55 protein-coding genes, 1 tRNA gene and 1 pseudogene (1 of these 57 cut by a window edge) are annotated in these 55,645 nt (G+C 64.8%); 32 read left to right on the forward strand and 25 right to left on the reverse strand.

The features are described 5' to 3' along the window. Positions 1–227: 227 nt before the first annotated feature. The 3 genes from XI05_RS25365 (at position 228) to XI05_RS25375 (ending at position 2,511) form a co-directional block, all read left to right on the forward strand. Positions 228–446 (forward strand): hypothetical protein, encoded by a 219-nt coding sequence (locus tag XI05_RS25365; protein WP_271506920.1) that lies wholly within the window; start codon positions 228–230, stop codon positions 444–446. A 161-nt stretch (positions 447–607) separates the two neighbouring features. Continuing rightward, on the forward strand, positions 608–1,714 hold the full coding sequence (locus tag XI05_RS25370; protein ID WP_271506921.1) for a cyclic nucleotide-gated ion channel: 1,107 nt from the start codon (positions 608–610) through the stop codon (positions 1,712–1,714). A gap of 11 nt (positions 1,715–1,725) precedes the next feature. After that, complete coding sequence (locus XI05_RS25375) at positions 1,726–2,511, forward strand: enoyl-CoA hydratase/isomerase family protein (protein ID WP_271506923.1); 786 nt, start codon at positions 1,726–1,728, stop codon at positions 2,509–2,511. Between the two features lie 9 nt (positions 2,512–2,520). Here the strand turns inward: XI05_RS25375 and XI05_RS25380 are convergent, their stop codons facing one another. Then, entirely contained in the window at positions 2,521–3,165 is a 645-nt protein-coding gene (locus XI05_RS25380; protein WP_271506925.1) for a glutathione S-transferase family protein, read from the reverse strand. 87 nt (positions 3,166–3,252) lie between these two features. On the opposite strand from XI05_RS25380, the gene XI05_RS25385 reads away from it, so the two are divergent. Both XI05_RS25385 and XI05_RS25390 read left to right on the forward strand, forming a co-directional pair. After that, positions 3,253–4,233 carry a helix-turn-helix transcriptional regulator gene (locus tag XI05_RS25385; protein ID WP_271506927.1) on the forward strand — a complete coding sequence of 327 codons (981 nt, stop codon included), beginning with the start codon at positions 3,253–3,255 and terminating at the stop codon, positions 4,231–4,233. Positions 4,234–4,370: 137 nt separating this feature from the next. Beyond that, the gene (locus XI05_RS25390) at positions 4,371–4,619 is read left to right on the forward strand and encodes a hypothetical protein (RefSeq protein WP_027574962.1); all 249 of its coding nucleotides are present in this window, start codon (positions 4,371–4,373) and stop codon (positions 4,617–4,619) included. A 56-nt stretch (positions 4,620–4,675) separates the two neighbouring features. Here XI05_RS25390 and XI05_RS25395 read toward each other — a convergent pair whose 3' ends face one another. The 3 genes from XI05_RS25395 to XI05_RS25405 all read right to left on the reverse strand — a co-directional run bounded on the left by XI05_RS25395 (position 4,676) and on the right by XI05_RS25405 (position 7,603). After that, entirely contained in the window at positions 4,676–5,623 is a 948-nt protein-coding gene (locus XI05_RS25395; protein ID WP_271506929.1) for a fatty acid desaturase, read from the reverse strand. A gap of 14 nt (positions 5,624–5,637) precedes the next feature. After that, positions 5,638–6,654: an alpha/beta fold hydrolase gene (locus XI05_RS25400; RefSeq protein WP_271506931.1), complete on the reverse strand. Its 1,017-nt coding sequence runs from the start codon at positions 6,652–6,654 to the stop codon at positions 5,638–5,640. 145 nt (positions 6,655–6,799) lie between these two features. Beyond that, positions 6,800–7,603: an MBL fold metallo-hydrolase gene (locus tag XI05_RS25405; RefSeq protein WP_271506933.1), complete on the reverse strand. Its 804-nt coding sequence runs from the start codon at positions 7,601–7,603 to the stop codon at positions 6,800–6,802. A 176-nt stretch (positions 7,604–7,779) separates the two neighbouring features. Between XI05_RS25405 and XI05_RS25410 the strand changes: the two genes are divergently transcribed. Next, positions 7,780–8,979, forward strand: a complete 1,200-nt coding sequence (locus XI05_RS25410; protein WP_271506935.1) for an MFS transporter — start codon at positions 7,780–7,782, stop codon at positions 8,977–8,979. Between the two features lie 207 nt (positions 8,980–9,186). Beyond that, positions 9,187–10,137 carry an AraC family transcriptional regulator gene (locus tag XI05_RS25415; protein ID WP_271506937.1) on the forward strand — a complete coding sequence of 317 codons (951 nt, stop codon included), beginning with the start codon at positions 9,187–9,189 and terminating at the stop codon, positions 10,135–10,137. Positions 10,138–10,173: 36 nt separating this feature from the next. On the opposite strand, the gene XI05_RS25420 is transcribed toward XI05_RS25415, so the two are convergent. From XI05_RS25420 to XI05_RS25430, 3 genes are all read right to left on the reverse strand, one after another. After that, positions 10,174–11,787: an acyl-CoA synthetase gene (locus XI05_RS25420; RefSeq protein WP_271506939.1), complete on the reverse strand. Its 1,614-nt coding sequence runs from the start codon at positions 11,785–11,787 to the stop codon at positions 10,174–10,176. 141 nt (positions 11,788–11,928) lie between these two features. Further along, on the reverse strand, positions 11,929–12,417 hold the full coding sequence (locus XI05_RS25425; protein WP_271506941.1) for a DUF2059 domain-containing protein: 489 nt from the start codon (positions 12,415–12,417) through the stop codon (positions 11,929–11,931). Positions 12,418–12,458: 41 nt separating this feature from the next. After that, positions 12,459–13,670 carry an OpgC domain-containing protein gene (locus XI05_RS25430; protein ID WP_271506943.1) on the reverse strand — a complete coding sequence of 404 codons (1,212 nt, stop codon included), beginning with the start codon at positions 13,668–13,670 and terminating at the stop codon, positions 12,459–12,461. 719 nt (positions 13,671–14,389) lie between these two features. Between XI05_RS25430 and XI05_RS25435 the strand changes: the two genes are divergently transcribed. Further along, complete coding sequence (locus tag XI05_RS25435; RefSeq protein WP_271506945.1) at positions 14,390–14,809, forward strand: RidA family protein; 420 nt, start codon at positions 14,390–14,392, stop codon at positions 14,807–14,809. A 102-nt stretch (positions 14,810–14,911) separates the two neighbouring features. Here XI05_RS25435 and XI05_RS25440 read toward each other — a convergent pair whose 3' ends face one another. Beyond that, entirely contained in the window at positions 14,912–15,808 is an 897-nt protein-coding gene (locus XI05_RS25440) for an alpha/beta fold hydrolase (RefSeq protein WP_271506947.1), read from the reverse strand. A gap of 215 nt (positions 15,809–16,023) precedes the next feature. Here XI05_RS25440 and XI05_RS25445 point away from each other — a divergent pair, with 215 nt between their 5' ends. The 3 genes from XI05_RS25445 (at position 16,024) to XI05_RS25455 (ending at position 17,974) form a co-directional block, all read left to right on the forward strand. Next, positions 16,024–16,719, forward strand: coding sequence for a DUF899 family protein (locus XI05_RS25445; protein ID WP_271506949.1), 696 nt, complete (start codon positions 16,024–16,026; stop codon positions 16,717–16,719). A 344-nt stretch (positions 16,720–17,063) separates the two neighbouring features. After that, entirely contained in the window at positions 17,064–17,501 is a 438-nt protein-coding gene (locus tag XI05_RS25450; protein WP_271506951.1) for an NAD(P)H-binding protein, read from the forward strand. Beyond that, positions 17,498–17,974 carry a hypothetical protein gene (locus tag XI05_RS25455; RefSeq protein ID WP_271506953.1) on the forward strand — a complete coding sequence of 159 codons (477 nt, stop codon included), beginning with the start codon at positions 17,498–17,500 and terminating at the stop codon, positions 17,972–17,974. Before XI05_RS25450 ends, XI05_RS25455 begins: the two co-directional genes overlap by 4 nt. 355 nt (positions 17,975–18,329) lie before the next feature. Here the strand turns inward: XI05_RS25455 and XI05_RS25460 are convergent, their stop codons facing one another. Both XI05_RS25460 and XI05_RS25465 read right to left on the reverse strand, forming a co-directional pair. Continuing rightward, positions 18,330–19,106, reverse strand: a complete 777-nt coding sequence (locus XI05_RS25460; RefSeq protein WP_260381079.1) for a cyclase family protein — start codon at positions 19,104–19,106, stop codon at positions 18,330–18,332. A gap of 88 nt (positions 19,107–19,194) precedes the next feature. Next, complete coding sequence (locus tag XI05_RS25465) at positions 19,195–20,184, reverse strand: fumarylacetoacetate hydrolase family protein (RefSeq protein WP_271506955.1); 990 nt, start codon at positions 20,182–20,184, stop codon at positions 19,195–19,197. Between the two features lie 88 nt (positions 20,185–20,272). Here XI05_RS25465 and XI05_RS25470 point away from each other — a divergent pair, with 88 nt between their 5' ends. The 5 genes from XI05_RS25470 to XI05_RS25490 are packed head-to-tail and all read left to right on the forward strand — an operon-like array spanning position 20,273 to position 24,268. After that, complete coding sequence (locus tag XI05_RS25470) at positions 20,273–21,223, forward strand: ABC transporter substrate-binding protein (protein ID WP_271506957.1); 951 nt, start codon at positions 20,273–20,275, stop codon at positions 21,221–21,223. 12 nt (positions 21,224–21,235) lie between these two features. Further along, the gene (locus XI05_RS25475) at positions 21,236–21,940 is read left to right on the forward strand and encodes a GntR family transcriptional regulator (RefSeq protein ID WP_271506959.1); all 705 of its coding nucleotides are present in this window, start codon (positions 21,236–21,238) and stop codon (positions 21,938–21,940) included. Further along, positions 21,937–22,743, forward strand: coding sequence for an ABC transporter ATP-binding protein (locus tag XI05_RS25480; RefSeq protein WP_271506961.1), 807 nt, complete (start codon positions 21,937–21,939; stop codon positions 22,741–22,743). The genes XI05_RS25475 and XI05_RS25480 overlap by 4 nt, the downstream gene beginning before the upstream one ends. Then, complete coding sequence (locus XI05_RS25485) at positions 22,740–23,504, forward strand: ABC transporter permease (RefSeq protein WP_271506962.1); 765 nt, start codon at positions 22,740–22,742, stop codon at positions 23,502–23,504. The genes XI05_RS25480 and XI05_RS25485 overlap by 4 nt, the downstream gene beginning before the upstream one ends. After that, entirely contained in the window at positions 23,501–24,268 is a 768-nt protein-coding gene (locus XI05_RS25490; protein WP_271506964.1) for an ABC transporter permease, read from the forward strand. Before XI05_RS25485 ends, XI05_RS25490 begins: the two co-directional genes overlap by 4 nt. A gap of 79 nt (positions 24,269–24,347) precedes the next feature. On the opposite strand, the gene XI05_RS25495 is transcribed toward XI05_RS25490, so the two are convergent. Beyond that, positions 24,348–24,424, reverse strand: a tRNA-Met gene (locus tag XI05_RS25495). Between the two features lie 421 nt (positions 24,425–24,845). Here XI05_RS25495 and XI05_RS25500 point away from each other — a divergent pair. Then, a pseudogene (locus XI05_RS25500) lies at positions 24,846–26,437 on the forward strand (GMC family oxidoreductase). A 115-nt stretch (positions 26,438–26,552) separates the two neighbouring features. On the opposite strand, the gene XI05_RS25505 reads toward XI05_RS25500, so the two are convergent. Beyond that, positions 26,553–27,314 (reverse strand): SDR family oxidoreductase, encoded by a 762-nt coding sequence (locus XI05_RS25505; RefSeq protein ID WP_271506966.1) that lies wholly within the window; start codon positions 27,312–27,314, stop codon positions 26,553–26,555. A 121-nt stretch (positions 27,315–27,435) separates the two neighbouring features. On the opposite strand from XI05_RS25505, the gene XI05_RS25510 reads away from it, so the two are divergent. Both XI05_RS25510 and XI05_RS25515 read left to right on the forward strand, forming a co-directional pair. Continuing rightward, positions 27,436–27,948 (forward strand): CvpA family protein, encoded by a 513-nt coding sequence (locus tag XI05_RS25510; RefSeq protein ID WP_271506968.1) that lies wholly within the window; start codon positions 27,436–27,438, stop codon positions 27,946–27,948. Between the two features lie 139 nt (positions 27,949–28,087). Next, positions 28,088–28,870 (forward strand): SDR family oxidoreductase, encoded by a 783-nt coding sequence (locus XI05_RS25515; RefSeq protein WP_212260058.1) that lies wholly within the window; start codon positions 28,088–28,090, stop codon positions 28,868–28,870. A gap of 45 nt (positions 28,871–28,915) precedes the next feature. Here the strand turns inward: XI05_RS25515 and XI05_RS25520 are convergent, their stop codons facing one another. After that, positions 28,916–29,392 carry a DUF3775 domain-containing protein gene (locus tag XI05_RS25520; protein WP_271506970.1) on the reverse strand — a complete coding sequence of 159 codons (477 nt, stop codon included), beginning with the start codon at positions 29,390–29,392 and terminating at the stop codon, positions 28,916–28,918. Between the two features lie 127 nt (positions 29,393–29,519). Here XI05_RS25520 and XI05_RS25525 point away from each other — a divergent pair, with 127 nt between their 5' ends. The 8 genes from XI05_RS25525 to XI05_RS25560 all read left to right on the forward strand — a co-directional run bounded on the left by XI05_RS25525 (position 29,520) and on the right by XI05_RS25560 (position 37,713). Then, positions 29,520–30,368 carry an MBL fold metallo-hydrolase gene (locus XI05_RS25525; protein ID WP_271506972.1) on the forward strand — a complete coding sequence of 283 codons (849 nt, stop codon included), beginning with the start codon at positions 29,520–29,522 and terminating at the stop codon, positions 30,366–30,368. A 207-nt stretch (positions 30,369–30,575) separates the two neighbouring features. Then, the gene (locus tag XI05_RS25530) at positions 30,576–31,418 is read left to right on the forward strand and encodes a fumarylacetoacetate hydrolase family protein (protein WP_271506973.1); all 843 of its coding nucleotides are present in this window, start codon (positions 30,576–30,578) and stop codon (positions 31,416–31,418) included. A gap of 166 nt (positions 31,419–31,584) precedes the next feature. Next, entirely contained in the window at positions 31,585–32,196 is a 612-nt protein-coding gene (locus XI05_RS25535; protein WP_271506975.1) for a glutathione S-transferase family protein, read from the forward strand. A gap of 15 nt (positions 32,197–32,211) precedes the next feature. Then, complete coding sequence (locus XI05_RS25540; RefSeq protein WP_271506976.1) at positions 32,212–33,081, forward strand: MBL fold metallo-hydrolase; 870 nt, start codon at positions 32,212–32,214, stop codon at positions 33,079–33,081. Between the two features lie 212 nt (positions 33,082–33,293). Then, on the forward strand, positions 33,294–34,442 hold the full coding sequence (locus tag XI05_RS25545; RefSeq protein WP_271506977.1) for an alpha/beta hydrolase: 1,149 nt from the start codon (positions 33,294–33,296) through the stop codon (positions 34,440–34,442). Positions 34,443–34,509: 67 nt separating this feature from the next. Beyond that, entirely contained in the window at positions 34,510–35,481 is a 972-nt protein-coding gene (mbfA, locus tag XI05_RS25550; protein ID WP_271506978.1) for an iron exporter MbfA, read from the forward strand. 243 nt (positions 35,482–35,724) lie between these two features. After that, a complete protein-coding gene (locus XI05_RS25555) occupies positions 35,725–37,197 on the forward strand; it encodes an amidase (protein ID WP_271506980.1) in 1,473 nt (490 codons plus the stop codon). A 162-nt stretch (positions 37,198–37,359) separates the two neighbouring features. After that, positions 37,360–37,713 carry a nuclear transport factor 2 family protein gene (locus tag XI05_RS25560; protein WP_271506981.1) on the forward strand — a complete coding sequence of 118 codons (354 nt, stop codon included), beginning with the start codon at positions 37,360–37,362 and terminating at the stop codon, positions 37,711–37,713. 148 nt (positions 37,714–37,861) lie between these two features. Here the strand turns inward: XI05_RS25560 and XI05_RS25565 are convergent, their stop codons facing one another. Then, positions 37,862–38,950, reverse strand: coding sequence for a Zn-dependent alcohol dehydrogenase (locus tag XI05_RS25565; protein WP_035997137.1), 1,089 nt, complete (start codon positions 38,948–38,950; stop codon positions 37,862–37,864). Positions 38,951–38,994: 44 nt separating this feature from the next. After that, positions 38,995–40,779 carry an acyl-CoA dehydrogenase family protein gene (locus tag XI05_RS25570; protein ID WP_271506983.1) on the reverse strand — a complete coding sequence of 595 codons (1,785 nt, stop codon included), beginning with the start codon at positions 40,777–40,779 and terminating at the stop codon, positions 38,995–38,997. Positions 40,780–41,001: 222 nt separating this feature from the next. Here XI05_RS25570 and XI05_RS25575 point away from each other — a divergent pair, with 222 nt between their 5' ends. Next, a complete protein-coding gene (locus XI05_RS25575; RefSeq protein WP_271506985.1) occupies positions 41,002–41,703 on the forward strand; it encodes an SDR family oxidoreductase in 702 nt (233 codons plus the stop codon). Positions 41,704–41,817: 114 nt separating this feature from the next. Continuing rightward, positions 41,818–42,648 (forward strand): enoyl-CoA hydratase, encoded by an 831-nt coding sequence (locus XI05_RS25580; protein WP_271506987.1) that lies wholly within the window; start codon positions 41,818–41,820, stop codon positions 42,646–42,648. A 190-nt stretch (positions 42,649–42,838) separates the two neighbouring features. Here XI05_RS25580 and XI05_RS25585 read toward each other — a convergent pair whose 3' ends face one another. Then, positions 42,839–43,462, reverse strand: coding sequence for a GNAT family N-acetyltransferase (locus XI05_RS25585; RefSeq protein ID WP_271506989.1), 624 nt, complete (start codon positions 43,460–43,462; stop codon positions 42,839–42,841). A 67-nt stretch (positions 43,463–43,529) separates the two neighbouring features. After that, the gene (locus tag XI05_RS25590) at positions 43,530–43,733 is read right to left on the reverse strand and encodes a DUF1127 domain-containing protein (protein ID WP_271506991.1); all 204 of its coding nucleotides are present in this window, start codon (positions 43,731–43,733) and stop codon (positions 43,530–43,532) included. A gap of 110 nt (positions 43,734–43,843) precedes the next feature. Between XI05_RS25590 and XI05_RS25595 the strand changes: the two genes are divergently transcribed. Together XI05_RS25595 and XI05_RS25600 are read left to right on the forward strand one after the other, a co-directional pair. Continuing rightward, positions 43,844–44,743 (forward strand): transcriptional regulator GcvA, encoded by a 900-nt coding sequence (locus tag XI05_RS25595; RefSeq protein WP_271506993.1) that lies wholly within the window; start codon positions 43,844–43,846, stop codon positions 44,741–44,743. Between the two features lie 142 nt (positions 44,744–44,885). Beyond that, complete coding sequence (locus XI05_RS25600; RefSeq protein WP_172787030.1) at positions 44,886–46,217, forward strand: MFS transporter; 1,332 nt, start codon at positions 44,886–44,888, stop codon at positions 46,215–46,217. A gap of 118 nt (positions 46,218–46,335) precedes the next feature. On the opposite strand, the gene XI05_RS25605 is transcribed toward XI05_RS25600, so the two are convergent. The 3 genes from XI05_RS25605 to XI05_RS25615 are packed head-to-tail and all read right to left on the reverse strand — an operon-like array spanning position 46,336 to position 48,942. Continuing rightward, on the reverse strand, positions 46,336–46,749 hold the full coding sequence (locus XI05_RS25605; protein WP_271506995.1) for a Rieske (2Fe-2S) protein: 414 nt from the start codon (positions 46,747–46,749) through the stop codon (positions 46,336–46,338). Next, on the reverse strand, positions 46,749–47,858 hold the full coding sequence (locus XI05_RS25610; protein ID WP_271506997.1) for an amidohydrolase family protein: 1,110 nt from the start codon (positions 47,856–47,858) through the stop codon (positions 46,749–46,751). Before XI05_RS25610 ends, XI05_RS25605 begins: the two co-directional genes overlap by 1 nt. Positions 47,859–47,883: 25 nt before the next feature. Beyond that, positions 47,884–48,942, reverse strand: coding sequence for an amidohydrolase family protein (locus XI05_RS25615; protein WP_271506999.1), 1,059 nt, complete (start codon positions 48,940–48,942; stop codon positions 47,884–47,886). A gap of 144 nt (positions 48,943–49,086) precedes the next feature. Here XI05_RS25615 and XI05_RS25620 point away from each other — a divergent pair, with 144 nt between their 5' ends. Continuing rightward, positions 49,087–49,569 carry a CinA family protein gene (locus tag XI05_RS25620; RefSeq protein WP_271507001.1) on the forward strand — a complete coding sequence of 161 codons (483 nt, stop codon included), beginning with the start codon at positions 49,087–49,089 and terminating at the stop codon, positions 49,567–49,569. A gap of 172 nt (positions 49,570–49,741) precedes the next feature. Here the strand turns inward: XI05_RS25620 and XI05_RS25625 are convergent, their stop codons facing one another. The 5 genes from XI05_RS25625 to XI05_RS25645 form a co-directional block, all read right to left on the reverse strand. Then, positions 49,742–50,017, reverse strand: coding sequence for a DUF1488 family protein (locus XI05_RS25625; RefSeq protein WP_271507003.1), 276 nt, complete (start codon positions 50,015–50,017; stop codon positions 49,742–49,744). Between the two features lie 134 nt (positions 50,018–50,151). Further along, positions 50,152–50,769: a tetratricopeptide repeat protein gene (locus XI05_RS25630; protein ID WP_271507005.1), complete on the reverse strand. Its 618-nt coding sequence runs from the start codon at positions 50,767–50,769 to the stop codon at positions 50,152–50,154. A 120-nt stretch (positions 50,770–50,889) separates the two neighbouring features. After that, positions 50,890–52,359 carry an AMP nucleosidase gene (locus XI05_RS25635; protein ID WP_271507007.1) on the reverse strand — a complete coding sequence of 490 codons (1,470 nt, stop codon included), beginning with the start codon at positions 52,357–52,359 and terminating at the stop codon, positions 50,890–50,892. Between the two features lie 300 nt (positions 52,360–52,659). Then, complete coding sequence (locus tag XI05_RS25640; RefSeq protein WP_172787024.1) at positions 52,660–53,994, reverse strand: HlyD family type I secretion periplasmic adaptor subunit; 1,335 nt, start codon at positions 53,992–53,994, stop codon at positions 52,660–52,662. A gap of 10 nt (positions 53,995–54,004) precedes the next feature. Continuing rightward, positions 54,005–55,645: the 3' portion of a type I secretion system permease/ATPase gene (locus XI05_RS25645; protein ID WP_271507009.1), read on the reverse strand. The gene runs 108 nt beyond the window's last position; only the last 1,641 of its 1,749 coding nucleotides appear in the window; its start codon lies off the right edge, out of view; its stop codon occupies positions 54,005–54,007.

Consider the following 55,645-nt stretch of genomic DNA (forward strand, 5'->3'; position numbering starts at 1 on the left):
TGGGTGTGTGACAACCTCATTCTGGCACAACTGATGCCGTAGGGGGCCGTCCACCCCATCAGGAACCGACCACGGTATGCGTTGCCACATGGGCCCCGGCTCTGCGGCGCATCACTTCGTGCTGCGCCGCGTCCGGGGCACGACACGGAGGCTTCCCGTCCGATCAGCCGTCTGGAACCCTGCCCATTCGCAACCGTTGGCTTTCGGTTGCAACCGGAGAACGCGGCATGCGTGCACTCCTCGTCATCGTCCTTCTGGCAATGCTGGCGGCGGCCGGATACTTCGCCTATTCCGCAATGGCGGTCGAAGGTGAGCCGATCCCGACGGAAGGCTATGTGGCACTGGCGCTGGGCGCGGGGTTTTCCGTCATCGTCGGCGTCGGGCTGATGGTGCTGCTGTTCTTCAGCAGTCGCCGCGGCTACGACGAGCCGCCACATTTCAGGTAGCACCTCGCCGGCGATGGCGGCACCGACGGCGGGCCCGGCGCAGCGACGCCGGCAAAACGACCTGCACAGTCGTTGACGGCCTCCGCCCGGGCAGGCACTTTGGCGCCGACGTCCCATCCGGGGCCTCGAGACCTGCCCCGAGACCGAATAGCCTTCTTCGCATGTCCAAGCCGCTGATCTCCGCTCTGGCCCAGTTCGCGGCCGCCACGGCCGGCCGCAACATGACCAAGGCGGCCTATGTCGCGGTGACCGTCGGCGTGCTCGGCATGGTGCTGCTGACGGACAACCGGGCCAAAGAGGCGTGGGGCTGGGTCGGCGCCCTGCTCTGGACCTGCCTCGCCTATTTCGTGTTCGAATGGCTGGTGCGGCTGCGCCATATGGCGCGGCAAGGGCGGCTTTCGCTCTACGTCTCCTCCTCCGCCGGCATCGTCGATGCGATCGGGGCGCTGGCCGTACCGGCCGCGCTTCTCCTCGGCGTCGAGCCGAAGACGGCCTGGTTGCTCAGCGTGCTCTGGGTGCTGAAGGTGGTGCCGGGCATTCCCGGTCTGCGGCAGCTGCGCCGCGTTCTGGTGCTGGAATCGGGGCCGTTGGTCAGCGTGCTCGTGATCTTCCTGATGGTGGTCTTCCTCGCCTCCGTCGCTGAATATTTCCTGGAGCGGGACGTGCAGCCGCAGACATTCGGCAGCGTCCCGAGCGCATTGTGGTGGGCGGTGGTGACCCTGACCACGACCGGCTATGGCGACGTCGTGCCGGTCACCCCGCTGGGCCGCTTGGTGGCAGCGCTGGTGATGATCTCGGGCCTCGGCGTGTTCGGCCTCTGGACCGGTATCCTGGCGACCGGCTTTGCCGCGGAGACACGGCGCGACAATTTCCTCAAGACCTGGGAATCCGTCAGCAAGGTGCCGTTCTTCGCAACCCTGGGACCGGCGGCGATCGCCGACGTCACCCACATGCTGCGCACCATCGAGCTGCCGGCGCGCACCACGATCATCCGCAAGGGTGCGCAGGGGGACTGCATGTATTTCATCGCCGCCGGCGAGGTCGAGGTCGATCTGCCCGGCAAGAAGGTGCAGCTCGGCGAAGGCGCCTTCTTCGGCGAGATGGCGCTGCTCGGCAACAACAAGCGCGGGGCCAACGTCTCGACCACGAAGGTGTCGCAGCTGCTGGTGCTCGACCTCGTCGATTTCCGCGTGCTGATGGCACGGCATCCGGATCTCGCCGAAACCATCGATGCGGAAGCAAAGCGGCGCGCGCTCGAAAACAAGTAATGGAGACAAGAATGTCGGACACAGCCGACGCAGCCACCGGCCCGCTGCTCGAACTCGCCGGCGCCCGCGCCACCATCCGCCTCAACCGGCCGAAGCATCTCAACCGGCTGCAGGCGGAGGATCTCGACGAACTCGTCAGACTGTTCGACCGGATCGAGGCCGATCCCGATATTCGCGTGCTGGTGCTGACCGGAACCGGGCGCGCCTTCTCCGCCGGCTACGATCTCAATTCGGTGGCGGAACGCGCGGTCAGCGCGAGCGAGCAGCAAAGCGCGGGCTCCGCCTTCGAGGCGGTGGTCAACCGGCTCGAGGATCTCGGCGTACCAACGATCTGCCGGCTCAATGGCGGCGTCTATGGCGGCTCGACCGACCTCGCACTCGCTTGCGATTTCCGCATCGGCGTCGATACCGCGGAAATGTTCATGCCGGCGGCGCGGCTCGGGCTGCACTATTACCCGAGCGGGATCAAACGCTATGTGACCCGCCTCGGCGTCGACAATGCGAAGAAGCTGTTCCTGACCGCGCAGAAGATCAGCGCCCCGGAGATGCTGCGCATCGGCTATCTCACCGCGATGGTGCCGGTGGAATTCCTGGACGAGGAGGTCGACAAGCTCGCTGCGATCCTCGCCGGCAACGCGCCGCAGGCGATGCGCGGCATGAAGCGCGCGATCAACGAGTTCGCCCGCGGCGAGCTCGACGAAGCCGCCGCCGACCGGCGCCACCGCGACAGCATGCGCGGTGACGAGATCAAGGAGGGTATCAAGGCATTCGCCGAGAAGCGGGCACCGCGGTTTTGAAGCGCCCTCTCATCCGCCCGCCACAGCGGCATGCTGCGCCGCCATCTCCTCATCCGCCGCGGTGATGCGCTGGAACGCCGGCCGCGCCGTCATGCGCTCGGCATAGCGGACGAAGACGTCCTTCTTCGGCACGATGCCGAACATCATGGTCCAGCTGAAGGCGACGCCCCACAATACGTCCGCCGCCGTCATGCGCTCGCCGAGCAGATAGGGTCCTTTCGCCAGCTGGGCCTCGAGCGCACCCAGCATCGTATCGTAATCGGCATAGGGCGATTGCGTGATCGGCGCTGGCTCACGCTGCATGAACTTGTCGATCAAGGCCGGCTCGAACGACGAGCCGTAATAGGCGATCCAGCGCAGATAAGGCCCGCGCAGCGGATCGTTCAGGGCGGGCGTCAACCCCGCCTGCGGAAACAAATCGGCGAGATAGATCGTGATCGCGACCTGCTCGGTCACCAGCGCCCCGCCGTGGCGAACCGCAGGCACCTTGCCGAGCGGGTTGATGGCGAGATAGGCGGGCTTGCGCTGCTCGCCGGCCTTCATGTTGAGGACATGGAGACCGTAGGGCGCACCCAGCTCCTCCAGCAGCACCCGCGTCCCGGTGGCGCGCGTCTGCGGCGAGTAATACAGCGTGATGCGGTTCGAATCGGTCATGGCGCGTCTCCTCGGTGCCGTCGGGCGATGGCGCAGCTTGTAGCGAACCATACCTGACATCCTGTGTCAGGTATGGTTTAAGGGATCATGCGCGCGAGCCGGATGCTGTCGATCCTCACCACCCTCCAGGCCAGGGGACAGGTCACCGCGCCCGAACTCGCAGAGGCCTGCGAAGTGTCGGTGCGCACGATCTATCGCGACATCGACGCGCTCGCGGCGTCCGGCGTTCCGGTCTACGCCGACCGTGGCGCGGAAGGCGGCTATCGCCTGCTCGACGGCTATCGCGTGCGGCTGAACGGGCTGTCGCAGAGCGAGGCCGGCGCGCTGTTCCTGGCGGGGTTGCCAGGCCCGGCCGCGGCGCTCGGGCTCGATGCCGCGATGATCGCCGCCCAAAACAAGCTGATGGCGGCCCTGCCTGCGAATTTGCGGGAGGATGCCGGGCGGATGCAGGAGCGTTTCCACCTGGACGCGCCCGGCTGGTTCGGCGAAACGGAAGACCCGAAGCACCTGCGCACCATCGCCGGCGCGGTGCTGCGCGGGACGCTGATCAGGATTCGTTACCAGAGCTGGCGTGCGGAGAAGCAGCGCCGCGTCGCACCGCTCGGCCTCGTGGTGAAGGGCGGCAGCTGGTATCTCGCAGGACAAGTCGACGGCAGCGTGCGCACCTATCGCGTCGCACGCGTGCTCGACTGCGCGGCGCTCGATGACCGCTTCGACCGCCCCGCCGATTTCGATCTCGCTGCTTACTGGCGCGCTGCGACACTTCGTCTCGAAGCCGAGATGCATCCCAATGTCGCGATCGTCCGGCTGTCGCCGTTCGGCGTCAAGCTGCTCGACGCGCTGAGCCAGCCCTACGTCAAGGCGCGCACGCAGCTCGAGGAGACGACCGACGCAGACGGCTGGCGCATTGCGCGCGTGCCGGTCGGCAAGACGTCGTGGCACGCAGCGGCCGAACTGCTGCGGCTTGGCCCGGAGGCCGAAGTGCTGGAACCCGCCGATCTCCGCGGCAAGATGGCCGAGATGACGCAAGCGATGGCCGCGCGCTATCCCGCGGCGCGCAAAGCCTGATCGCGGCACATTTTGCTGCAGCCGACGAAACATTCCTGAAACACGATTCTTCCCGCCCGCCATGAACGCGATCGCGTCTCGTCTCGACCGAAAGCCAGGGACGCAACAATGGCCCTAGCGCCGAATGGAGAATGAAGATGTTTCGTAAGCTTGCACTTGGTCTGATCGCTGCCGGTTCGCTCGGCGTTGCCGCTCTCGCGCCCACCGCCGCTTCGGCCGGTGGCTTCCATCATCATCACTGGGGTCATCACTGGGGTCCCGGCTGGGGCTTCGGCGGCGTCTATGTCAACACCGGCGTCAGCAATTGCTACCAGGAGCGCCTGGTCCAGACCCGGCACGGCCTGCGCGTGCGCGTCGTGAATGTCTGCGCCTACGGGATCTACTGATATCTCGCCTTCACGACAAAGCTCCGGTCGCATCGCGGCCGGAGCTTTGCGTTGAGCTAGCCCGCCTGCCGCTGCCGGCGAAACCAGGCCCAGGTCTCGCGCGTCGTTCTGATGTAGCCGCGGCCGCGATGGACGATCTCGCCATCGACGATCGCGTTCAGCTTCGGCAGCGCGTGAAAGGGGATCGAGGGATAAGCGTGGTGCTCGACATGATAGGGCATGTTCCACGCCAACCATTTGACGATGGCACCGGTATAGGTGGTGCGGGTGTTCCGAAAGGCGCTGCGGGTGCGGTCGCAGCCGGTATGCTCGGCATAGAGATAGGGCCGCAGGAAGAACTGCCCGATGATCAGCGGCACGATCCAGACCCAGAGCAGCAGCGCTGAAGAGAACCACAGCGAGAGCGCGAGCAGCAGGGCGTAGAGCGCGACATAGACGCGCGCCTCGGCCACGATGGTGCTGCGCTTGCTCTCGGGTATCCATGGCACGACGACCTTGCCGGTGATCGCATGACCCAGCATCAGCCGCAGACGGCCGGCGACCTGGAGCAAGCCGCTATAGGCGAGCGCAAGCTGCGCGTCGGATGCCGGCTTCACCCCGACGATCAGCTCGGGATCCCTTTCCGGGTCCTGCGTGTAGCGATGATGGTCCCAGTGAAACAGGCAGTAATATTCGTAAGGCAGCCCGATGACGAACGCCGAGAGATAGCCGACGCCGAGATTGAGGCCGCGGCTCCTGAACGCGGTCTTGTGCGCGGTCTCATGCACCGCCATGAACAGGAAGCCGACGACATAGCCCTGCACCACCATCAGCGGCAGCGCCCAAAGCACGCCCCAGCTCGACGAAACGAGCCAGATCAGTGCGCCCACCAGCACAATCACGCCGTAATGGCCGAGGCTTTGCACCGCACCTCTGACGTTGGAGCGAACCGACAATTCGCGCAGCGTGGCCGGCGTTAGCGGCTTCAGGCGATGACCGGCGTCCGAAATAACTGCGTCGCTCATGATCGGTTGCCTACCTACTTGCGGAGAAGCTCGGCGATCTCGGTCTTGATGAAGGCCTGGTCGCGTGGATTGTTGACGGGGTTGCCGGCGCGATGGCCATGCAGCGATGGGATCGGATGCAGAACGGCTGACCTTGCATTGACGAGCTTGCCGAGTTCGTCCTCATTGTCGCGGAGGTCGAAATAGCGGTCGGTCGCGCCCGGCATCAGCAGCATGTGCGCCTTGATCGCCGCCAGCGCCCGATCGAGATCGCCAGCGAATGCCGCACAGCGACTGATGTCGCCACGCTGCCAGATGCCCATTTGCGCCAGAAGATCGTTGGCATCGCGCCGCGCGAAGGTCGCATCCCAGGCGCGGGTGAGATAATCCTCGAGCGAGGTGAAGCCGGCTTCGCGCCAGAGCTCGTCGCGATAGAAGCCGTGCGACATCGCCCAGCCGGCATAGACGCGTCCCATGACGCGATAGCCGGCGGCGGGTTTTTCGAGGAAACGGCCGTCGCGGAACGCCGGATCGGCCGTGAGCGCGGCCTTCACGCTTTCGAGGAAGACGTGGTTGTAGGGTGCGCAGCGGGCGCTGCCGCAGACGACCGCGGCGCGCGCGACCATGTCGGGATGCAGCGCCGCCCAGTGATAGGCCTGCATGCCGCCCATCGACCAGCCGTAGACCAGCGCAAGCTTCGAGATGCCGAGATGTTCGGTGAGCAGCCGGTGCTGGACCGCGATGGCATCGTGATAGCTCACCTCGGGGAAGGACCCGGGCGTGTTCGAGGGCGAGGACGACAGGCCGTTGCCGAACAGGTTCGGAATGATGATGAAGTAACGCGTGGGATCGAGCACGCCGTCGGGACCGATCAGCCATTCAATGTCGGTGTGCTGCGCGCTGAACGAGGTCGGATAGAGGATGACGTTGTCCCTGGCGGCGCTCAGCGTGCCGTAGGTCTTGTAGGCGAGCTTCAGCGCGGGAAACTCGGTCCCGGACTGGAGCGTGACGTCGCCGGCCTCGAAAATCTCGTAATCGCGTTGCGCCGTCATGCACTTAAGCTCCCGCTCACGGCGGCCTTTTCGGCGTCGCGATGCATCGATCATGCCGGCTTTCACGGATGCGCCGCTCGCCTTATAATGTACCTTTAGTACAGTTATTCGAGAGCGGCAAGATAAATCCGATCCGCAGCCCGGCTCAGGCGATGGCTGCGAGATAGCGCGCGACCGACGCAGCAAACGCCACCTTGGCACCGCTGGCGATGTTGCGGCCCCACCAGGCGCCGTAGATCCGGTCGAAGGCGAGCGGCTCCACGGCTGACGCAATGCGCCGCACCGCGGCGGCGTTGAGCGGCATGTAGTTCGGATAGGAATACATGAAGCTGACGAAGCGCCGGTCCATCGTCACCTGCGCGATATCCCCCGTGAGCAACGCGCCCTTGCCGTCCGCACCACGCGCATAATGCAGCACCGTGGCGCCGGCAAAGTGGCCGCCGGTGCGCAGCAGCCGCACGCCGTCGGAGAGGCGATGGCTTTCGCCGGTCCAGTGCACGATCGCCGGATGAGGCCGCGTGACGAAGGCGCGATCGTCGGCGTGCAGATAGATGGGCACGCCGCCGAATGTGTCGCTCCAGTCGGCAGCCGCGCCATAGTAATGCGGATGCGAGATCGCGATAGCCTTGAGGCCGCCGAGTGCTGCGACGTGCTGGTTGACCTCGTCGGTCGCGAGCGGAAGGCAATCCCACATCACGCAGCCGTCGCCGTCGGGCACCAGCAGCGCACGCTGGCCGATGGCAAAGCTGGGCTCCATCCCGATCCCGGTCAGGCCGAGATCGTCGCGCACCACCAGTCGGTGCTTGCGCGCGAGCTCCTCGCGCGTAAGGAAGGCTTGACCGCTCCAGCCGACGAACTGGCGCTCGTCCTCGCAGATCGGACAGGTCGCAGGGGGATTTCCACTATCCGGGAATTGAGCGCCGCAGGTTGCGCAGGTCCATAAGGCCATTGCGGTGATCCATCTTGAGTCCATTCTTGCAAGACATGACGTCGCAGTCGCCGGATCGCAAGAGCAACCGGAACCAATGCGATGAGAGCAGGTTAAGTTCTGGTCCGCCCGGGCGTCCGCCGTGCCCGCCTCATGCGAGATCCGATTCGATCGGCAGCATCAAGTTCAGCGTCTCGATGACATCGCGCCCTTCAACGTCTCGCATCTGGCCCCTGTTCGCGCTCAACTTCTTCATGGCCGACATGCAGTCGGGCATCGGGCCGTTCGTCGGGGTGTTCCTCCAGGAGCGTGGCTGGGCCAGCGGGCTGATCGGCACCGCCATGACCATCGGCAATGTCGCGGGCATGCTGATCACCACGCCGATCGGCGGCTTCATCGATTCCAGCCGCAGCAAGCGGCTCTGGGTCGTCATTCCCGGCATCTGCGTGGTCGCGGCATCCGCAATCATCCTGATCTCGCAAAACTTCTGGGCGGTGACCTTCTCGCAAGTCGCGCAATCGCTGGCGAGCGCCGCAATCGTGCCGGCGGTCACGGGCATCACGCTCGGCATCGCCAAGCAGAAGGGCTTCAATGCGCTCAACGGCCGCAACCAGGCCTTCAACCATGCCGGCAACATGGTTGGCGCCGCATTGTCGGGCTATCTCGGCTACAAGTTCGGCTATGTCGCCGTGTTCGCTCTGGCGGCCGTGTTCGGTGCCATCGCCATCGCCTGCGTCATGATGATTCCAGCCGAGGCGATCGACGACCGTGCCGCGCGCGGCAGCAAGGAAGACGATTCCAAGGCGCCGCCGGATGCGATGGCGATGCTGCTGAAGCACAAGGCGCTGCTCGTGCTGGCTCTCGCCCTCGCGCTGTTCCATCTCGGCAATGCCGCGATCGTGCCGCTGTACGGACTTGCCGCGGTCGCCGAGGGACAAGCCAACGGGCCGAGCTTCGTCGCAACCACCGTGGTGATCGCACAAGGCGTGATGACCGTGACGTCGCTGATCGCGATGAAGGCCGCGAGCAAGCGCAATTACTGGCCCGTGATCCTGGTGTCTTTCATGTTCTTGCCGGTCCGCGGCGTGCTCGCCTTCTTCGTCACGGGATGGTGGGGCGTGGTGCCGATGCAGGTGCTCGACGGCATCGGCACCGGACTGCAGACCGTCGCCGTCCCCGGCATGGTCGCGCGCTCGCTCAACGGCACCGGCCGCATCAATCTCGGCCAGGGCGCCGTGATCACCGTGCAGGGCGTCGGCGCGAGCCTCAGTCCCGCCCTCGGCGGCTGGATCGCGCAATGGATCGGCTACGGGCCGACCTTCCTGCTGCTCGGCGGCTTCGGCATCGCGTCGATCGCGCTATGGCTGGCCTTCGGCGGAGCGGTGAAGAAGTATTGAGCCACAGCGCCGTATGGCGGTCGCGACGCAACGTACCCGCCTTCGATCTGCCCAATAAGCAGGCTGCGGCACCTGGTCGCTGGCTCGGCGCGTAGTTGCGAGTGGTTTTTCGCGCAATCCGGCGCTTTTCTCGTTGCCGCAGTGCGGCGCACCAACCAGGATATCTATCACTGCAACCGATCGCCCACCGACGTTTACCGCCGACCCATGACCCAGCCTCAGCTCTCATTCAGCGGCGATCCCACTGGACCGGCCTATGAGGGCTGGCGGGAGCAGTTCTGCCGGCAGGTGATGGGGACCGATTTCGTTCCGATCGGAGACGGCCCTGTGCACCGGACCATCAGGCCCGCCGTCCTCCCGCGCGTGAGGCTGTCCGCCTCCCACGGTACGCCGATGAGCTTCGTGTCCATGGGCACCAACGACGAATTGGTGGTCGTCATGTCGCCGAATTCGGCCCTGAGCGGGACCATGGCCAAGCGCGCGCTGAACATCGCCGCCGGCGACCTCACGATCGGAGATCCGTCGATCAGGGGTGCGCGAGTCACACAGATGGCCTATGGCAACTTCCAGACCGCGCTGCTACCGCGCAAGGCGCTGCTGCGCGCGTGCCCGAACGCCGAGGACCTGATTGCACGCGCGATCCCTGGCGCCAGCCCGATCACGTCGATGTTCCTGCGGTATTACGACCTCGCACACGCGCATGCCGACAAGCTCGCCCCCGCCGAGCTCGATGCGGTCTCGCAGCACCTGTTCGACCTCGCCGTGCTGATGATCGGAGCGCGCGGCGATGTCGCCGAGGAGGCGCGACTGCGCGGCCTTGCGGCAGCGCGTTTCGAAGCCATCAAGGCCGACATTCTGGCGCAGCTGGACAGCGCCGCGCTGTCGCTGTCCGACCTTGCGGCCACGCACCGCATCAGCGCGCGCACGATCCAGCTGCTGTTCGAGAAGGCCGGCATCACCTATAGCGGCTTCGTGCTCGAGCAACGTCTGCTGCGCGCCGAGCGGCTGCTTCGGAACCCGGGCCTGCGCTCGCGCAAGATCATCGAGATCGCGCACCTCGCTGGATTTCACGACGTCTCCTACTTCCATCGCGCGTTTCGCCGCCGTTTCGGAGCGACGCCCGACGATGTCAGGAAGCTGGCCAGCGAGGCCGAATAGGCCGCTTCCGCCGCGACGGCGCCGGAACGATGCCTGCTAGGTCCCGAAGCTCTTCTGCACCGCCTTGTCGAGCGTCTCGCCGCCGACGAAGCGCTGGCGCAGCTCGCGCTTGAGCAGCTTGCCGCTCGGATTCTTCGGCAAGGCGTCCACGAAGATCACGCGCTTGGGCACCTTGAAATGGGCCATATGGCCGGCGCAATGCCTGATGACAGTTTCTTCGTCGAGCTTTGCTCCGGTCTTGACCACGACGATGGCGGTCACCGCCTCGATCCAGCGCGGATCGGGCAGGCCGACCACCGCGACCTCCGAGACCTCTGGGATGCGATAGACCATCTCCTCGACCTCGCGGCTCGCGACATTCTCGCCGCCGGTCTTGATCATGTCCTTGACGCGGTCGACCACCGTGATGTGGCCTTCCTCGTCGACGGTGGCGAGATCGCCGGAGTGAAACCAGCCGCCGGCGAATGCCGCCGCGGTCTTGACTGGATCGTTGTAATAGCCGGAGAGCAGATGCGGCGAGCGATGCACGATCTCGCCGACTTCGCCGACCTCGACGTCCTCCATCGCCGTGTTGACGACGCGCGTCTCGACATTGATCACGGGCTTGCCGGCGGAGCCGGCCTTGCGGAGCTGGTCCTCCGGCCGCAGCACGGTCGCGAGCGGCGCGATCTCGGTCTGGCCGTAGAAGTTCCAGAATTTCACGGCGGGCAGGCGGCGCTGAAGCTCGAGCAGGACTTCCACCGGCATGATCGAGGCGCCGTAATAGCCCTTCTGCAAGGTCGACAGATCGGTCTTGTCGAAGTTCGGCGAGCGCAGCATCGCGATCCAGATCGTCGGCGGCGCGAAGAACGAGGTGATCCTGTGCGCCTGGATCAGCGCCAGGATGTTGTCGGCGGTCGGCTTGCCCGTGATGACACCGGAGGCGCCGAGATAAACCTGCGGACCCAGGAACACATCCAACTGGGCGCAGTGATAGAGCGGCAGGGCGTGCAGGAACTTGTCGTCCGCACTCATGCCGCCGTCGATGACGCAGCTGACATACTGCCACATCACGGCTTCATGGGTCAGCATCGCGCCCTTGGGCAGCGATTCCGTGCCTGAGGTGTAGACGATCTGCGCGAGATCGCGGCTGTCGACCGACGCGTCCAGGAACGAGCCGTCGGCATGCAAGAGATCGTCGAAGGTGGTGAGGCCGGCCGGCGCGGTGGCGGGATCCTCGCCCGGCAGCCAGATCATCTTCTCGACCGCGCAATCCTTCGCGCTCGCCGCGCGTGCCGGCTCGACGAAATCGGGTCCGGTCGCGAGCAGCTTTGCGCCGGAGCTCTTCAGGATGAAGTTGATCTCGTCCGGATTGAGCATGAAGTTGATCGGCACCAGCACGGCGCCGATCCGCGCCACGGCGAAGCGCAGCGCCGCGAAGGCGTGCGAGTTGCGCGAGAGTACGGCGAGGCGGTCGCCCTTCTTCACGCCGAGCCCGAGCAGGCCGCGGCCGAGCCGGTTGCAGATCGCGTCCATCTCTGCAAAGCTCCAGCTCACATCGCCGCAGCTCACCGCGAGCTTGTTCGGCTCGCGGCCTGCGGAGCGGCGCAGGAGATCGCCGATGGAATGCTCGCGCGCTTTCGAGATGGTGGCTGCGGTGTCGACGGTCATTTCTTCCCCGTGGAATTTTCGCTCGGCACAAATGCCGCGAGCTTTCGTGTTCGATGGAAGCGTAGTCGGCGCTGTCAGCGCCGTCAAACTGAGGCCGCAGCTGAATGGATTTGCGCGACGGATGCCGTACATCAATACGGTTCAGGGCTTGCGCCCTTTCTGCCGGAGCGTCTCGATCAGACGCAGCTTCAGATCGTCGGCGACCTTCTGGCTGACGTCCTGGCCGACCTGCGCGCTCGCCTGCGCCAGCGCATCCGACTTGGCCAGGAACTTCTGCCCCGCGGGCTGGGCATAGAACGCCTCGATCTGGCGCAACTCGTCGACGCTGAAACTCGCAGCATAGAGCGCGGCGATCTGGTCGGTGATCGCCGCAAGGGCCGGAGCGTAGATCTCGGAGCCGGCCGCCGTCATCGCGTCATAGTCGCGCTCCATCTCCGGCCGGTCCTGCGCGACCACCGGGCGGAGCTTGAGCAGCAGCTGCGGCAATAGCGCGCGATAGGGCTCCGCGAGCTTCAAGGTGACCACGAGCTTGCGCGCCGCGTCCATCGCCTCCGGCGAGGGCGTCTGTGCCGATGCAGCGCAGGTGAGGAGCAGCAGGACGCCGGCGATGGTCAACACACGTCTCGACATGAATCTCTCCTTCGCCACGTGGAAGCCGGATGCGCGATGTTTCAACGAGCCGCAGGCACTGCCGCGGCCGTCGCCGCCGGCGTGCTTTGCAATGCCGTCTCCTCGACCTCCGTCACCTTCACGAACAGGTTCGGCACCCGCTTGGCCCGGTCGAGCAGCCATGCCGCGCCAATCATGACGACGATGCCGGCGATGGAGACGGCAAGCTGTTCCCAGATGCCCTTGTTGTACTGAGTGAGGATCCAGTGCGCCGAGAACGACAAGAACACGCCCAAGCAGAAGATCGGCAGCGAATGCTGGCCGCAGAGGATCACCGGGCGCAGCCAGCCGCGGTACAGCGGCCGCCATTTGCGCGTCAGGAAGTAGGTCACCCAGATCGCCAGCGCCAGGAAATGGGTGAAGCGCAGCATGTCGAGGTCGGTCTTGTCGATCGGGTAAATCGCCTTGATCATCCATTTCGGGATCAGGGCTTCCAGCGCGTGGACGTGCCAGGTCATCACGATCAGCAGGGCAAAGACGAGCCAGGCCGCAGCCAGCGCCATCGCCGGCTTCGACCACACCCATCGGGCGATCTTGTCGATCTGGCCGATGCCGCACCAGGCCGCGAACACGAACATCAGCTGCCAACAGAACGGATTGAAGTACCAGTGGCTGCCGGGCGGATAGGACGCCACGTTCCAGTCGAACCAGCGCGACAGAATGTAGAGCACGACCGAGCCGGCGAGCGTCAGGTTCGGCCGCCGCACCAGGCCCCACACGATGAAGGGCGCGGCCAACACCAGCGTGATGTAGAGCGGCAGCACGTCGAGATTGACCGGCTTGTATTTCAACAGGATCGCCTGCCCGATCAACTCGTCCGGGTGCGCCAGGAAATTGAACACGTTGAACTCGTGCTCGTACATCGGATTGTCGAAGCGGCGCGCGGTGCGGGCGATCTGCGCGGTGAACAACAGGAATAGCATGATATGGGCGACGTACATCTCCGCCGCGCGGCGCCACAGCCGCTTGAGCGCGGCGAGGAACCAGCCGCCGGCGACGATCGGCCCGTAGATCCAGCCGACGAGATAGCCGGAGATGAAGACGAAGAATTCGGCGGCGTCGCTGAAGCCGAAATTGCGCAGCGTCAGCCAGGCCACGACATCGTGCGGGATGTGGTCGAGGAAGATCATCCACAGGCCGATGCCGCGGAAGAGATCGAGTCGCAAATCGCGCTCGACCGGCGCCAACAATGCCGACTGGTCCCGTGTGATCATGGCCCCGCCTCGTTCGCTGGGCGTCGCGCCAAAAGCGGCGCCGAACAATCGGATGCTAAAAAACGTGAATCAAAAGGTCGACTGCCGCATTGGCTAGCCTGGCAACGGTAGCCGACCCCGGGAGCCACGCAAGGGACTTGTGGGGCAGCGAACCCGCGCCTTCGCGCTGCAACAGGCGGGCCCGATCTCAAAACTCGCGAAAACAACCCCATGCACAGTAGACGATGGTTGCAAGATCAATGGGTTAGGTGGGGAGCGGGATTGGGTGCGGGTCGGGCAGGATGTCAGGAGCCAAAAAGCCAAGGGATGTGGTTTGACTCGCCCGTCCGGCTCGCTCAAGCAAGCCGAGGAGAATTGGCCGCGATCGTTGCCGCCCATTCCGAATGACGTCTTCCGCGATTTGCTTCGTCGGGCAAAACAGGAGCATAGTGGCATCATCGCAGGAGGTCGGACAGGCCGGGGTCTGGCTGCGCCTTTCGGCGCGAGCGAGTTGTGCGGTCGAGGCACGTTAGGACTTTTGTTTTCTCCGACGTTGGCCGATGGACAGTCGGAGTTTGGTGCAGTCCAGTGCTGGTACCATCATTCGCCTCTTGATCGAGTGAATTGATTGTCTTCGACAAGAGAGCCTACCTGGCCCGCGTGTGCGTTTCCCCGCTTGCTGGCTTTCTGCTCTACTCGTGGTGGCGCCGCCGCTGGCGCTCTGGCCAAGGGAAGCGTTCATGAGCCGATCGGTGCATGTTCCTGTCGGAATTTTCGATAGCCTGCGCTACGGGTTTGCGCAGGTTGCCACTGTCCCCACGCCGTTTGGCGACGTTGTGTATGTGTCCGGCCAGGTTGCCTGGGATGCAGAACAGAACGTCGTTGGCGCTGGCGACATCGGCCGTCAACTCAGCAAGAGCTTAGAAAACCTTAGCGTTGCGCTGGCATCTGTCGGTGCGAAACTCGATCAGGTGGGTGCGTTGCGGCTCTACATCAAGCAGAGTCACATCCAAGAAGGCAAAGCCATCAGCTACGCCCTCAAGGCGGCGTTTGGCGATCATCCGCCGTGCACGACCTGGATTGGCGTGCCAAGCCTTGCCAGAGATGAGTTCCTGATCGAGGTGGAGCCTTCTGCGGTTTTCCTGGCGCGAAACGGCTGATTGCAGTCTGGGTGAGGCTCGACCGTAAGCACCGAACCGACCGTGGCAGGAGCATTGCGTTTGGGCGTAAGGAATTACGGAGGCGGCATGTCGGCCACGCTGCTAGCGCCTGCCGCAGAACCGGTTCAACTCGTCCGCGGTCTGCTGCGGAAGCTCCTCCGGGAAGAAATGTCCTCCATCGAGCGGCTTTCCTTGGACGTCGCCGGCCCAGTTTCGCCATAACCCCAAGGGGCCACCCGCGCCCGCATACCATGAATTCAACGGTCCGCGGCCGCTCCAGAGGACGAGAACAGGGCAATCGATCCGACGGCCGGAATTGCGATCGGCCAGATCGTGCTCGTGATCAATTGTCGCCGCCGCGCGATATTCCTCGCAGATCGCATGAACATGCGCCTCATCGCGCAACGCCTCGACGTAGGCCGCCCGTACGGCTGAACTGAAACTGTCTGCGCTCGACCCCCAACCATGGAGCGCATTGTCGACGACGGCATCGGGTGCTGCGGACAAGAGCCGCTCGGGGAGCGGCTCAGGCTGCGCGAGCAATGACCAAGGCCAATAGCCGACTGCCAGTTTCTTGTCGGCGCGTTCCCAGGCATCGGCGATCGGAACGACGTCGAGGACGGCGAGCCGTTCCACGCGCTCGCCATGGTCGAGCGCAAGCCGATAAGCGACGCGGCCGCCGCGATCATGGCCCGCTACCGAGAAACGGATGAAGCCAAGCTTTGTCATGACGGACACCATGTCTTTTGCCATCGCCCGTTTCGAATATGGCGCGTGGTCCGGGCTGGAGGGCGGACAAGCGCTGCGACCATATCCACGAAGATCGGCACAAACGACGGTGAAGTCTTGCGCGAGCAACGGCGCAACGTCTCGCCACATCAGATGCGTCTGGGGAAATCCGTGCAGCAGGAGAATGGCCGGTCCGGAACCGCCCCGGCGTATGAAAATCCGCGCGTCCTCGGCCTGAACATCGGCGGCTTCAAAAACCTCAAACTTCATGGGACGAGCCCTTTCCGAACGACGGCGAACCAAGAAGCAATCCTATTCCGCCAACTGACATCGACGCCCCGGATGCAGGTTGGGTTCCGCCGCGATATCGTGTCGTTCGAACGATGTTGCGATCGCGAAAACATTCCGAATAGGTGAGTGGAGGTGTCGGAACGAGGCGCCGCCGAACGTCTTCAGAGATATCGGCCCTAACCAGAGGTTAAGCCATGGATAGTTCCATCCTGAGGCCTGCTTCCGAACTCGCTCGCACGAACAAGGCCCATTTTCCCAACGAAAGCGCCGACTACCGCCGCGCCCGGCAAAGCCTTCTGGCCGAGGAGATCGAGCTGCGTCGCCAAATCGAGCGTGTGGCTAAACTGCGCCGGGCGCTGCCGCCCGGCGGCGAGGTGACGAAAAACTACGTGTTCGAGGGCGAGGACGGCAAAGCGAAGTTCTCCGACTTGTTCGACGGCAAGCAGACGCTCGCGATCTACAGCTACATGTTCGGGCCGCAGCGGCAGACGCCATGCCCGATGTGCACCTCATTCATGAGCACGTGGGAGCACAAATTGCCCGACGTCGAGCAGCGTATTGCCTTCGTCTTCATCGCGCGGTCGCCGATCGCGCGTTTGATCGAGGCAAAGAAGGCGCGTGGCTGGTCACGACACAAGATCTTCTCCGACATCTCCGGCGATTACACCCGCGATTACGTCAGCGCCGAAGACGCCGACGTGCCCGGTTACAGCGTGTTCACGCAGCGCGACGGCACAATCCGGCATTTCTGGTCCGGCGAGATGGGGGCCACGATGGCCGACCCACAACAGGACCCACGCGGCGCGCCCGACATCGATCCGCTCTGGACCATCCTCGACACCACGCCAGAGGGGCGCGGCACCGACTGGTATCCAAAGCTCGCGTACTGAGCGCTTTCTGCTGTCATTGGCCGCGCGTGCCGCGCAATCCGATCTACAAAGGTCGTTTGGCGGACGATGATCTCTATAAGGTCACAAACCCGAAACAAAAATGGCCCCGGCTCATGCGAGCCATTCGTCTCGCGTCCGGATAAATCCAAACTTGGTTGCGGGGATGCGCAACCACCGAGGGGCCGCACCACTGCCGCGAACGGTCGCCGAATCATTGAGAGGAGGTGTCGGAACGAGGTGCCTCCGGCAATTGTGATTTACGCCTTTCCTATGATCCGCTTGCTCGATTACGGAACCATGGGCGACTGGAATACTTACTCGGTTCAGCCTGATGGAGAGCAGAAATGTTCATCGTGATCGGAGCAAACGGCCGTGTCGGCTCGGCAGTGGCGTCGACGTTGCTGAATGCAGGTCGGCCAGTCACGGCCGTGCTTCATAGCAGCAACAACGAAGCCGATTGGCGCAAACGCGGCGCCCAGACCGTGGTCGTCGATGTGCGCAACACCGACGCCCTGCGTGCGGTGTTCAGAACGGGCACCCGCGCTTTCCTGCTAAACCCGAACGCCGATGTCTCGGCCGACACCGATCGTGAGGAACATGCTACTGTTCGGAGCATCGTCGCGGCCGTCGACGGATCCGGTCTCGAGAAAGTCGTCGCGGCATCCACTATGGCGCCCAGCCGGGCGAGCGCTGCGGCGATCTCAATATCCTCTACGATTTCGAGCAGGCGCTTGCCGCGCGATCGATACCGGCGACCATACAGCGAGGCGCCTACTACATGAGCAACTGGGACGAAATGCTCAGTGCCGCGACGGGAGGCGTGTTGCCGACAATGATTCCGGGAGACATGAAGATCCCGATGGTCGCGCCCGCCGATCTCGGCAAAGCGGCCGCGCGCCGTCTACTGGAGCCACCTTGCGGTCATGATGTACATTATGTCGAAGGGCCCTTGCGATATTCGCCGCAGGACGTAGCGGACGTCTTCGCGGCGGCGCTCGGCAGTCCGGTGAAGGTCGAGGTCCTACCGCGCGATCAATGGATTGCGGCTTATCGAAAGCTGGGCTTCTCTGCCGCAGCGGCCGAATCTTATGCGCGAATGACCGCAGTCAGCGTCGATAGCGGCTTTGCCATGTCAGAGCCCTTCGAACGCGGGAGGACCACTCTCGAAGACTATATTGGCACGCTTGTCGCCAAGTCGCGCGGCTCGCACGCTCTGCCAGCGGGGCACGGCGCGCCTCGAGAGAGTTGGCATTGAGGAAGGCGCAACCACCGCGGTGACAACCGCCTATTCAAGCAAACCCGCCTTGCTCAACCCCTCGCGCAAGCGCTCCGAGCCTCCGGCTGATGCGAGCTGGATCGTGCTCAGGAAGCGGGCGATCGTCAAATCGGGACAAGGCACATTGGCGCAGCCGCGGCCGTTCTGGCTTCATCTTCCAGTCCTGCCTGTGCCGACGCGGCCGCGTGCCAGACGCGCGAATGTTGCATCGCGGGCAAATGGTCCATCGCTGTCCGGCTTGGTTCCAACGCCTCTCGATATCGCCCGGCAGGACATAGCCGTTGCTGATGACGGCCATTTGAAGCGTTACGGACGCGTACAGGCGCCCGAGAACTTACCCCTCCAAAATCGCGACCGCTCTTGTCCATCCCGCCGAGGCTCGTTCGATCTTCACGGGGAAGCATGACACCTTGAAGCCGGTTGGCGGCAGCAATTCGAGATTGTGCAGCTTCTCGAGATGGCAATAGCCGATATGACGGCCGGCCTTGTGCCCTTCCCAGATCAGGCTGGCGTCTTTGGTCTCGGCGTATTTCTTCGCGGTGTGAACGAACGGCGCGTCCCAGCTCCAGCCGTCGGTGCCGGTCAGGCGCACACCGCGCTCGAGCAGGTACATGGTGGCTTCATAGCCCATGCCGCAGCCCGACGTGACGTAGTCCTGCCGGCCATATTTGGCGCCGGCGCTGGTGTTGACCACGACGATCTCGAGCGGCTTCAGCTCGTGGCCGATGCGCTTGAGCTCGGCCTCGACGTCTTTCGCCGTCGCGACATAGCCGTCCGGCAAGTGCCGGAAGTCGAGCTTCACGCCGGGCTGGAAGCACCATTCCAGCGGCACCTCGTCGATGGTCCAGGACCGCTCGCCGCGATTCATGGTCGGATGAAAATGCCAGGGCGCATCGAGATGCGTGCCGTTGTGGGTGGAGAGGCTGACCTGCTCCACCGCCCAGCCCTGGCCATCAGGCAGGTCCTCGGCCTTCAGTCCGTCGAAGAACTGCAGCATGCGCGGCAGGCCCTGCTGGTGATTGATGTACTGGATCGTCGGATGATTGCCGGGCGGATCGGCCGGCACGTCGTTCTGGAGGGGGACGGAGATGTCGATCAGCTTGCTCGTCATGGCGCTTCCTCGTTGATTGTTCTCGTTGGCGGCCGTCAGGCGTCGCTTCAGACGCGCCTGCAGACTTCCCCTTCAGGTTTCTTGCCCTTCAGGTTTCTTGCCGCTCGACGCGGTTCTTCAAAATACCGATCTTCTCGACCTCGAGCTCGATCGTATCGCCATGCTCGAGAAACCAGCCGAGCTCGAGGCCGCAGCCATTGCCGACGGTGCCGGAGCCGATGAATTCACCGGGCATCAGCGTCTCGTCCTGGCTGACGTGGGCGATGATCTCCTCGAAGGAAAACAACATGCCCTCGCTCACGCCTTTCGAACGGGTCTCGCCGTTGACGCGCGCTTCCATCTTCAGCTTGTAAGGATCGCCGATCTCGTCCGGCGTCACGATCCAGGGCCCCATCACGTTGCCGCCGTCGAAACTCTTGCCCTTGGCCGGGCCGAGCCGTCCCTCCATCTCGATGCGCTGGGCGTCGCGCGCGGAGAAATCGTTGAAGATGGTGTAGCCGAAGATGTGATCCCCAGCTTTCGCAGGCGTGATGTTCGCGCCCTTGTTCCTGGTGATGATCCCGAACTCGAGCTCGTAGTCCATCACCTTGCTGTAGCGCGGCCATTTCACCGTGGTGTTGGTGCCGCGGACGCTGAAGCGGTTGGTGATGTAGTAGATCGGCTGCTTGCGATAGACCTCGGGCAGCTCGCCGAGCGGCTCGGCGTCGATGCGCGCCAGTTCCGCCATGTCGCCCCTGGCGCGTGCGGCGAGCTTCCGCTGCCCGCGCGGCGCTTGCAGGATGTGCAGCGCAAACGACATGCCGTCGCGCATTTGCCGGGGCACCGGCACCGGCGCGAGGATGTCGACGGCGCTGACTGCCGCCGACAGCGTCGCGTCCTGGCCGTGCTTGTCCAGCAGGGCCCGGGCAGAATCGAGCGCGCGGGGCCCGGCGTCGATCAGCGCCAGCATCGAGCCGAAGGCCGGATCGGCCCCGCCGTCCCGCGCGGCCGCGGCGGCGAGGTCGAACATTTGGCTGTCATTGGCGTGGACGGCGCCGATTTTCTCCTGACCGGCCGATCTGAATGTTGCGAGCTTCACCCTGGACTCCCCTTGCTATCGTTTGAAATATATGATCAGATAAAATATCGATAAACAAGTCTGAAAAATACAAAGTGGGGAGAGCGCGGTGAGGCGAACGCAGATAAGCAGCGTGCTGGCAGGTCTCACACTCGCCGTCGGGGTGTCGGTTGCCTTGACGGCGACAGCGCTGGCGCAGGCCAAGATCCAGATCGGCTGCACGGCGACCTCCGACTGCGCCTCGGCCATGGTCGCGGTCGACGAAGGCATTTTCAGAAAGCACGGGCTGAACGTCGAGATGACGCCGATCGCGATCAACTCCAACATTCCGGCGGCGATCCTCTCGAACTCGATTCAGGTCGGCGGCCCCACCTCCACCGTCTTCCTGCAGGCCGTCGACGGCGGTCTCGATCTCGTCGCGATCGCCGGCGCCTCGGTCATGAACCCGACCTCGAACACCGCGATCGCCGCGTTCGTCCGCAACGGCATCACCATCAAGGATCCCAAGGATTTCATCGGCAAGAAGGTCGGCGCGCCCGGCCTGAACGCCTTCCTGCACGTGCTGTTCGTGAAATGGCTGGTCGAGAAGGGCGTCGACCCCAAGAGCGTCAATTTCGTCGAAGTCACCTTCCCGACCATGGCCGACATCATCAAATCAGGCGGCGTCGATGCCGTGCTCACGGCCGAGCCGTTCGTCACGCGCATGAGCAATGCGGGGCTCGGCACGGTCGGCGCGCGGTACGGGGCCGAGCTCGGCCGTACCGATCCGATCATCTTCTATGCCGCATCGCGCGACTGGGCGGAGAAGAATGTGGCGACTGTGAAGAAATTCCGCGAAGCCATCGCGGAGGCCGCCGTCATCGTCAACAGCGACCCCGAGAAGGCCTCGGCCTCGATCGCCAAATTCACCAAGCAGCCGCTCGATCTCGTCAAGGCGACGCCGCCGAACCAATCCGAGCCGAGCCTCAAGCCGCAGAACCTCAGCTGGTGGATCGAGGTGATGTCGTCGCAGAAGATGCTGCAATCAAAGCTCGACACCACGAAACTGGTGCTGAACTAAGGGATATCGACGATGCCTGCTCCCGAGCGCAGTCTCGAACGCCTGCCGACGGAAGCCGGCACCTTGAGCGAGCGCGCCGCAAGCCTGATCGAGCAGGACATCCTGGCCGGAGATCTCGCGCCGGGATCGCGGCTCGGCATCGTCGATCTCGTGCAGCGTTACGAGATCGGCGCTACCCCCTTGCGCGAAGGCCTGTCGCGGCTGATGTCGCGCGGCCTGATCGTCGGCATCGGCCAGCGCGGTTTTCGCGTCGCCGAGGTCAGTCGCGAGGATCTCGCCGACATCACCTGCATGCGAACGGCGATCGAGATCGAGGCGGTCAGGCTCGCCATCCTGCACGGCGATGCCGCCTGGGAGGCCGGCATCATTAGCGCGCTGCATCAGATGCGCCGGCACATCGAACGCACCGGAAATGAATTCCGCGAGGGCGCGGCGGAGTTCGACCGGCTGCACAAGGGCTTCCACACCGCGCTGCTCGCCGCCTGCGGCTCGCGGCGCATGCTGGCCGCCCACTCCGACCTCTACGACCAGGCCTACCGCTACCGCCGCGTGATGATGAGCGCCATCGACAGCGGCGAGAGATTCATCCGCAGTCACCAGATGCTCGCCGACCACGTGCTCGCCCGCGACGTGGCCGCCGCGCAAAACATGCTCGCGGCGCATCTGCACGCGACCATCGATTTCGTCTATCCGCAGGCGGGCGAGGAGCAATCATGAGCGTCGTTGCCAGGCTCATTGAGGCGCGCGCCACGCGGCGGCAGAAAACGCTGATCGCGTTCAACGCCGCAACGCTGCGGCTCGGCGGCAAGACCATCATCGAGAATCTCGATCTTCAGGTGCGGCCGGGCGAATTCCTCTGCATCGTCGGCGCCTCCGGCTGCGGCAAGACCACGGCGCTGCGGCTCGCTGCCGGCCTCTATCGCCCCACGAGCGGCGCGGTGACGTTCGACGGCGAAGAGATCACCGCGCCGCGGCGCGAGGTCGCGATCGTGTTCCAGGATTACGGCAAGGCGCTGTTGCCGTGGCGGACCGCTTCCGGAAACATCTCGCTCGCGCTGGAAGCCTCGCGTGTCCCGGCGCGCGAGCGCGGCGCGCGCATCGAGGCGCTGCTGCGCAAGGTCGGCCTGCCCGCCCATGCCGACAAATATCCGACCGAGATGTCGGGCGGCATGCAGCAGCGGCTGCAGATCGCGCGCTGCCTTGCGCAGGAGCCGACCACGCTGCTGATGGACGAGCCGTTCGGCGCGCTGGATGCGATGACGCGGCAGGGCTTGCAGGACGAGGTGCTGTCGCTGACGCAGGCGAGCGAGACCACCGTGATCTTCGTGACCCACGATCTCGACGAGGCGATCTATCTCGGCGACCGCGTCATCGGCCTGTTGCCGCATCCGGGCCGGATCGGGATCGAGCTCGACGTCGACCTGCCGCGTCCGCGCGACCAGCTCGCCACCCGCGAGCATCCGGAATTCCTGCGGCTGCGCCGGCAATTGTTCGACTTCATCAAGGCGACCGAACATTGAGCCTCGACCGCACGAGGCCCTTGCTGCTGCCGCTGGCGCTGATGCTGGCGTTCGAGCTCTGGGCGCGCCTCACCCATCTGCAAAGCGACAGCCTGGCACCACCGAGCGCAATCCTCGCGGCGCTGGCCAATGCGCTTGCCGATCTCTCGATTCCGATCGCGACCCGCGACACGCTGTTCGCCGCCTTTGCGGGGCTGGCCATCGGCAGCGCCATCGGGCTTGCGCTCGGCATCGCCTTCGGCATTTCACGTCCCCTCGACCGACTGATGGAGGTGACGGTCGAGGCGATCCGCCCGATTCCCTCGATCGCGCTGCTGCCGATTGCGTTGATCGCGCTCGGCTTTGGCTACCGCATGGAGATCGTGATCGTGGCGTTCGCCTGCGTCTGGCCGATGCTGATCCTGACGCGCAGCGCGGTGCGCAGCATCGAGCCGCGATTGATGGAAGTGTCGCGGGCCTTGCGGCTGAGCGCGCCGCAACGGATCGCGAAGATCGTGATCCCGGCCGCACTGCCGCGAATCTTCGTCGCCTTCCGCCTGTCGGCCGGCATCGCCCTGATCGTCGCCGTCACCGTCGAGATCGCCATCAACCCGATCGGCCTCGGTGCCGGCATCATGCTGGCGCAGCAGGCACTGCGCGCCGACCTGATGCTCGCCTATCTCGTTTGGATCGGCGTGATCGGCTACGCGCTGAACATCCTGTTGATCGCGGCGCAGCGCCGCCTGTTCGGCCGCGCCGCGCTCGCCGGAGACAATCCATGAACCGCGCAGCGATCCTCTGGCGTGTCGCCAGCATCCTCGTCGCAGCCAGCTTCATCGCGGCGTGGCAGCTCATTGCCAATCTGAAGCTGGTGTCGCCGGTGTTCCTGCCCGGTCCTGAGAGGGCCTGGGCCGCTTTGGTGCGCGGCTTTTCGGGCGGTGATCTCGCGGGCAAGCTGATCGGCACGCTGGAGCACATGGCCTATGGCTGGCTCGCCGCCTCGATCGCCGGCATTGCGCTTGGCGCGCTGATCGGTTCGTCCAAGATGATGCGCGCCTATGTCGCGCCGTCGCTGGAATTCCTGCGGCCGCTCCCGGTCTCGGCGATCATCCCGGTCGCGATCGCGATGCTCGGGCTGACGCAAGGCATGGCGCTGTTCGTGATTGCCTTCGGCGCAATCTGGCCGATCATGCTCGCAACCATTCACGGCTTTGCCGCGGTCGAGCCGCGGCTGTATGAGGTCGCCCGCTCGCTGCAGATGTCGCGCACCGCAATCATCGCCAAGATCGCCCTGCCCTCGGCATTGCCGGATATCCTCGCGGGCATGCGGCTCAGCCTGACCGTCGCGCTGATCCTCTCGGTGGTCTGCGAGATCCTGGCCGGCCTCGACGGGCTTGGTCACTGGGTCCTGCTCTCGGCACGCGCGTTCCGATCCGCCGACCTCTTCGCCGGCGTCATCCTGCTCGGTGCGACCGGATATTTGACGTCGATTGCGATGTCACTGGTCGAGCAGCGGCTACTCGCCTGGCAGACCGCGGCGAGGTAGCGCGGCGATCCCATCGCCCAACAAAAACGGCCCGCATCAAGCGGGCCGTTGTCGTCTCGGATCCGGTGAAATCCGAATTTGGTTGCGGGGATAGGATTTGAACCTATGACCTTCAGGTTATGAGCCTGACGAGCTACCGGGCTGCTCCACCCCGCGTTAAACCTTTGCGCGCCTTCAGTTAGATCCTGGGGACGGTCGGTTGAGGCCGGCGCTGGTCGCGCTGGCTTGTCGCTTCCGTCCCAAAGGCTTCCTTGGAAGGCGACCCCCGGGCAATGCCCGTCGGGTGCGGGGGCTATGTATCAAGGCGGGCTGCCTTTGGAAAGGGCTGCGGGAACGTTTTTTTCGACTTTGTGACAGGGGGATGGGCGGATTTCCGCGCCGTTCCGCGCGCTCTTGCCAGAAGTTCCACAAAGGGCCAGCTTGCGGCAACAAGATGAGGGGCGAAAACGCCTTGGGTCATTCCGGGGCGATGCGCAGCATCGAACCCGGAATCCATTTCGCAGCACGTTATGCGGCTCAATGGATTCCGGGTTCGCGCTTCGCGCGCCCCGGAATGACGAGAAATGGGGGGCTAATATTGACCGACACATTCGATTTCGTCGTCGTGGGCGCGGGCTCGGGCGGCTGCACGATTGCAGGGCGGCTGTCGGAGGATGCGGGCACATCCGTCGCGCTGCTCGATGCGGGCGGACGCAACGACACTTGGCGGATCACGACGCCATTCGGGCTGGCGTTGCCCTACGTCGCAGCCAACTGGGCCTTCGATACCGTGCCGCAGAAGAGCTTGAACGGCCGCATCGGCTATCAACCGCGCGGCAAGGGCCTCGGCGGCTCCTCGGCGATCAACGCGATGGTCTACATCCGCGGCCACAAATGGGATTACGACCACTGGGCCGCGCTCGGCAATGCCGGCTGGTCGTATGCGGACGTGCTGCCCTATTTCAAGCGGTCGGAGAACAACGCCGATTTCGACGGCGAATATCACGGCAAGGGTGGCCCGCTGCACGTCAACAAGCTGCGCTCGGACAACCCGATCCATGACGTCTTCCATCAGGCCGCGCGCGAGGCGCAGTTCCGCATCCGCGAGGACTTCAATGAAGAGGACCATGAGGGGCTCGGCAGCTACCAGGTGACCCAGCGCCACGGCGAGCGCTGGAGCGCGGCGCGTGCTTATCTGGATCCCTATCTGGGCAAGCGGCCGAATCTGCGGGTCGAGACGGGAGCGCAGGCAACGAAGATCCTGTTCGAAGGCGGGCGCGCGGTCGGCATCGAATATGTGCAGGGCAGACAAAAGAAGCAGCTGCGCGCCCGTCGCGAGGTGATCCTCGCCGCCGGTGCCTTCCAGTCGCCGCAGCTGTTGATGCTGTCGGGACTAGGCGACGGCGATGCGCTTGCCGCGCACGGCATCGGCGTCGTGCATCACCTGCCCGGCGTCGGGCGCAATCTGCAGGACCATCCGGACTTCGTGTTCGTCTACGCCTCCGATTATCCGCACTTCGTTCACGCCTCGATCAGTCGGCTGCCCTCCCTGCTGCGCGGCATCCAACGCTATCGCCGCGAGCGGCGCGGCGTGATGACCACCAATTTCGCCGAGTGCGGCGGCTTCCTGAAGACGCAGCCCCACCTCGACGTACCGGACATCCAGCTCCACTTCGTCATCGCAATGCTCGACGATCACGGCCGCAAGAAGCACAAGGAGGCCGGCTTCTCATGCCATTTCTGTCTGCTCAGACCGAAGAGCCGCGGCAGCATTTGGCTGAAAAGCGCCGATCCGCTGGCAGCACCGATGATCGACCCGAACTTCCTGGGCGAGGAAGAGGATGTCGAGAGGATGGTCGCGGGCTTCAAGACGACGCGGCGCTTGATGGAGACGCCGGCGCTGCGCGCATTGCAGAAGAAGGACATGTTCACATCCGACGTGAGAACGGACGAGGACATCCGCGCCGTTCTGCGTGCACGCGTCGACACCGTCTATCACCCCGTCGGCACCTGCAAGATGGGCACGGACGCGATGGCCGTGGTCGATCCGGCGTTGAAGGTGCGCGGCGTCGGAGCATTGCGCGTGGTCGACGCCTCGATCATGCCGACCCTGATCGGCGGCAACACCAATGCGCCGCCATCATGATCGGGGAGAAGGCAGCGGATATGATCAGTGGGGAGGTGCGGTAGTTACTCTCCTGTCATTGCGAGCGCAGCGAAGCAATCCAGAATCCCTCCGCGGAAAGACTCTGGATTGCTTCGCTGCGCTCGCAATGACGATGTGGATAGGGCGGCGAATACACGTTCAACTCAGCAAAAACCCGCCATCCACGGTCACCACGCTCCCCGTCATGTAGCGCGACGCATTCGACGCCAGCAGCAGGATCGCGCCGTCGAGATCGGATTCGGCGCCGACGCGGCGTTGCGGGATGCGTTTGGCGAGGCGCTCGCCTGCCGGCGTCGACCAGAAGGCGTGGTTCATCTCGGTGTCGATATAGCCGGGCGCGAGCGCGTTGATGCGGATGTTCTGGCCCGCGAGCTCCAGCGCCATCGCTCTCGTCGCCTGGATGATGCCGGCCTTGGAGATCGCGTAAGGCGAGAGCGCCTTCAGGACGCCGGTGCCGAGCACGGAAGCGATGTTGACGATGTTGCCCGGCTGCTTGCGTGCGATCATGCGGCGCGCCACTTCGGTCGCGAGGAAATAGGCGCCCTTGAGATTGGCGCCGATCACCGCGTCCCAGTCCGCCTCGGTCTGCTCGGTCGCGAGCTTCTCGATGGCGATGCCGGCATTGTTGATCAGCACGGTGACGGGGCCGAGCGCGGCTTCGGCGGCATCGACCGCCTTGGCGATCGAGGCGGTGTCGGTGACGTCGAGCGCGACCGTCGCAGCGCGGCCGCCCTTGCCGCGAATTTCCTCTTCCAGGCTCTTCAACTTGTCGGTCTGCCGTGCGGCCAGTGCGACGGCCGCACCATGCGCCGCCAGCACGCGGGCAAATTGCCGGCCCAGCCCTTGACTCGCACCCGTGACGAGGATGGTTTCTTTACTGACGTCGAATAGGTCTGACATGACGCGTTCCTTGCGCGGTTCCCTTACGCTTTGGAGCCACCAATACAGACGATTTTAGCGATCTGAAACCGGAATGATCGGCTCGGCGTTCATTCGTTCCGTCGAGGCAGGGCTTTCGCGCATGAACAGTTTCGATCTCGCCGTCTACGCCGCGCTCGCCGTCGCGGTCGGCTTCGGCTTCAGGACCGGGCTGCTGCGCAGCGCCATGACCATCCTCGCCTATCTGCTCGCCGCGCCGATCGCGGTGGCGCTGATGCCGCTGATCGCACCGCAGATCGCCGGCAATCCGAACTCGCCGCTGCTGCAGAACTGGATCTGGTTCTTCGCCATCTTCGTGGTCGTCGGCATGCTGTTCGGCCAGATCGGCCGCATTGCGCTGAACGACACGATCGGCGAGGCCGGCATCGGCGACCGGCTCGGCGGCGCCGCGCTCGGCGCCGCCAGGGTCGGCCTCGTCGCCACCACCTTGGTGCTGGTGTTCGACCAGATCGTGCCGACGAACCGCCAGCCGCCCTTCCTCGCCGGTTCGCATCTGCGGCCGCTGTTCTCGACCGCGGGCCAGATGGGCTTCAAATCGCTGCCGCCGGAAGCCGCCGCCGCGATCGACCGCCTCAAGCAGGAGCGGCGGATCTAGTCCGGATCATGCCTGCGCATTTGCATCGCCAGAGCGCGCGCCATGCATTTTGGTGCGAGCCCGTCCCTTATCAGCGGCGTCGCACTTGGCTAGAGTGCGGCCCGTCCAAAACCTGCCTGATAGATACGGGAGTGAAACAGTGGATCTTGGGATCAAAGGTCGCCGCGCCATCGTCTGCGCATCCAGCAAGGGCCTCGGGCGCGCCTGCGCCATCTCGCTGGCGGAGGCCGGCGTTCACGTCACGCTGACCGCGCGCGGCACTGATGCGCTGAAGAAGACGGCCGATGAGATCCGCAAGGCCTATCCCGATGTGACGGTTACCGAGATCGTCGGCGACATCACGACGCCGGCGGGCCGCGAGGCCGTGCTGAAGGCCTGTCCCGAGCCCGACATCCTGATCAACAACGCCGGCGGCCCGCCGCCCGGCGATTTCCGCAACTGGACCCGCGACGACTGGATCAAGGCGATCGACGCCAACATGCTCACCCCCATCGAGCTGATCAAGGCGACCGTGGACGGCATGATGGCGCGCAAGTTCGGCCGCATCGTCAACATCACCTCGGCCGCGGTGAAGGCGCCGATCGACATCCTCGGCCTCTCCAACGGCGCGCGCGCCGGCCTCACCGGCTTCATCGCCGGCCTGTCGCGCAAGACTGTCATCAACAACGTCACCATCAACGGCCTGTTGCCGGGCCCGTTCGAGACCGATCGCCTCACCGGCACCGCGAAGGCCGAGGCCGACAAGCGCGGCGTCAGCCCTGAGCAGATCCTGGCCGAGCGCGCCAAGCTCAACCCCGCCGGCCGCTTCGGCCAGCCCGACGAGTTCGGCTATGCCTGCGCTTTCCTGTGCGGCGCCAAGGCCGGCTTCATCACCGGACAGAACATTCTGCTGGATGGTGGTGCTTTCCCGGGGACGCTGTAAGCGCAACTTGCCCTCCCCGTTCTGACCGGGAGGGCACTCTCCGCCTCACCGCTGCTTGGTCGGCTCGTCCTCATCCTGCTGGCTCGGAGCGGAGGAATCGGCGGTGGTGCGCTCATCGGTCCAGTCGATGCCGAATTCATCGAGCCCGTTCGCGAGCAGGTCGCCCAGCATCGGCTCGCCGAGCAGATAGTGCACGGTTTCGCGGCGCGGGCTGCCATACTCACGCCGCGCCTCCACCGCGCGGGCGCGCAGATCGTCCCATTCATCGATCGAGCCGTCGCCGCGGCCGAGCCAGGTCAGCGCGACGAGATCGAGTTGCTCGTCCTCGTTCAAGGCGATCATGAAGCTTCCGAGCTCCTGGACGACAGGATCGGAGCCGTCGTCGTCGAGGACGTCCATCATATCGTCATCGGCCGCGTTCGAGCCGGAGTCGGGATCAGAAGCCCCCTCCTTGACGTCGAATTCGCGCGCCTTCTCGATGATGAAGGCGACCTTGTCCGCGGAAATCGCAAGCTCTGGCATGGCTTCCCCTTCGGCGTCTGTCTCGGGTTCCGGCGATAACGCCGCACCGCGTCAGATGATCCATTGCGCTCGATGGCAGAAAATGTGCATGTTCCAGCGCAAGAGCAAGAATACGGGGAGGCGCCGGATGCTGTGGAAGGTCGGCAAGGTCAGGATCACGAAATTCGTCGAAATGGAGACGGTCGGCTCGACCCGCTTCATCCTGCCGGCAGCCACCCATGACGAGATCCAGAAGCTGCCCTGGCTGATCCCGCATTTCGCCACCGAAGAAGGCCGACTGAAGATGTCGATCCATTCGCTCGTGGTGGAGACACCCTCGCGCCGCATCGTGGTCGATACCGGCCTCGGCAACGACAAGCAGGGCCGCGGCGTGCCGACCTGGAACAACCGCAGCTCGCCGTTCCTGGAGACGATGATTGCGGCGGGGTTTCCGCCCGACAGCATCGACACCGTGCTGTGCACGCATCTTCACGTCGACCATGTCGGCTGGAACACACGACTGGTCGACGGCCGATGGGTGCCGACCTTCCCGCAGGCGCGCTACGTCTTCGGCAAGACCGAATATGAACATTGGCGTGATGACACGGCCGAGCCGGACAAGGTCGCGGTGTTCAACGATTCCGTGAAGCCGGTGGTCGATGCCGGCCAGGCCGAGCTGGTCCCGAGCGACCACCGGCTCTGCGAAGAGATCAAGCTGATCCCGACTCCCGGTCACAGCCCGGGGCATATGAGCGTCCTGATCGAATCCGACGGCGAGCAGGCGCTGCTGACCGGCGACGTCGCCCATCATCCCTGCCAGATGGCGCATCTGGAGTGGTGCTCGACGGTGGATACCAACCCCGCGGAATCGGCGGCAAGCCGGCACGCGGTGTTCTCGCGCTTCGCCGACACGCGAACGCTGGTGATCGGCGGGCACTTTTCGGCCGGGCACATCAAGCGGGATGGGGACGCATTCAGGTTTGTGCCATTGGCCTAGCTTCGTAGGGTGGGCAAAGCGAAGCGTGCCCACCGGTCCGGGCTAACTGGAAGAGATAGTGGGCACGGCGCGTTGCGCCTTTGCCCACCCTACGAGCGCCGGAATCGGGGGGCTGCAATGCGGCCCGTTTTGAGCGGTTGAATTTCCTGCCGCCCTGTTCCAAGAAGCTATTCAACCGATCGGTCCAATCTCCAGGGAGAAACGAGAATGAAGCTTGTTCGTTATGGCGAGAAGGGGGCGGAAAAGCCCGGCCTGATCGACAGATCCGGCCAGTTGCGCGACCTGTCGGCGCATGTGAAGGACCTCACGGGTGAGGCCTATTCGCCGGAATCTTTGAAGAAGCTGGCGGCGCTCGATCCCGCCTCGCTGCCCGCCGTGTCCGGCAAGCCGCGGTTCGGCGCGCCCGTCACCGGCATCTCGAAATTCATCGCGATCGGCCTCAACTATTCCGACCATGCCAAAGAGACCGGCGCCGAGATTCCGAGCGAGCCGATCATCTTCATGAAGGCCAACACCTCGCTGTCGGGCCCGAACGATCCGGTGGAGAAGCCGCGCGGCTCGACCAAGCTCGACTGGGAGGTCGAGATCGCCGCCATCATCGGCACCCGCGCCAAATACGTCTCGGAGGCCGACGCGCCGAATCACGTCGCCGGCTATTGCGTCTGCAACGACGTCTCCGAGCGCGCCTTCCAGATCGAGCGCCTGGGCCAGTGGACCAAGGGCAAGTCGCACGACACGTTCGGCCCGCTCGGGCCGTGGCTCGCGACCAAGGACGAGATCAAGGACGTGCAGAACCTGTCGATGTGGCTCGACGTCAACGGCCAGCGCCGCCAGACCGGCTCGACCAAGACCATGATCTTCTCGATGGCCAAGTGCATCTCCTATGTCTCGCAGTTCATGACGCTGTTGCCCGGCGACGTCATCACCACGGGCACCCCGCCCGGCGTCGGCCTCGGCATGAAGCCGCCGACCTTCCTCAATGTCGGCGACGTCGTGACGCTCGGCATCGAAGGTCTCGGCGAGCAGCGCCAGGAGATCATCGCGGCGTAAGGCCTCCGCCCCTCTCCCGTCATTGCGAGGAGCCCGCGACAAAATTGCGAAGCAATTTTGCGCTGGCGACGAAGCAATCCAGACTATTTCCGCGGAGACAGACTGGATTGCTTCGCTTCGCTCGCAATGACGAAACCAATTGCCGGTCACCGCGCAGGACATTCCCATGAAGCTCACCTTTTCCCCCGCCTCGCCCTTTGCCCGCAAGGTGCGCATCGCCGCGATCGAGCTCGGGTTGATCGACAAGATCGAACTCGTGCCCGCGAGCGTCGCGCCGGGCACGGCCAACGAGGACTATTCGAAGATCACGCCGCTGAAGAAGCTGCCGGTGCTGATCACCAACGACGGCGACGTGATCCTGGATTCCTACGTCATCGTCGAATATCTGAACGAGATGGCGGGCGGCAGCCTGATCCCGGATTACGGCCCGCGACGCTGGAAGGCCAAGACCAATCACTCGCTGATCAATGGCATGCTCGATTCCATGCTGCTGTGCCGCTACGAGAAGATGGTGCGGCCGCAGGGGCTGCAATGGCAGGCCTGGTCGGACGATCACTGGAACAGGGCCTGGACCGGCATGGCGCGCTTCGAGAACATGCCTGAGGTGCTAAATGGCCCGTTCGACATCTCGCAGATCGGCCTCGTTTGCGTGCTCGGCTATGCCGACTTCCGCTTCGCCGATTGCGGCTGGCGCAAGGCCTATCCGAAGCTCGACACCTTCTATCAGAAGATGCTGGAGCGGCCCTCGGTCAAGATCTCGGTGCCGCCGGCCGCATAAATTTCGGGAGTTCTCATGAGCCTCAAATTCTCGGTCGGCGATCTCACCATCCATCGTGTCATCGAGCAGGAGACCTCGTTCGTCCCGGCGCTGGAGATGCTGCCGGGACTGACGGCGGACGTGTTGGCCGAGAACCGCGCCTGGATGCGCGAGGCGAAGGCGCTGGACGAGCAGGACGTGCTGCTGCTGTGCTTCCAGTCCTACGTGGTGAAGACGCCGCACCACACCATCCTGGTCGACAGCTGCATCGGCAACGACAAGCCGCGGCCCAATCGTCCGAAATGGAACATGAAGACCGACGACACCTATCTGCGCGGCCTCGGCGCCGCCGGGTTCGGGGTCGACGACATCGACTTCGTGATGTGCACGCATCTGCATGTCGACCACGTCGGCTGGAACACGCGGCTGGAGAACGGCCGCTGGGTGCCGACCTTCCCCAAGGCACGCTACGTCTTCGCCAAGCAGGAATTCGATCACTGGTCTGCGCAGAATGCGAAGACGGAGATCCCGCCTTTCGTCGACAGCGTATTGCCGGTGGTCGAGGCTAACAGGCACGAGCTCGTCGGCAACGACCATGCGATCGGCGATCACGTCCGCATCCTGCCGACGCCTGGCCATACGCCGGGCCATATCGCCATCACGATGGGCAGCCGCAAGGACGATGCGGTGTTCTCCGGCGACCTCATGCACTCGCCGCTGCAGACGCTCTATCCGGAGCTGTCGATCAAGTTCGACGTCGATCCGGCCGCAGCCGCGAAAACGCGCCGCAGCTTCCTGGAGCGCTATTGCGACACCGACACGCTGTGTTGCACCGCGCATTTTCCCTCGCCGTCGGTGGGGAAGATCAAGCGCAAGGGCAACGCGTTCGTGTGTGAGTCGGTTTAGTCTAGCGCGGCTCACGCCGCGGACTCCCATCCTCCCCTGGAGGGGGAGGATCGGTTCGCATGCAGCGAAGCGGAATGCGAACCGAGGTGGGGTGACGGTCTATCCTCGTTGAATACTGCCCGAGTGGAGAGATCACCCCACCCCGCTCGCGCTTCGCGCGATCGACCCTCCCCCTCCAGGGGAGGGTAAGAGACACTCGAGTGGAGGAAACGATGACCGCACTCCCCGACATTCCTCTCCCCGCCGGAATCCGCTCGCGCTACGTCGACGGCATCAACGGATTGCGGATGCATGTGCTGGAGGCCGGCTTCGAGACCAAGGGCCGGCCCTGCATTCTGCTGCTGCACGGCTTTCCCGAGCTCGCCTTCTCCTGGCGCAAGGTGATGCCGACACTCGCCGCGGCCGGCTATCACGTGATCGCGCCGGACCAGCGCGGCTATGGCCGCACGACGGGATGGAGCGCGGAGTATGGCGACGATCTCACGCCGTTCTCGCTCTTCAATCTCGTGCGCGATGCGCTCGGCCTAGTGTCGGCGTTCGGTTACAGGCAGGTCGATCTCGCCGGGCACGATTTCGGCAGCCCGGTTGCGGCCTGGTGCGCCTTGATCCGGCCCGAGGTGTTTCGCTCGGTGACGCTGATGAGCGCGCCGTTCGGCGGAGCACCGGCGTTGCCATTCGGCACCGTCGACAATCCAGCAAAGCCCGCGGTGGAAGACCCCGTGCATCGCGAGCTCGCCGCGCTGCCGCGTCCACGCAAGCACTATCAATGGTACTACGCGACCCGTCCGGCCAATGCCGACATGCAGCACGCGCCGCAAGGCGTGCATGATTTCCTGCGCGCCTATTATCATCACAAGAGCGCGGACTGGACCGACAACAAGCCCTATCCGCTGCAAGCATGGTCGGCGCAGGAGCTGGCGAAGCTGCCGACCTATTACGTGATGGACTTGCACGAGACCATGGCGGAGACGGTCGCGAAGGAGATGCCCTCGCCCGCAGCAATCGCCGCGAACCTATGGCTGCCGGACAGCGATCTCGCCTACTACAGCGCCGAATACAGCCGCACCGGATTCCAGGGCGGGCTGCAGTGGTACCGCTACGGCACGTCGGGCATGCTCAACAATGAGATGCAGCTGTTTGCCGGCCGCAGCATCGACGTGCCCTCCTGCTTCATCTCGGGCAAACAGGATTGGGGCACTTATCAGCGTCCGGGGGTATTCGAGGCAATGCAGGGGCGCGGCTGCACCAGGATGCTCGGCTGCCATCTCGTCGACGGCGCCGGCCATTGGGTGCAGCAGGAGCAGCCGGCCGCGGTGAGCCGGCTGCTGCTGGACTTCCTTGCAAAGGCCCACGCGGCCTGATTTGACCCGGAACCGCTGCCTCCTATATAGTTTAGAATTATTCTAAACTAGGGAAGCCGGTGCTGCTGTGAAGAATTTTGCCGATCTGACCGAGCGTGAGGTGCTGGCGGTCGCGATCTCCTCCGAGGAGGAGGACAGCCGCATCTACATGACCTTCGCCGAGGATCTGAAGGAGCGCTATCCGGACTCGGCAAAACTGTTCGAGCAGATGGCCGAGGAGGAGCGCGGCCATCGTCACATGCTGCTTGAAATGTACGAGCAGCGCTTCGGCCAGCATCTGCCGCCGATCCGCCGCGAGGACGTCAAAGGCTTCCTGCGCCGCCGCCCGATCTGGCTGACCAAGAACCTGCCGCTCGACACGATCCGCCGGGAAGTCGAGACCATGGAGCTCGAGGCCGAGCGCTTCTACGCCAAGGCCGCCGAGCAGGCCGAGGACGTCAACGTGCGCCGGCTGCTCGGCGATCTCGCCGAGGCCGAGAAGGGCCACGAGCACACCGCCGCGAGACTGACCGACGAGATCCTGAAGCCCGACGTGCGCGCCGAGGAGGACCGCACGCGCCGGCGCATGTTCGTGCTGCAATATGTGCAGCCCGGCCTCGCCGGCCTGATGGACGGATCGGTCTCGACGCTGGCGCCGCTGTTTGCCGCAGCGTTCGCCACGCACCAGAACTGGCAGACGTTCCTGGTCGGCCTCGCCGCCTCGATCGGGGCCGGCATCAGCATGGGGTTTGCGGAAGCGCTGTCCGACGACGGCTCGCTGACCGGGCGCGGCTCGCCCTGGCTGCGCGGCATCACTTGCGGCGCGATGACGACGCTCGGCGGGCTCGGCCACACCGCGCCTTATCTGGTGCCCGACAGCTGGGCCAACGCATTCTGGATTGCGACCGCGATCGCCTGCGTCGTCGTATTCTTCGAATTGTGGGCGATCGCCTTCATCCGCTCGCGCTACATGGACACGCCGTTCCTCCAAGCCGTGTTCCAGATCGTGCTCGGCGGCGCCATCGTGCTGGCGGTGGGGATCGTGATCGGGGCGGCGTAGTTCGCATCACATTCGCTGTCATGCCCCGGCTTGACCAGGGCATCCAGTATTCCGCGGCGGCAGTTCACTCACACAACTGGCGCCGCGGAATACTGGATCGCCCGGGTTAAGCCGGGCGATGACACCGACTTTGTGTTGGCCGTGCCGCCGATGGCTAGCAGCATATCAATCTCGATCAAACAGCCGTTGCGACGTTGGGCCAAACTGCGCATCATCCCTCAACAACCAGAGCGGGAGAAGCGCGTGGCCGGATCGGAATGGAGTTTCAAGAGCGCGGTCGAATTGTCGGCCGCATTGAATGCGAAGAAGGTCTCGGCGGTCGAGCTCACGCAGGATGCGATCGCGCGTATCGACCGGCACGACGGCAGCATCAACGCGGTGTGCGTGCGCGATTTCGATCGCGCGCTCGTCGCGGCGCGCGAGGCGGATGCGGCGCTGGCGCGCGGCGAGCGCAAGCCGCTGCTCGGCCTGCCCACGACGATCAAGGAATCCTTCAACATCGCCGGCCTGCCGACGACCTGGGGATTCGTACCGCAGAAGGACTTCAAGCCGGTGGAAGACGCGCTGGCGGTGGCCCGCATCAAGCAGGCCGGCGGCGTGATCCTCGGCAAGACCAACGTGCCGGTCGGGCTCGGCGACTGGCAGAGCTATAACGACATCTACGGCACCACCAACAACCCCTACGATCTCGGCCGCACGCCGGGCGGTTCGTCCGGGGGATCGGCGGCAGCCCTCGCCGCAGGCTATTGCGCGCTCGCCACCGGCTCGGACATTGGCGGTTCCCTGCGTGCGCCGGCATTTCATTGCGGCGTCTTCGCCCACAAGCCGACCCTCAATCTCTGCGCGGCGCGCGGCGAGACCCCGCCGCCGTTTCCAGCGATTCCGCGCGAGGGCGACCTCGCCGTCATCGGGCCGATGGCGCGCACGGCAGCGGACCTGTCCTTGCTGCTCGACGTCATGGCGGGACCCGATCCGCTCGAGGGGGGGATCGCCTACAAGCTCGACTTGCCTGCCGCACGGCATCAGTCGCTGCGGGATTTTCGTGTCCTGGTGATCGACAGCCATCCGCTGCTGCCGAGCGACCAGGATGTCCGCGGCGCGATCGACAAGCTTGCTACCGATCTTGCGAAGGCCGGCGTCACCGTCGCACGCGAGAGCGCGCGGCTTCCGGACTTCGCGGAGACGTCGCGGCTTTACATGCGCATGCTGCTCGGCTTTCTCGGCGCGTTCTTACCTCCCGACGAGCTGGCGGACGCGCAGGCACGGGCGAGCCAGCTCTCGCCGGAGGACACGAGCCTCGGCGCGGAACGACTGCGCGGCATCACCGCGAGCCACCGCGCCTGGGTGCTGGATGCGGGTAGCCGCGCCGTCCTCCGCGCGCAATGGCGGGCGTTTTTCGGAAGCTTCGACGCGGTGATCTGCCCGATCATGCCGACGCCGGCCTTTCCGCACGATCATTCGCCGGAACAAGATCTGCGAACGATCAGTATCGACGGCAAGGATTACCCCTATTCCGACCAGCTCGCCTGGCCGGGCATCGCAACGCTTCCGGGCCTGCCGGCGACGGCGGTTCCGCTCGGCCTGTCGAAAGGCGGCCTGCCCGTCGGCATGCAGATCGTCGGTCCGTGGTTGGAAGATCGGACGCCGCTCAAGCTCGCCGAGCTGGTCGAGCGGGAGTTCGGCGGCTTCGTGCCGCCGCCATTATTTGGTGACTAGTCCTTCCCGTCATTGCGAGGAGCTCTTGCGACGAAGCAATCCAGACTGCGTCCGCGGAGACATTTCTGGATTGCTTCGCTCCGCTCGCAATGACGGAGTAAGATAACATCGAGATTCCAGGTTCGCGCTCCGCGCGCCCTGGAATGACGGGGAGGAAGCACCATGAGTCAGGATCTCGAGCAGCTCACCGCACTCAATCGCGACTACGTCGCCGCCGTGCAGAACTGCGACGTCAAGCGCTTCGACGAGATCCTGGCGCCGGAGTTCTATTGCTCCAATCCTGACAAGACGCTGGTCGACCGCGCCGCCTTCCTGGAGCAGACGGCGCGGCCGATCGCGATCCGCAATTTGCATGCACACGACGTCATCATTCGCATCATGGGCGACTTCGCGATCATCCACGCCGCGACGAGTTACACGACGGCGGACGGTCAGCAGGCGAGCGGGCGGTACACCGATTGCTGGGCAAAGACGAGGGGAAGATGGCTGGCGGTGTCGGCGCACGTGTCGCGGTGAAGAAGGGACGCTGACCACACACTCTCCGCTGTCATGCCCCGGCTCGACCGGGGCATCCAGTACTCCGCGGCGGCAGTTCGGCGGACGAACGGCCGCCGCGGCGTACTGGATCGCCCGCCTTCGCGGGCGATGACACCTTCAATTTGGATCAGCTATCGAACACGATCACGCTGCGCAGCGTCTTGCCCGCCTTCATGTTGGCGAAGCCCTCGTTGATCTCGGAGAGCTTCAGCTTGGCGGAGATCCAGTCCTCCAGATGCAGCCGGCCACGCAGGTAGAAATCGACCAGGCGCGGCATGTCCACGCGGAAATGGTTCGAGCCCATCGAGGAGCCCTGGATCTTGCGCTCGCGCAGGAAGTCGAAGCCATGCAGCTCGATCTTCTGCCCGAACGGGATCATGCCAACGATCGTGGCGGTGCCGCCGGAGGCGAGCATCGCAAAAGCCTGCTCGGCAGTCTCCTTGCGGCCGAGCACCTCGAAGGAATGATGCACGCCGCCATTGGTGAGGTCGCGGACCTGCTTCACGACATCGCCGTCGGCCGGGTTGATGATGTCGGTCGCGCCCAGCTTGGTCGCGAGCTGGAGTTTTGCGGGATTGGTGTCGATGGCGATGATACGGCCGGCGCCGGCGATCTGCGCGCCGTTGATCGCGGCCATGCCGACGCCGCCGCAGCCGATCACGGCCACGGTCTCGCCCGCGGTCACCTTCGCAGTGTTCACCACCGCGCCATAGCCGGTGATGACGCCGCAGCCGATCAGGGCGGCGAGATCGAGCGGCATGTCCTTGCGGATCTTCACGATGGCGTTCTCGTGCACCAGCATCTGCTCGGCGAAGGAGGAGAGGTTGAGGAATTGGTGCAGCTTCTCCGGCTTCGACCATTGCATGCGGTTGGAGACGCCCGGCAGCATCTTCACCGTCGCGTCGGTGCAGAGCACGGTGCGGCCGGTGGTGCAATTGTCGCAGGTGCCGCAGAAGACGGAGAGACACGTGACGACGTGGTCGCCCGGCTTGACATAGGTGACGTCGGAGCCGACCTGCTCGACCACGCCGGCGGATTCATGCCCGAGCACCGCAGGCAGCGGATGCGGATAGAGCCCTTCCATGAAATGCAGATCGGAGTGACAGAGCCCGGCGACTGCGGTGCGGATCAAGACCTCGCGCGGGCCAGGCTTCGGCAGGCTGATGTCCTCGATGACGAGCGGCTGGTTGACTTCATAGAGGACGGCGGCCTTCATCGAACACTCCCTATCGCGTTTTTTGTTTGATCGTAGCGCGCAGCCTACGCTGCCAGGACCAGTTCGCCAACCTCGCTCATGCTGGCGGCGCGATCGCCGAGCAGCAGCGAAGCGATCTTCGCTTGCGCGGCATTTTCCGTCAGCCGGAACGGATCGTTCGGCGTCACGCGATGGTCGATCACGAGGCGCGACAGCAGCAGCCGGCGCGCATCGCCGCGCATGTCATGGATGCGGTGTGCTTCCCAGGCGAGGGCGACTGCGCTGGCGACGTGATAGAGCACGCTGGTGGCGCGGCGCGCATCGGCTTCGTTCTCGGACTTGCCTGCGACTTCGCGCGCGAAGCCGACGGCGCGGTCGGTGAGGCCACGCAGATGATCGCGCCAGGCCTGCGGCACCGAGGCGCTGTCGTCGAGCCGGGCGTGCAGATCGGCCGCGAGTGCGGCCTCAGCGCCGTGACGACCGACCGCCCGCCGCAGCGCATCGATCGCGACGATGTTGCCGGTGCCTTCCCAGACCGAGCCGAGATGCGCATCGCGCAGCAGGCGGGCGGTGGCGAATTCCTCGATATAGCCGATGCCGCCGCGCATCTCGAGCGCATCGCCGCAGACCTTGCGTGCGTCGCGCGTGGCGCGGAATTTGAGCGTCGGCGTGAGAATGCGCAGCAGCGCCGCGGCATCCTGGCTGCCGGCCTCGGCACGGTCGAGCGCGTCCGCAGTGAGGAAGCTCATCGACAGGCCCTGCTCCACCGGCAGCATGATCTTCAGCATCTGCCGCCGGCCCAGCGGCAGATCGATGATGCGCTGGCCGAACACGACGCGGCTCTTCGCCACCGTCATCGCGTCATGATAGGCGCGGCGCATCAGCGCGGTGGACTTGACGCCGTTGGAGAGCCGCGAGGAATTCACCATCTCGGCCATCTGCACGAAGCCGCGGTCGAGCTTGCCGACCGCGTAGGCGATCGCGCCTTCGAGCTTGATCTCGCCCGAGGCCATCGAGCGGGTGCCGAGCTTGTCCTTGAGGCGCACGATCCGGTAGTGGTTCTGCGAGCCGTCTTCGAGGAAGCGCGGCATCAGGAACAGGCCGACGCCGCGCGTGCCGGGGCCGGCGCCTTCGGGGCGCGCCAGCAGCATCACGACTTTCGCATCGGCATTCGAGCAGAACCATTTCTCGCCATAGAGGCGCCAATGGTCGCCCTCCTGCACCGCGCGCGTGGTCAGCGTGCCGACGTCGGAGCCGCCCTCCTTTTCGGTCATGAACTGGCCGCCTTGCGTCAGCTTGCTCATGTCGGTCGAGGTCAGGCCATCCAGATATTTCGCCTTCAACGCCTCGCTGCCGAAATTCGCGAGCAGCTTGGCGCAGCCGTCGGTGACGTTGATCGGGCAGCCCATGCCGAATTCGGTCTGGTTGAACAGGAAGGTGAAGGCATGCTTGGCGACGACAGGATATTTGTCCGGCCAGCCCATGATGCCCTTGGCGATCGAGAGCGCGTGGATGCCGAACTGGCCGAACGCGGCGTTCTCCAGCTCGCGATAGGCCGGGTGATATTCGATCCATTGCACGTCGCGGCCGAACTTGTCGCGCTGGTGCAGGATGGGCGTGTGGCGGTCGGCAAGCCGCGCGCATTCATCGAGATGGCCGCCGGCGAGCTCGCCGAGGCGATCGAGATGCGGCTCGATGTGGCGGAACAGATTCTCCGGCAGATGAATGCGGAGCAGGTCCGTGAGCGCGGGATCGGCGCGGTAGAAATTCATGCCGGACGTATCGGGCGCCAGCAGGCCGGAGGGTGCGGCCGCGATATCTTTTGGCTGCGCTGTGACCGGTCCGGGCATGATCGTCCTCTTCGTTTCCGTCCCACGGCAATTCTTTGCGCTTGCCGCTTTGGATGATGTCGATCATGCTCCCGTCGCGGACAGCGATAAAGCCGCAAAATGTCAGGGCGGCATGATCGCCGCGAGGGAGCAATTCGCCCTGCGGAATTGTGGCCGCGCCGGCTGGTTGTCCGCACGGACCGTGCCTAGATCAACGGCTCCCCGTCTGCGAGAGATCACCAAATGGAACATCCGAAATACAAGATCGCCCTCATCGTCGGTGCCGGCGAAGGCCTCAGCGCATCGCTGGCGCGCCTGCTTGCGGCGCAGGGCATCCGCGTCGCGCTCGCCGCGCGCAAGATCGAGAAGCTTGGCGCGCTCTGCACCGAGACCGGGGCGAAGGCCTATGCCTGCAACGCCACCGAGCCCGACGAGGTGGAGCGGCTGTTCGGCCTGGTCGAGCGCGAGATCGGCACGCCCGACCTCGTCGTCTACAATGCCAGCGGCCGGACGCGCGGGCCGTTCGTCGACCTCGTTCCCGCCGACGTCGCGCAGGCGATCGCGGTCAGCGCCTATGGCGGCTTCCTGGTGGCGCAGCAGGCGGCCAAGCGCATGCTGCCGAACCAGCACGGCGCGATCCTGTTCACCGGCGCTTCCGCCAGCGTCAAGGGCTACGCGCAGTCCGCTCCCTTCGCGATGGGCAAATTCGCGCTGCGCGGCCTTGCGCAGAGCATGGCGCGCGAATTGTCGCCGCAGGGTATCCATGTCGCGCATTTCGTCATCGACGGCGGCATCAGGAGCGCGGCGCGAAGCGAGCCGGCGGACAAGCCGGATTCGATGCTCGATCCCGATGCGATCGCACAGAGCTATTGGAACGTGCTGCAGCAGCCGCGCAGCGCCTGGAGCTGGGAGCTGGAGCTGCGGCCCTGGGTGGAGAGGTTTTGAAGCAAGCTTCCGTAGGGTGGGCAAAGGCGCGAAGCGCCGTGCCCACGATCCGAACTTAAGAAACAATGGTGGGCACGCTTCGCTTTGCCCACCCTACGAGAGCAGGGAGGAACAATGAGCAGCGAAACCACCATCGACACCGGCACCAATGAACTCCTCTGCGTCATCCGCGACCGCGTCGCTGTCATCACGCTGAACCGGCCGGAGGCGCGCAACTCGCTGTCGGATGTGCTGACGCCGGCGCTGCGCAGCATGATCCGGACCTGCGCAGAGGATCCGAACGTTGGCGCGCTGCTGCTCACCGGCGCGGGCGAAGCCTTCTGCGCCGGCGGCAACGTCAAGGGCATGGGCGCGCATCGCGATCCCAAGAAGCTCGAGATGTCGCTGGACGATCGCATCGCCGACCTTCAGGAGCGGCAGCGGCTGCTCACCGGCGCGCTGGTGTCGGTGCGCAAGCCGACCATCGCTGCGCTCCCCGGCCCCGCGGTCGGAGCCGGGCTTGCCATCGCGATGGCCTGCGACATCCGCATCGCGGCGCAATCGGCCTTCGTCGCCACCGGCTATGCCCGCATCGCGCTCAGCGGCGATTACGGCATCGCCTGGCTGCTGACTCGGCTGGTCGGCACCGCGCGGGCGCGCGAGTTGATGTTCACCGGCGACCGCGTCGATGCCGCACGCGCCGAGGCGATCGGCCTCGTCAACCGCGTCGTACCCGACGACAAATTGCAGACCGAGGCGTTCGCGCTGGCGAAATCGCTCGCCGAAGGCCCGCGCGTCGCGCTGCGCTACATGAAGGACAATCTCGACGAGGCCCTGCTGTTCGACTTCGAAACCGCGCGCGACCACGAAGCCGAACGGCTGGTCCGCCTCACCACGACCGCAGACCACAAGGAGGCCGTGCAGGCCTTCATCGAGAAGCGCAAGGCGGTGTTCACGGGGAAGTAGCTCCGAAACAAGCGCGGTCATTCCGGGGCGATGCGTAGCACCGAGCCCGGAATCCATTGGGTCGCAAAACGCGCGGTGAAATGGATTCCGGGTTCGCGCTGCGCGCGCCCCGGAATGACGATGGAGGGAGAGACCGCGAAGCACAAAAAAATGCCCGGCTCTGGCATGGCCAGGCCGGGCTGCAGTCATGTCAGGCCGAGGCTGAGGGGCTGTCGGCCTGACGGGAAAGGGCGGCGAGGCGCCAGCTCGCACAGGGAATGTCCTGCGGCGCGAGGTTGATCTCCTTGTCGAAGCGCACCAGCTTCCAGTCATCAGGATGGTTGACGAACGTGAAGCCGGATTTGCGCGCGAGCGAGACCATGGTCTCGTTGGAGCGCAGCGTGTCGCCGAACATGTGCTCGGCTCGAAGCGCAGCCGCGCGGCATTCGAGGTTCTTCATCAGCGCGGTGGCGATGCCGTGACCCTGCCAGCGGTCGTCGACCGAGAGGCCGAACTCGAGCGTCGCGGTCTCGGCATTGAAGGCATAGCGCGCTTCCGCCACGATGGTCTCGAAGCCGTCGACCATCATCGTCGCCACGACGGTGAAGCGATCGCGCTCGCCGACCTCGAGGAAATCGTGCAGCAGGCCCTTCGGCAATTCGCTGATCGCGCCGAAGAAGCGGTTGTAGCGGGAGCGGGTCGAGAGCGCGCGGAAATAGTGCTGCAGCTCATCGGTGTCGCGCGGCTCGACGAAGCGGACATTGAGCCGCTCACCGTGCCTTGTGCGCAGCGTGTCCGAATATTGCTTGAGGTCTTCGAGGCGAAGGGTGCTCATGACACATGCCCTGGTGAAAGGGACCGCCGGCGCCCCTGTGCTCAGGCGGCGCCGGCCTGGCGGCCAATCAGGCCCGCCAGAAGGGTTTGTCGGCCTCGTAGGCAACGTCGGACCAGGACAGCCCGACGTCGTGGAGGTCACGGGCGGTCCAGTGGGTCAGCTCGCGCCGGGTCCGGTAGCGTTCGTGCCAGACGTGAAGGGTCTCGCCGATCTGGTAGAGGAGGCCGTGCGCATGATGATTTGTCATCGAATTGTCGGTCAAGGTAGACATTTGCAGCTCCTGGAGCTAAGTTGACCGCTAATATCTGCCTCCTTCCGCGCCGCGACAAACGACAATTTGTACCTTTTCGCATGAAATAACGTCATGCATCCTGCTGCCAAATGACTGCCAGATTGCCCTCCCTGAACGGATTGCGTGCGTTCGAGGCCGCCGCCCGCCATCTCAGCTTCACGCTCGCCGCCAGCGAGCTGAACGTGACCCAGACCGCGATCAGCCATCAGATCCGCAGGCTGGAGGAGGAGCTCGGCATCCGCCTGTTCATCCGGCAGAACCGCGCGTTGGCGCTGACGCCGGAGGCGCGCGACTATTTGCCGGGCGTCCGCGCCGCCTTCAACGATTTGCGCCTCGCCACCGACCGTCTCTTGCGCAAGGACGACGACAAGGTGCTGACGGTGTCGACGCTGGCCTCGCTCGCCGCCAAATGGCTGCTACCGCGGCTGACCGATTTCCAGGAGCAGCATCCCGGCATCGACGTGCGCATCACCACCTCGACCAGCTTCGTCGACTTCCAGCGCGACAATGTCGATGCCGCGATTCGCTATGGCCGCGGCCAGTGGCCGGGCCTGCGCGCCGACTGGCTGATGGCGGATGAGCTGTTTCCGGTGTGCAGCCCCTCGCTGCTGCGCGGCGACAAGCCGCTGCGCCGCCCCGAGGATTTACGCAACCATCCGCTGCTGCACACGTCGAGCACCAACAGCGACGACTGGCGGCTGTGGCTGACCGCGGCGGGCCTGCCGGCCGAAATCGCGCGGCATCCCGGCATCACCTTCGACATGATCTTCATGACCATCCAGGCCGCGATCGACGGCATCGGCGTGGCGATGGGACGGACCTCCTACGTGCAGGACGACATCGCCAAGGGCCGCCTCGTGGTCCCCTTCAAGATCGCGCTGCCTGCCGATGCCGGGTTCTACCTGGTCGCGCCGGAAGGCCATCGGGAAGCGCCAAAGCTGGCTGCGTTCCGGCAATGGTTGATTGCTGCAACGCAAAATAAGGCCTGAAAAATCAGCAGCTTCCTCTGCAAAACGGATTGACTCGCCGCTTCTCGCGCGGGAAGGGGTATGACAGATTGTCGCAGCATCAATCTGTCGCCTTGCCGTGAATGATTCCCGGTCCGGCCACGTCTTGAAGGGGAGCAATGCCATGGCTGGACCAGCCACCTCAACCAATTCGCCCGCCATCAAGTCGCGCATCGGCGCGATCCTGCGCGCCACGAGCGGCAATTTCCTCGAGCAGTTCGACTTCTTCCTGTTCGGCTTCTATGCCGCCGCGATCGGCAAGGCGTTCTTCCCGTCCACCAACGAGACGGCGTCGCTGCTCAACACGTTCGGCGTGTTCTGGCTCGGCGCCTTGATGCGTCCGGTCGGCGCCATCGTGCTCGGGGCCTATATCGACCGCATCGGCCGCCGCCAGGGCCTGATCGTCACGCTCGGCATCATGGCCTTCGGCACCGTCGTTATCGCGTTCTGCCCGAGCTATGCGACCATCGGCATCGCCGCGCCGATCATCGTGCTGATCGGCCGGCTGCTGCAAGGCTTCTCCGCCGGCGTCGAACTCGGCGGCGTGTCGGTGTATCTCGCGGAAATCGCAACGCCTGGCAATCGCGGCTTCTACACCTCGTTCCAATCGGCGAGCCAGCAGGTCGCGATCTTCGTGGCTTCGATCCTCGGTTTCATTCTTTCCGAGGTGATGCCGGCCGACACCGTCGCCGCCTGGGGCTGGCGCATTCCCTTCTTCGTGGGCTGCCTGATCATTCCCCTGATCTTCGTCCTGCGGCGGACGCTGGAGGAGACGCCGGCCTTCCTCGCCATGAGGAAGCATCCGACGACGCGCGAGGTGTTCGCCTCCGCGCTCGCCAACTGGCGCATCGTCGTCCTCGGTATGATGATCGCGATCCTGACCACGACGACGTTCTACTTCGTCACGGTGTACACGCCGACCTTCGGCAAGACCGTTCTGAAGCTATCAACGCAGGACGCGTTGCTGGTCACGTTGCTCGTCGCCGTCACCAATTTCATCTGGAATCCGGTCGGCGGCGCGCTGTCCGATCGCATCGGTCGCAAGCCGGTGCTGCTCGCCATCGCGGGCCTTTCGCTCGTCACCGCCTATCCGGCGCTGCACTGGCTGGTGGCGGCGCCGACCTTCGGCAAGCTGCTCGCGGTCGAGATGATGTTCTCGTTCTATTTCGGCGTCTACAGCGGCACCATGCTCGGCGCACTGGTCGAGATCGTGCCGGCGCACGTGCGCACAACCTGCTTCTCGCTCGCCTTCGCGCTCGCCGCCGCCCTGTTCGGCACATTCACCCCGTTCGCCTCGACCTGGCTGATCGAGCGCACCGGCGACAAGGCCTCGCCCGGCTTCTGGCTGATGTTCGCAGCACTGCTCGGCATCATCGCGGCCTCGACGGTGTATCGCGGCGGCGGCAAGGCGGTGCCGACCTATGATGCGGTGCCGGAGCCGGTTGCAGGGCGTTGAGGCAGGTATCATTCCGGGGCGCGCGTTGCGCGAGCCCGGAATCCATTTCTCACAGCATTCTGTTGCACGATGGATTCCGGGTTCAGCCCTGCGGGCTGCCCCGGAATGACGGCGAGAGCTACAGCTCCACCACCACGTAGTCGCTCTCGACTTTCACCGGAATCGTCTCGGCGACATACGGTCCCTTTACCACGCTCGCGCCGGGCTCGACATGGGCCGGATAGGCCTTCACGCGAAAGCGGCGGGGATCGCAATAGGACTGGCCGGTGCGGATGTCGAACTCCCAGCCGTGCCAGGGGCAGCGGATGATCTCGCCGAGCTTGGTGTATTCGATCTCGCCCGGATTGCGCGACTGTGCGAGCCCGATCAAGGGCCCCTCGCACAGCGCCGCGCCCTGATGCGGGCAGCGGTTCATCAGGCCGAAATATTCGCCCTTGATGTTGAAGACTGCGATCGGCCGTCCGTCGATCTCCAGGAATTTTCGCGTGCCCGGCGGAAGCTCGTCGACCGCGGCAATCACATGCCGCGCCATCAATTTATTCCGTACAGCTTCTTTGCATTGCCGAGATAGAACGCCTCGCGGTTGGCTTCGCTGACGCCCGCCGGCAAGACGCGCGAGGGCTCGTCATAGTCCCAATGCGGATAGTCGGTCGCGAACAGCAGGCGGTCCCAGCCGATCCACTTGATGACGTCGAACAGATTCTCGCGGCTTTCAGGATCCTCCATCGGCTGCGTCGTCCACCACACCTGCTCGCGGATATATTCCGACGGCGGCCGCTTCACATGCGGCACCTCGCTGCGCAGCCGCTGCCAGGCCTTGTCGAGCCGCCATGCCAATGACGGCGCCCAGCCGAAGCCGGCCTCGATCATCACCATCTTCAGTTTCGGGAAGCGCTCGAACACGCCCTCCAAAACCAGGCTCGCCAGCGCCGATTGCTGGCACTGCGAATGCCCGACCATCTCCTCGATGTAATAGGATGGCCAGCCCGACGGCGTGATCGGATTGCCGCCAAAGCCGAAGGCGTGCACGCCGACGGGAAGGCCGGCCTCTTCCGCCGCCTGATAGATCGGCCAATAGCGGCGCTGGCCGAGGGGCTCGACGTTGCGGCTGAGCAGCAGCACCTGCACGAAGTTCTTGTCGCCGGCGCGCTCGCGGATCTCGGCGGCGGCCGACAGCCCGTCCTCATTGCCGACGACGATGGAGGCTTTCAGCCGCTTGTCCTTGCTGGTCCATTTGTCGATCTGCCAATCGTTGATCGCCGAGCACAAAGCGGCCGAGAGCTCGTGATTGCGGATGCCCTGCCCGGTGTTGAGCGGATTGAGCACGCCGAGCTGCACGTTGTTGGGATCGAGCAGCTGCTTCTGCATGAAGGCGAGCGAGGAGCCCTGCGGGCCGCCTTCCGGCGGATAGGCATCGCGGCGCGAGGCGTTGGGCTGGGCCTTCGGATAGGGCGGACCTTCCATCATGCCCTGATAGGCATGGACACCATAGACTTCGAGGTGATGCTGCCAGCGTTTGGCGAGATAGGGATAGAGCTCGGTGCGGGTCGCGCGTGCCGGATGGATGTCGCAGTCCGCGATCGCGGTTTTGACGGTCAGTGGGGAAGCGGCTTCTTGGTTCTCGCGGAACTGGATATTCATCGCCTTGCCTCCTTTGGCAGCGGGCTCATTTCAGGCGGGGATAGGTTGCATGCGGATTGTCGATCATGATCTTGCGCACGAGATCGGGGGACAGACCTTCGGGCAGCGCGTCTTGGTCGTCGAACTGCCAGTGCGGATAGTCCGTGGAGAATAAGACCAATTCGTCCGACTGCATATGATCAAACAGGCGAATTAATGTCTCGGGTTCCGGCGGCGCATCAAATGGCTGTAACGAGAAGCGGATGTTGCTGCGCACAATCTCCAGCGGTGCGCGATCGACCCACGGCGTTTCCATCCGCACCCCGCGCCAGAACTTGTGCAGCCGCCAGAGATAGGGCGCGATCCAGGACACGCCGGACTCCAGCATCACCATTTTCAGCCGCGGATATTTGGCGAACACGCCCTCGACGATCAGGCTGGTGAGCTGGGTCTGGAACGCCTGGGCCTGCCCGACATAATCCTCGATGTGATAGGACCCCCAGCCCACGGCGGTCGGCGGATTGTGATAGGCGGAACCGGCGTGGATGCCGACCGGGAGTTCCAGACGTTCCGCGGCCTCATAGATCGGCCACAGCGCGCGCTTGCCGAGCGGCGTATCGCCCATCACCAGCATCAGCACCTGCACGAAGCGCTTGTCCTGTGCGCAGCGCTCGATCTCGGCAATGGCTTTCTCGACGCTTTGCGTGGGAATCACGATGGAGCCACGCAACCGCGCCTCGCGATCGAGCCATTCCTTCGCCAGCCAATCGTTCAGCGCGCGGCAGAAGGCCGCCTGCATGTCCTCGGAGAACACCATCTGCACGCCATACAGCGGATTGCAGATGGCATGCTTGAGCTGGAAGGGATCGAGCACGTGGCGCTGCATGGCCTTCAGACTCTCGCCGGGCTTGCCGGTCTCGGGGCGCCAGTCCGGCCGCGCGGTGATCGGCGAGTTCTGCGGATAGGATTGCGAGATAAGGTCGACCATGCCGCGCGTCGTCACCTGATCGCGCCAGTAATCGTTCAGGTACGGCAGCAGGCTGGTCAGATGCGGCACGGCCGGATGCACGTCGCAATCAATGCCGCCGGCGATCAGGGATGCCATCACGTCTCCCTTCTCACGTTTCCTCGCATGTCTCTTCTTCTCCCGCCATTCAAGCAGGCCTGCTCGTCGCCCGCAACTCGGCCAAGCGTCCTGTCATATGCTAGGAAGGCTGAGCTCGGTTGCGAAGGAATGAGGGGTTACGAAATGAAAGAGCTCGTCGGCATTGCGGAACAGGTCGCGGCCAAATTGATCGCGCGCAAACAGACCATTGCGGTTGCCGAATCCTCCGCCGGCGGCTTGATCGCGGCCAGCCTGCTCGCGGTGCCCGGCGCATCCGCCTATTTCCTTGGTGGCGCGGTGGTCTATACCCGCGATGCCAGGCGCGTGCTGATGGATATTTCGGACGAAGGAATGAAGGGCTTCCGGTCCTCGTCGGAGCCCTATGCGCAATTGCTGGCCGAGCAGATTCGCAGCCGCTTTGGCTGCGACTGGGGCCTGTCCGAAACCGGCGCCGCCGGCCCCACCGGCAACCGCTACGGCGATGCCGCCGGCCACAGCTGCATGGCAGTGGCGGGACCGGCGTCAGAGGTGATGACGCTGGAGACTGATAGCAATGACCGGCTCGGCAACATGCAGGTGTTTGCCGCGACGGCTCTGAAGTTGTTGTTGAGGAAGCTGGAGGGGTGACGCTAGCTGTGCGGACGAAGTTAGCCAGGACAAGCTCACCACAACACTGCTGTCATGCCCCGCGAAGGCGGGGCATCCAGTACGCTGCGGCCGATCGATTGAACAACAACCGTCTCGGAGTACTGGATCGCCCGGTCAAGTCGGGCGATGACGACCTAATATGACGCGACAGCTACCTTCGCAAATGCCGCATGAAAATCCGCACCACATAGCCCGGGAAGCGCGGCGCTTCGTCGTACAGATCCGACGCGATCCGCTCGATGCTCTCGCGCAGCGACAGGAACTGCGCCTGACGCGCGCTGCTTTCGGTGCCCTGCATGCCCGCGAGCTCGTCCATCGCGGCGTCGCTGATCTGGCACTGCACGACCTCACCGTCGTTCAGCATGGTGAAGCGAAAGGCCAGCCGTTCCAGATCATGGCCAATGATCTTGTCGCGCGTGAGCGGCATCCAATTGTCCCGTTCGCGCCCCCGAACGGGACAATGCTGAAAATCTGGCGCCCTGTCACTATCGGAACCAAAGGACATGGCTATCATCTGAAGCCGTCAGCAGCACGGCTCGCTGAGCCGGCTGCGCTCCAGCCTCAGTAGACGAGCGCCGACCCTGTCGGCTGATCCAGTGCCGCAGCCAGCGATCTATACTCCTGGCAATCGGTTCCGCAGATCGACGCAATTCGACCGAGGTGATAGAGCGCTTGCTCACGATTGCCGCGCTCGAGCTGCCACAATCCATAATATTGCCACGTCAGCACGTGGTTCGGATCGGCCTTCAATGCGCGCTCGTACCAGGCCTGGGACTGCTCGTAGTCGCCGAGCTTGCGATAAGAGTAACCGATCAGGTTGGCGACGTTCGGATGGTCGTCATGGCCAAGCGACTTCAATTGCGCGATCGCGGCAGCATAGTCGTTGCGCTCGTAGATGGTGTCATAGGCCATACGGTAGCCGGCCGCGAATGCGGGATCGCCGATGCTGGACTGGTTGTTCGGCTTCTTGCCCTTGTGTGTGGACTTGGCGCCCGGGCGCTTCGGATAGGTTGGCTGCGGCTTCTGATCCGAATAGGTGCTGCCAAACGGATCCGTGCCGGGGCCGCCGCCACCGCCTCCGCCACCGCCGCCGCCGCCTCCTGCGGCAAGGGCCGGCGGGCTCAACGATGCTGCCGCAAACGTACCAAGCGCGACGAGTCTGATCATTGCTGTGATCATGTCTGTCTCCTGTACTGCTTCGAGCGACCCCGGACGAGGTGATAACCCTGCCTTGGCGGCAATATTCCAGGTGCTGCGTTCACGGAGACGTCAGCGTTCGTACGACAGCTCTGTTGCCCTTTACTGAAATGCAACTTCCGCAAAGCTGCGGAGCTTGCGCGAATGCAGCCGTTCCGATTCCTGCTGCTTGAGCCGCTCCAGCGCCTTCAGGCCGATCTCGAGATGCTGGCCGACGCGGCGGCGGTAGAATTCACTGGCCATGCCGGCCAGCTTGATCTCACCGTGCAGCGGCTTGTCGGAGACGCACAGCAGCGTGCCGTAGGGCACGCGGAAGCGGTAGCCGTTGGCGGCAATCGCAGCCGATTCCATGTCGAGCGCAACCGCGCGAGACTGCGACAGGCGGCGGATCACCTCCCGCCCGGAGATCTCCCAGTTGCGGTTGTCGACGCTCGCGACCGTGCCCGTGCGCATCAGGCGCTTGAGCTCGAAACCTTCGAGCCCGGTGACGTCCTCGACCGCCTCCTCGAGCGCGACCTGCATCTCGGCCAGCGCCGGGATCGGCACCCACAGCGGCAGCTCGCGGTCGAGCACATGGTCCTCGCGCACATAGCCGTGCGCGAGCACGTAGTCGCCGAGGCGCTGCGTGTTGCGCAGGCCCGCACAATGGCCGAGCATCAGCCAGGCATGCGGCCGCAGCACCGCGACGTGGTCGGTGACGTTGCGCGCATTGGACGGACCGGTGCCGATGTTGATCAGCGTGATGCCGCGATAGCCGGGTGCGACCAGGTGAAAGGCCGGCATCTGCGGTACGCGAGCCGGCGCGGTGCCGCTGATGGCGCCGCCACTGTTCGTGATCACGTTGCCCGGCGCGACGAAAGCATCGAGCCCGGCTTCGCCGGACTGCAGCCGCAGCTGACACGCTTGCGCGAAGGCGTCGACATAGAACTGATAATTGGTGAAGATGACGAAGTTCTGGAAATATTCGGGATCGGTGCCGGTGTAGTGATAGAGCCGGCGCAGCGAGTAATCGACGCGGGCGGCGCGGAACAGGGACAGCGGCTCCGGCGCGCCGGGCTGGAGCTCGAAGGTGCCGTCGGCGATCGAATCGTCCATCGTCGCGAGATCGGGTACGTCGAACGCATCGCGGAGCGCGCGTGTGACGGAAGAATTCTCGCTGGTGGTGATGGCGGCTTCGATATTGATGTCGCGGCGATAGGCGAAGTGGATCGGGATCGGTTCGGCGGATTCGCCGATCTCGACGGGCACGCCGTGGTTCTGGATCAAGAGGCCGATCTGCTCGGTGAGATAGCTGCGGAACAGATCCGGCCGCGTCACGCTGGTTTCATGCACGCCGGGTCCGGCGACGAAGCCATAAGCAAGACGCGAGTCCAGCCGCGCATGCGTCGCGGTGGTGAGACGGACAAAGGGATAATAGGCGCGCACCCGCGTCGTGATCGCTTCGCCACCAACATAGGCCTCGAAACGCTCGCGCAGGAATTTCGTGTTGCGCTCGTAGATTTCCTCGAGGCGGGCAACGGCGAGGTCCGCGTCGGAGAAGGATTTGGTGGCGATGGAGGGTGGAGATTGCATGGTTCGACCGCCGGATTGTTTGGAGCTTGAGTCGAACTATAGCAAAGAAGGCGGTGCCGTAGGGTGGGCAAAGCGAAGCGTGCCCACCAATATGCGCGTCGTAAGAAAGGTAGGCACGGCGCGTTGCGCCTTTGCCCACCCTACGAGACTGCCCAGACTGCTTGCCCTCGCAGTATAGCAAACCGACAGCCAAGTCGTCATTGCGAGCGCAGCGAAGCAATCCAGAACTCTCACCGCGGAGACAGTCTGGATTGCTTCGCTGCGCTCGCAATGACGGGGAAGATGACGCGCTTTCGTGCGTCACTTCTCGCGGAACGCCCGCATCAGCTGGTCGTGAAACGGCTTCATCAGATAGGACAGCATGGTGCGGTCGCCGGTCTGGACGAAGGCTTCCACGGGCATGCCGGGAATCAGCTTGACGTCGCCGAGACGGGCGAGCTCCTCGGCCGGCATCGAGACGCGGATGGTGTAATAGCCTTGGCCGGTGCGCTGGTCGGTGGTGACGTCGGGCGAGACGCGGCTGACGAGGCCGTTGAGCTCTGGCGTGGTGCGCTGGTTGAACGCGGACAGGCGCAGCAGCGTCTTCTGGCCGATCTGGAGCTTGTCGATGTCGACCGGATTGACCTTGGCCTCGACCTGCAGATCGTCGGCCTGCGGCACGATCAGCATCAAGGTATCGCCGGCGGTGATCACGCCGCCGATCGTGTGCACCGTCGATTGCAGCACCATGCCGTCCTGCGGCGCGCGGATGTCGACGCGGCGGAGCTGGTCTTCGGCCGCGACCTTGCGCTCGATCAGCTCGCCGATCTTGTCGTTGGTCTCGCGCAGGTCCTTGGAGACCTCGCTGACCACGTCCTTGTCGATCTGGATGATCTGCAGCTCGGTCTCGGTGATCTTGCCCTTGGCCTGGGCGCGCGAGGCGATGTACTGCGCGCGCTCGCCGTTGAGACGGGCCGAGTCGCGCTCGAGCTGGGTCAGGCGCGAGATCTGCACCAGACGCTTGTCGTAGAGCTCGCGCACGCCGGTGAGCTCGTTCTGCACCAGCGCGATCTCCTGATCCTTGGCCTTCTCCTGGGCGCTGAGGCCGGCGATTTCCTCGTTGAGCTGCGTGATGCGCTCGCGAAGCTGCGCCTTCTGCCCGGTGCGGCCGTTGACGCGGACCTCGAACAGCTTGGTTTCTGCGGCGAGCAACGCCTTGACGTCGGGATCGCTCGCACGCTCGATGAGGGTTTGCGGGAATTCGATCCGGTCGAGCCCGCGTTGCTCGGCTTGCAGTCGCGCCGCACGCACCTGCGCGGCGTCGAGATTCTTGGTGACGATGGCAAGGTTGGCCTTGGTGACGGTGTCGTCGAGGCGCACGACGATGTCGCCGGACTTGACCAGGTCGCCGTCGCGGGCGCGCACCTCGCCGACCACGCCGCCGGTCGGATGCTGCACCTTCTTGACGTTGGATTCGACCACGATCTGGCCCGGCGCGATCAGCGCGCCCGAGATCAGGACGGTCGAGGCCCAGCCGCCGAGGCCGACGACCAGGACCACCACGATCGCGAGGCCGAGCATCAGGTGAAACTTGATGGAGTCGCGTACGGTCTTCTTCGCGGCCGCCTTCGTGCCGCCGATGGCCATCGTGCTCATGGCTTTGTGCTCATGGTTTGGCCACTCCGCCTTCGCTGACGATCTTGATCGGGGCCGGCGGCGTTACCCGCGGCTGCAGCACCTGGGCGAGCACCTGCTCCTTGGGACCAAAGGTCTGCATGCGGCCGTCGCGCAGCACCAGGATCTGGTCGACCGCCTCGACGCCGATCGGCCGGTGCGCCACCACGACGACGATGGCCCCGCGCTCGCGCGCCGCGCGGACGGCGCGGGTCAGCGCCTCGTCGCCTTCGGTGTCGAGATTGGAATTGGGCTCGTCGAGCACGATCAGGAAGGGGTTGCCGTAGAGCGCGCGCGCCAGCGCCAAGCGCTGGGCCTGGCCTGCGGAGAGCGCGGCGCCCTGCTCGCCGACCTGCGTGTTGTAGCCCTCGCGCATCTTGATGATCATCTCGTGCACGCCGGCCTCCTTGGCCGCGGCGATGATCGCCTCGGAGGTGGCCTCGGGATCGAACCGGCTGATGTTCTGCGCGATGGTGCCGCCGAACAATTCGACGTCCTGCGGCAGATAGCCGATGTGGCGGCCGAGCGCGTCGCTCGACCATTGATCGAGCGCCGCGCCGTCGAGCCGCACCTTGCCGCGCACCGGCTGCCAGACACCGACCAGCGCGCGGATCAGCGACGACTTGCCGGAGCCGCTCGGGCCGATCACGCCGAGGCCGTTGCCGGCGGTAAGCGCGAAGGTGACATCCTGCACCACGAGACGCTGATCGCCGGGCGGCACCATGGCGACGCCTTCGACCGAGAGCCGGCTGGTCGGCGCCTGCAACTGGGTCGGCGTCGCCTGCGCCGGCATCTGCTCCAGCAGGCGCGTCAGGCGATGCCAGCTCTGCCGCGCCGCGACGAAGGATTTCCAGTGCGCGATGGCAAGATCGACCGGCGCCAGCGCGCGGGCGGACAGGATCGAGCCGGCGATGATGATGCCGGCGGTCGCCTCCTGGTGGATGACGAGATAGGCGCCGACCGCGAGCACGGCCGATTGCAGCATCATGCGCAGCACCTTTGCGACCGCGCCGAGACCACCGGCGACGTCGCTCGCCCGCTGATTTCCGGCGAGGTATTTTTCGTTGGCCTCGCTCCAGCGCTGGTTCATCCGGCCGGCCATCCCCATCGACACCATCACTTCGGCGTTGCGGCGGCTGGCCTGGGCGAGATCGTTGCGCTGGGCGGCGAGGCCCATCGCCTCCTTCGCCGGCTGGCGGGACATGAACTCGGTCACCAGCGTCAGCCCGACCAGGATGACGGCGCCGACCAGCGCGGTGACGCCGATCATGACGTGGAAGGCGAAGCAGATGGCGAGATAGAGCGGCAGCCAGGGCAGGTCGAAGAAGGCGCTCGGGCCCATGCCGCCGAGGAAGGAGCGGACATTGTCGAGATCGCGCAGCGGCTGCAGGCCCTCGTTGCGGCTGCCGACCAGCAGCGGCAGACGCACGATGGTGTCGAACACGCGCTTGTTGAGGGCCTCGTCGAGCGAGGTGCCGATCCGCCCCAGGATGCGGTTGCGGATCATGTCGAGCACGCCCTGCGCCATGTAGAGGAAGCTGGCGAGGATGATCAGGCCGACCAGGGTCGGGATGCTGCGGCTCGGCAGCACCCGGTCGTAGACCTCCAGCATGAAGATCGACCCGGTCAGATA

It is taken from the genome of Bradyrhizobium sp. CCBAU 11357, from assembly GCF_028128865.1.
GTDB lineage: Bacteria > Pseudomonadota > Alphaproteobacteria > Rhizobiales > Xanthobacteraceae > Bradyrhizobium.

Excerpts from the sequence above, each read along its gene's own strand:
- XI05_RS25365 (WP_271506920.1), top strand. The coding sequence starts at position 228 with ATGCGTGCACTCCTCGTCATCGTCCTTCTGGCAATGCTGGCGGCGGCC.
- XI05_RS25370 (WP_271506921.1), top strand. The coding sequence starts at position 608 with ATGTCCAAGCCGCTGATCTCCGCTCTGGCCCAGTTCGCGGCCGCCACG.
- XI05_RS25375 (WP_271506923.1), top strand. The coding sequence starts at position 1,726 with ATGTCGGACACAGCCGACGCAGCCACCGGCCCGCTGCTCGAACTCGCC.
- XI05_RS25380 (WP_271506925.1), bottom strand. The coding sequence starts at position 3,165 with ATGACCGATTCGAACCGCATCACGCTGTATTACTCGCCGCAGACGCGC.
- XI05_RS25385 (WP_271506927.1), top strand. The coding sequence starts at position 3,253 with ATGCGCGCGAGCCGGATGCTGTCGATCCTCACCACCCTCCAGGCCAGG.
- XI05_RS25390 (WP_027574962.1), top strand. The coding sequence starts at position 4,371 with ATGTTTCGTAAGCTTGCACTTGGTCTGATCGCTGCCGGTTCGCTCGGC.
- XI05_RS25395 (WP_271506929.1), bottom strand. The coding sequence starts at position 5,623 with ATGAGCGACGCAGTTATTTCGGACGCCGGTCATCGCCTGAAGCCGCTA.
- XI05_RS25400 (WP_271506931.1), bottom strand. The coding sequence starts at position 6,654 with ATGACGGCGCAACGCGATTACGAGATTTTCGAGGCCGGCGACGTCACG.
- XI05_RS25405 (WP_271506933.1), bottom strand. The coding sequence starts at position 7,603 with ATGGCCTTATGGACCTGCGCAACCTGCGGCGCTCAATTCCCGGATAGT.
- XI05_RS25410 (WP_271506935.1), top strand. The coding sequence starts at position 7,780 with ATGACATCGCGCCCTTCAACGTCTCGCATCTGGCCCCTGTTCGCGCTC.
- XI05_RS25415 (WP_271506937.1), top strand. The coding sequence starts at position 9,187 with ATGACCCAGCCTCAGCTCTCATTCAGCGGCGATCCCACTGGACCGGCC.
- XI05_RS25420 (WP_271506939.1), bottom strand. The coding sequence starts at position 11,787 with ATGACCGTCGACACCGCAGCCACCATCTCGAAAGCGCGCGAGCATTCC.
- XI05_RS25425 (WP_271506941.1), bottom strand. The coding sequence starts at position 12,417 with ATGTCGAGACGTGTGTTGACCATCGCCGGCGTCCTGCTGCTCCTCACC.
- XI05_RS25430 (WP_271506943.1), bottom strand. The coding sequence starts at position 13,670 with ATGATCACACGGGACCAGTCGGCATTGTTGGCGCCGGTCGAGCGCGAT.
- XI05_RS25435 (WP_271506945.1), top strand. The coding sequence starts at position 14,390 with ATGAGCCGATCGGTGCATGTTCCTGTCGGAATTTTCGATAGCCTGCGC.
- XI05_RS25440 (WP_271506947.1), bottom strand. The coding sequence starts at position 15,808 with ATGAAGTTTGAGGTTTTTGAAGCCGCCGATGTTCAGGCCGAGGACGCG.
- XI05_RS25445 (WP_271506949.1), top strand. The coding sequence starts at position 16,024 with ATGGATAGTTCCATCCTGAGGCCTGCTTCCGAACTCGCTCGCACGAAC.
- XI05_RS25450 (WP_271506951.1), top strand. The coding sequence starts at position 17,064 with ATGTTCATCGTGATCGGAGCAAACGGCCGTGTCGGCTCGGCAGTGGCG.
- XI05_RS25455 (WP_271506953.1), top strand. The coding sequence starts at position 17,498 with ATGAGCAACTGGGACGAAATGCTCAGTGCCGCGACGGGAGGCGTGTTG.
- XI05_RS25460 (WP_260381079.1), bottom strand. The coding sequence starts at position 19,106 with ATGACGAGCAAGCTGATCGACATCTCCGTCCCCCTCCAGAACGACGTG.
- XI05_RS25475 (WP_271506959.1), top strand. The coding sequence starts at position 21,236 with ATGCCTGCTCCCGAGCGCAGTCTCGAACGCCTGCCGACGGAAGCCGGC.
- XI05_RS25480 (WP_271506961.1), top strand. The coding sequence starts at position 21,937 with ATGAGCGTCGTTGCCAGGCTCATTGAGGCGCGCGCCACGCGGCGGCAG.
- XI05_RS25490 (WP_271506964.1), top strand. The coding sequence starts at position 23,501 with ATGAACCGCGCAGCGATCCTCTGGCGTGTCGCCAGCATCCTCGTCGCA.
- XI05_RS25505 (WP_271506966.1), bottom strand. The coding sequence starts at position 27,314 with ATGTCAGACCTATTCGACGTCAGTAAAGAAACCATCCTCGTCACGGGT.
- XI05_RS25510 (WP_271506968.1), top strand. The coding sequence starts at position 27,436 with ATGAACAGTTTCGATCTCGCCGTCTACGCCGCGCTCGCCGTCGCGGTC.
- XI05_RS25520 (WP_271506970.1), bottom strand. The coding sequence starts at position 29,392 with ATGCCAGAGCTTGCGATTTCCGCGGACAAGGTCGCCTTCATCATCGAG.
- XI05_RS25525 (WP_271506972.1), top strand. The coding sequence starts at position 29,520 with ATGCTGTGGAAGGTCGGCAAGGTCAGGATCACGAAATTCGTCGAAATG.
- XI05_RS25530 (WP_271506973.1), top strand. The coding sequence starts at position 30,576 with ATGAAGCTTGTTCGTTATGGCGAGAAGGGGGCGGAAAAGCCCGGCCTG.
- XI05_RS25535 (WP_271506975.1), top strand. The coding sequence starts at position 31,585 with ATGAAGCTCACCTTTTCCCCCGCCTCGCCCTTTGCCCGCAAGGTGCGC.
- XI05_RS25540 (WP_271506976.1), top strand. The coding sequence starts at position 32,212 with ATGAGCCTCAAATTCTCGGTCGGCGATCTCACCATCCATCGTGTCATC.
- XI05_RS25545 (WP_271506977.1), top strand. The coding sequence starts at position 33,294 with ATGACCGCACTCCCCGACATTCCTCTCCCCGCCGGAATCCGCTCGCGC.
- XI05_RS25560 (WP_271506981.1), top strand. The coding sequence starts at position 37,360 with ATGAGTCAGGATCTCGAGCAGCTCACCGCACTCAATCGCGACTACGTC.
- XI05_RS25565 (WP_035997137.1), bottom strand. The coding sequence starts at position 38,950 with ATGAAGGCCGCCGTCCTCTATGAAGTCAACCAGCCGCTCGTCATCGAG.
- XI05_RS25570 (WP_271506983.1), bottom strand. The coding sequence starts at position 40,779 with ATGCCCGGACCGGTCACAGCGCAGCCAAAAGATATCGCGGCCGCACCC.
- XI05_RS25575 (WP_271506985.1), top strand. The coding sequence starts at position 41,002 with ATGGAACATCCGAAATACAAGATCGCCCTCATCGTCGGTGCCGGCGAA.
- XI05_RS25580 (WP_271506987.1), top strand. The coding sequence starts at position 41,818 with ATGAGCAGCGAAACCACCATCGACACCGGCACCAATGAACTCCTCTGC.
- XI05_RS25585 (WP_271506989.1), bottom strand. The coding sequence starts at position 43,462 with ATGAGCACCCTTCGCCTCGAAGACCTCAAGCAATATTCGGACACGCTG.
- XI05_RS25590 (WP_271506991.1), bottom strand. The coding sequence starts at position 43,733 with ATGTCTACCTTGACCGACAATTCGATGACAAATCATCATGCGCACGGC.
- XI05_RS25595 (WP_271506993.1), top strand. The coding sequence starts at position 43,844 with ATGACTGCCAGATTGCCCTCCCTGAACGGATTGCGTGCGTTCGAGGCC.
- XI05_RS25600 (WP_172787030.1), top strand. The coding sequence starts at position 44,886 with ATGGCTGGACCAGCCACCTCAACCAATTCGCCCGCCATCAAGTCGCGC.
- XI05_RS25605 (WP_271506995.1), bottom strand. The coding sequence starts at position 46,749 with ATGGCGCGGCATGTGATTGCCGCGGTCGACGAGCTTCCGCCGGGCACG.
- XI05_RS25610 (WP_271506997.1), bottom strand. The coding sequence starts at position 47,858 with ATGAATATCCAGTTCCGCGAGAACCAAGAAGCCGCTTCCCCACTGACC.
- XI05_RS25615 (WP_271506999.1), bottom strand. The coding sequence starts at position 48,942 with ATGGCATCCCTGATCGCCGGCGGCATTGATTGCGACGTGCATCCGGCC.
- XI05_RS25620 (WP_271507001.1), top strand. The coding sequence starts at position 49,087 with ATGAAAGAGCTCGTCGGCATTGCGGAACAGGTCGCGGCCAAATTGATC.
- XI05_RS25625 (WP_271507003.1), bottom strand. The coding sequence starts at position 50,017 with ATGCCGCTCACGCGCGACAAGATCATTGGCCATGATCTGGAACGGCTG.
- XI05_RS25630 (WP_271507005.1), bottom strand. The coding sequence starts at position 50,769 with ATGATCACAGCAATGATCAGACTCGTCGCGCTTGGTACGTTTGCGGCA.
- XI05_RS25635 (WP_271507007.1), bottom strand. The coding sequence starts at position 52,359 with ATGCAATCTCCACCCTCCATCGCCACCAAATCCTTCTCCGACGCGGAC.
- XI05_RS25640 (WP_172787024.1), bottom strand. The coding sequence starts at position 53,994 with ATGAGCACGATGGCCATCGGCGGCACGAAGGCGGCCGCGAAGAAGACC.